Genomic DNA, 48,529 nt, shown 5'->3' on the forward strand with positions numbered 1-48,529 from the left:
CGACGTCGGACCGAGTCTGCGCTGGGCGACCGCCGAGGTGAAGCGCAACGAGCGCCGGGGCAGCTTTGACAGCGGCGGGGCGCGTGCCGCGGCCCCGGCCGCCAAGCCGAGCGGCGAAGCGGACGAGATGGAGGAGCCGTTCTAGCGATGGCGAGACCACGACGGACCAAGCGCGACGCCACCGATCGCAAGCCGAAGAAGAAGGTGTCGATCCTCGACAGCGAGGCGATCACGTGGGTCGACTACAAGGACGTGGCCCTGCTCCGCCGGTTCATGTCGGAGCGAGCCAAGATCCGCGCCCGGCGGGTGACCGGCAACGATGCCCAGCAACAGCGGGCGGTCGCGCGTGCGATCCGGGTGGCCCGCGAGATGGCGCTCCTGCCGTACTCCGTCCGGCAGGTCACTCACCGCAGCAAGGGACGACGTGACCGTGGCTCGGACGGCGGCGGGCCGCCGCGTCGGGAGGACACGCCGGCTCCGTCCGAGGCCAACGCCGGCCTCGAGATCGAGGCGCCCGTGGACGCCGCGCTCCCCGAAGCCGCCGAGCCGGTCGGAGGGGCGGACGTCGCGGCCGAGGAGTCCGGGTGAGGGTCGTGCTCCGCGAGGACGTCGAGCAGCTCGGGCGCAAGGGCGACCTCCTCGACGTCGCCGACGGCTACGCGCGCAACTTCCTCGTCCCGCGTGGGCTGGCGATGCGGGCGACGAAGGGGGCGACGGCGCAGGCGGAGGCCATGCGTCGCAACCGCCAGGCGCGAGACGCTCGGGACCGAGCGGCCGCCGAGGACCTGTCCAGTCGCCTCGCCGCGAGCCCGATCCGTGTCGGGGCGCGTGCCGGCGAGGGCGGCAAGCTCTTCGGCTCGGTGACGAGCGTCGACCTCGCCGACGCGCTGCGGGCCCAGACGGGCATTGAGGTGGACCGGCGAGCGATCCAGCTCGACGAGCCGATCAAGGAGCTCGGGCCGCGCGAGGTACCCGTCCGACTCCACCCCGACGTCACGGCCTCGCTTCGGATCGAGGTCGCAGCGGACTGAGCTGTCACAGCCGCCGTTCACAATCGGCACGTGGGCTCGCCCGTTCTCCTCACGCCTGGGGATGACCGGGCCCGTCATCCACCGAAATTCGCAAGGTTTTCGCACTACCGATCCACAGGTCCGACCGTTCATGCTGGCGCTCTTGACGCGGGGCTGAACGCCCGGTAGCCGGGCGGCGAACAGAAGTGGGAGACGTCGACGTGGTCCAAGCTCTCGAGCCGGTACGGCGTCGCGCTGGCGGCGGGCGTATCCCGCCCCACAATCTGGAGGCCGAGGAGTCGCTCCTCGGCGCCATGCTGCTGTCGCGGGACGCGATCACAGCCGCCGTCGAGGCGAACGTCGACTCGTCGGACTTCTACAAGCCTGCGCACACCCACGTGTTCGAGGCCGTGCTCTCGCTGTACGGGCAAGGTGAACCCGTCGACCCTGTGACGGTGGCCGAGGAGCTTCGGCGCGCTGACCTGCTCGAGGCACTCGGTGGGCGCCAGGCCTTGCTGCGCCTCCAAGCCGCCACGCCGGCCTCTGCGAACGCGACGCACTACGCCAAGATTGTCAACGAGCTCGCGCTTCTGAGACGGCTGATCGGCGTGGCCGGCGATATCGCCGAGATGGGCTACGACGACTCGCAGGACGTCGTCGACACGCTCGACCGGGCTGAGTCGCTCGTCTTCGACGTCGCAGAGCGACGCGTCTCCGAATCGATGGTCAAGGTCTCGGACGCCCTCCAGGACACCCTGGACCAGCTCGAGGCGCTCTACGACAGCACTGGGGACATCACCGGCGTTCCGACTGGGTACGACGGGCTCGACCACCTGCTGCTCGGGCTGCAGCCGTCGAACCTCGTCGTCGTCGCGGCTCGGCCGGGCGCCGGCAAGACCAGCCTCGCGCTCGGCGCGGCCGGGAACGTCGCGATGGCTTCCCGAAAGCCCGTCCTGTTCTTCTCGATGGAGATGGGCACCCTCGAGCTCACGAAGCGACTCCTCGCCGGGGAAGCTGGCGTGGACGCTCGCCGTCTCCAGACCGGCAACATCCCGGAAGGCGACTGGACTCGTCTCAGCCACGCCGTCGGCCGCCTCGCGGAGGCGCCGTTGTTCATCGACGACAACCCCCACTGCACCGTGATGGAGATGCGAGCCAAGGCCCGGCGCACGAAGGCTCGCCACGGCGAGTTGGGCCTCGTCGTCGTCGACTACCTGCAGCTCATGACCCCGCTCACGAAGCGAGCCGAGAACCGCCAGGTCGAAGTGGCCGAGATCTCGCGGGGGCTGAAGATCCTGGCCCGCGAGCTGGACTGCCCGGTGATGGCGCTGTCGCAGCTGAACCGTCAGCTCGAGTATCGGGCCGACAAACGGCCGATGCTCGCCGACCTCCGAGAGTCGGGATCGCTGGAGCAGGACGCGGACGTCGTCGTCTTCATCTATCGCGACGACATCTACAACCCCGAGTCAGACCAGCGGGGCACGGCCGAAATCATCGTCGCCAAGCACCGCAACGGACCGACCGGCATGACCCGTCTTGCGTTCGTCGACCGGCTGACGAAGTTCGCGAACATGGCACCGGAGTGAGTCGAGGACCTGGTCGACGCTCGAACCACGGTACGCGGTCCGGATCGCTGCGTGAGATTCGACCGGCGCCGAGTTGCCGCCCGGACCAGCACTCGCTCCGAGCAGGCAAACCGCTCGGCTCAGGCGTTCGACATCGCCCTGGGGCTGGATTCGGTCGGAGGGATGTGGGCGGCACGCGATCGAGCCAATGACACCAGCCCGATCAGCATGGCGAGGGCCGCGGCAGCTATCACGGCGCGGTCGACGTTGTCGCGTGCGTGCAGATGCTCCCCCAGGATCACGAGTCCGACGATGGTCGCGACGACCGGCTCGGCGACCTCGAGCGCCGGTAGCGCCGCGGCGAGCGACCCGGCTTGGAAGGCGCTCTGGACCATGACCAGGCCGCTCAGCGACAGCACGGCGAGCCCGTAGAGCTCCCAGTGCCAGAAAACCGAGACCGGGTCTTGTCCGAGCACGTGGACTACGACCTTCGTGAGGGCCGCGTTGACGCCGAAGGTCATGCCGCCGGCGAGCCCAAAGAGCGTGGCGCGCGCGGGGCCGTGGACGTGTCGGCGGGTGAGGACGGCGACGGCGACGACCGCCGCGAGGACGAGGGCGGACGGCGCCCAGTCAATGGCGGGCACGTTGAAGTTGCCCTCGCTCGGGCTCCCGACCGCGAGGAACAGGGCTAGCCCCGCGCAGAGGAGAGCCGCCGCGCCCAGGTCCGAGGAGTGCAAGCGGCGGCCGCTGACGGCCGCGTCGAGCAGAAGTGAGAACAGCAGACCGCAAGCCAGCAGCGGAGCCACGACCAGGAGGGCCCCGAACGCGAGCGCCCCCGCCTGCGCCCCGTACCCGCCGACGTCGGCGACGAAGCCGGCGACCCAGATCGGTCGACGGGCCAGCGTCATGATCAGGCCTGGCCTCATCGACTGGTGCGCCGGCGCCTCGGCCGCGATGCGCTGCTCGACGACGTTCGAGATCGCAAACAGGAGCGCTGACGTGAGCGCCAGCGCGACGGCGAGCGCCAGGCTCATTCGTCCCTCGTATCCCGCATGATCCCCCGTCTGTGGTCGCTCGGCGCGCCCTACCCCGTCATGGCTCGGCACGGTATCGAACCCGGGTACGGGCGCGATCCGCCTTCCCCCGCGGAGGCGGAGCGATCCCGGGGCACCGACGCCATCACCGTGCCCCTTCCCCGCCCTTCCCCTTCCGGGCACGGGGATGAGGGGGCGGCATCACGGCGCGGGGAGCACTGGTGGGCGTGGACTGCTCGGGCGGGAGCGCCCCAGGGGACGGCGGCCCCCTCAGGTGCCGAGACGACGGCGTCAGCGCTCAGGGTCTCCCCCCGGCTCGTCATCCTCGAGCAGGAGCTGAAACTCCTCGTCAAGGCGGGCCCGCAAGGCTCGGAGCTCGCGGAGGAGGCGTGCCCCGGCTCGCGCCACCTTCGGCAACTCCGTCGGCCCGAGGACGATGAGCGCTACCAGCAGGACGATGAAGATATGGACCGGCGAGAAGGCGCCGGGCATCGGTGTTCCCTGTCCCGGGGGTCAGCCGTCTTTGTCCTTCGGCTGGGTCTCCTCGGGGTCTTCATGCAAGCCGCGGCGGAGCTCACGGCTGGCCTGACCCACGGACCGCGCCAGCTTCGGGAGCTGCGAACTGCCAAAGAGCAGCGCGATGAGGCCGATCACCAGGAGCGCCTCCCAGCCGATGATCTCACCAAGAATCGGAACCATGGGGTCCTCCTTACAGACCCGTCCTCGGGCGGGGCCTCGAGCCCGTTGAGCGTGCACCCACGGTACGCCACCCGGGGCCCGCGGCCGCCACCGCGGATGAAGGAGGGCGATGACCGGCGGGCGAACCTGGGCTCCGCCGGAGGCGGGCCGGCCGTCGTTGGCCGGCTCCGACGGCAAGTCCTCCGGCCGCCCGAACCCCGCGCCGGCCGCCTCGCGGTCCGACGCCGACAGTCGGCGACGACCAGGCCCGGGTCCGCGATCGGGCGCTGACGCGAACTTACGCTGACAACAACCTGTCGAAAGGGGGCCTCATGGTTCTGGCCATCGAACCCATGGGCAACACCGCGCAGTTCATCTTCTACACGATCGGCATCCTGGTGCTGCTCTCGGCGGCGGTTGGGGTCAAGTTCGTGGGCGAGCGCGCCGCTCACATCGGGCTCGGCCTCGCGATCATCTTCTTCGTCCCCTGGTGGGGGCTGCTCGCCAACCTGTGATCCGCCCGAGCGGTCCACCGAGCACACCGTCGGCCTAGAACAGACGGAGCTCCGGCGGGGTGTCGCCCCGAAGCTCGGCGAGGTCCACCTCGAGACATTCGACGCCGCGGCTCTCAGCGAAGACGCGCGCCTGGGGCTTGATGCGAGTCGCCACGAGGATCGCTCTGATCGGGGCCAACGAGCCGTCGCGGTCGAGGCGCTCTCGGTAGCGGACGAGCTGCTCGACGCTCGCGATCTCGCCAATCCGCTTGATCTCGACCGCTACGGCACGGCCGGCGCCGTCTCGGCACAGCAAGTCGACGGGACCGAGGTCCGTCGGATACTCCCGGCGAACCAGCCGAAGGTCGTCGCGAAGCGCGTGGACGCGTGCTGCGATCAGCGTCTGGAGCTCGGCCTCGACACCGTCCTTGGCGAGGCCCGGATCCTCGCCGAGGTCGAACGAATCATCGAACAGGATGCGGTGGAGCTCCACGACGAGGCGTTCGCCGTGCTCGTTCGACGCGGTGATCACACCGTCTGCCTCGACGATCGAGCACGGCGGGTTCATCCAGTTGAGGGGCTTGTACGCCCTCGCGTCGGCGTGGACCGCGATGGACCCGTCCGCCTTCATAACGACGAGACGGAGTGCCGGGGGGAGACGGGCGCCGAGTCGACCCGCGTAGTCGACCGAGCAGCGGGCCACCAGGACGCGCACGACTCCGTTGGTACCACGCTCGGCCAGACCCGGCACCTACGATGCAGCCGCCGCACGGTGCGCCGGAAGAGAACAGCATGCTGGCCTCGTACAACAGCGACGCCTACAACATCGTCAAGGTGCTGCACATCCTGTGCGCGATCATCGGGTTCGGTGGCGTGACGCTCAACGGCGTCTACGGGGCCCAGATCCGAGCTCGGGGGGGTCGCGAGGCCGCGGCGATCGGGCAGGCCGTGTACCGCGTCAGCGTCGTCGCCGAGTACTTCATCTACGCGGTGTTCCTGCTCGGGCTTGCGCTCGTCGGTCTCGGGAGCAACCTCTTCGACTTCGGCCAGACGTGGATCTGGCTGTCCATCGTCCTGTTCGTGGCCGCGCTCGGCGTGTCGCACGGTGCCCTCCGGCCGCGGGTCCGCAGGATGAACGTCCTCATGGAGGAACTGGCAGCGGTGCCGGCCACAACGGGCGGCCCGCCTCCGCAAGCGGCCGAGCTCGAACGGCTGGGCAAGCAGGTCGCGGCACTCGAGGCAATTCTTGACGTCACGCTCGTGGTCATCTTGGTGTTCATGGTCTTCAAGCCGGGTGGCAATCGGATCTAGCCCGGTCGATGCTTCGAAGGCGAACACGGGCGCTACCGTGCGCCCGTGGACTTCTACGGCGAGGTCCTGCTGGAGCTCACGACTGCGCTCGGCGCGGCGCTGTTTGTCGCCAACGCACTGGCCTTGATTCGCCGCCGGGCCGACGCTCGACGCGCCGCGCGTGAGTCCGTGTCACGAGGCCGGCCCGGGTCCCCTGTGCGCAAGCAGGTGCGGGTGGCCACCACCGGCAATCTCGCCCAGGCTCCTGTGCTCCGGTCCGTGAGCTTCATGCTGCTTGGCCTGGTCGTGGCTGTGTGGGGCCTTGCGACCCTCACTTCGTGAGCCCACGAGGGCGGAACCGCTTCACGGATGGCAGCGCAGGGCGCGAGCTCCGAGCGGTGGGTGCGCCGGACGGCCTGGATGACGATGCCCTCGCGATGCTCGCGACTCGCGTCAGCCTCGGCGAGGCCCGTTCGAAGCCTCCGACGACGGGGCCACCTCACCGGCAGCGGAGCGCGCGGGCGGTCCCACCGTCGGTGCTGGCCTGTTGGTGATATACCCGAGCGGCCACACCGTTGATTCCAGCGGTAGGCAACGGGAGGACAGCCGGGGCTGGGCATGGACGACCCGAAGCGCAACCAGGGTCGGATCTATCCGTCAGGCGATTCGACCACCAAGAGCGCCAATGCCGCCTCGCGTCGGCGTTCCCGACTCGACGGACTCGATCCGTTGGGGCTGACCGCGGCGATCGTGATTGGCGCATTGGTCGTCGCAGGAGCGTTCCTGATCGTCGTCGGACCTGGGGACGTCGGCCTGCAGCCCTACGCCGATAGCAGCCCCGCCACTCAGCAACCGAAGCTCGAGCGGACGAACCGGGGGACGGGATCGACGGCGCGGTCGTCTTCCATTGCCCTAACAGCGATCACAACGTCCGGTCGCGGTGCGGCCGCCGGTTCGCCGTCCAGTAGTGCCGCCCCCGGCTTGCCCGGCACCGCTGCCAGTGTGAACTCATCCCCATCCGGTGCGGCCCTGAGTCCGCCGTTGAGCGGCCCGGGTTCCCCGACCGGTGGTGGTGGGTCGGGTTCCCCGGTTGGTGGTGGTGGGTCGGGTTCCCCGGTTGGTGGTGGTGGGTCGGGTTCCCCGGTTGGTGGTGGTGGGTCGGGTTCGCCGGTTGGTGGTGGTGGGTCGGGTTCGCCGGTTGGTGGTGGTGGCCCAGGGTTGCCGATCGCCCCCCCGCCGCTCACCCTCCCACCGCTCACCCTCCCGCCTCTGGGCCTGCCGATTTTCTAAGTGCCCGGGCCAATGAGCCGGTTGTTGAGATGGCCGTCCCCGCGAGTGCTGCGATTTGCGCGACCCGCGCAACGCGCGAGAGTTGGGCCGCGGTCAACTTTCGAGGAGCCTCCCGTCGCGCGCGTTGCAACTCCGCCCGGCGATGTAACGGAGTCTTGCAGCGGCTATGAGCGGGTGACGGGGATCGAACCCGCGTTCTCAGCTTGGGAAGCTGATGTTCTGCCGCTGAACTACACCCGCGCGGGCGGCTGACGTTATCGGATCGATTGGCTGCCTACGGGCCGGATGAGAACTCCGGGTCCGTCGGATGCGGCCTCGCGTCGGCAGCCTCGAGTCCGTCAAGGAGCACCTCTGCGATGTCCTGGACCTTGACGTCGTCGTCACGCTGCGCGTCCTTCACCCCGTCGTCAAGCATGACGTAGCAGAAGGGACAGGCCACCGCGATTCGCGTCGCGCCGGTCGCGAGGGCCTCTTGGGTCCGCTCAGTGTTGACCTTCTTGCCGACGCGTTCCTCCATCCACATGCGAGCGCCACCAGCGCCGCAGCACAATCCTCGGGTGCCGTTGCGCGGCATCTCGACCACGTCGATGCCCCGCAACGATCCCACAACCTTGCGCGGGGCGAGGTAGACGTCGTTGTGCCGTCCGAGATAACACGAGTCGTGGTAGGTAACACGCTCGTCGAGCGATGCCCCATCGAGGGACAGCCGCCCGTCCTCGATGAGGTCCATAAGCAGTTGCGAATGGTGGACGACCTCATAGTCTCCGCCGAGCTGCGGGTACTCGTTCTTCAGCGTGTTGAAGCAATGCGGACACTGTGCGATGACTTTGCGCACCCCGAGACCGTTGAGCGTCTCGACGTTCTGCATGGCGAGCATCTGGAAGATGTACTCGTTTCCGGACCGCCGGGCCGGGTCGCCGGTGCAGAGCTCGCTGGGACCGAGAATCGCGAAGTCGATGCCCGCTCGCTGGAGGAGCTTGGCGATCGCGCGGCTCGCGCGACGGTTCCGGTCGTCGAAGCTGCCCGAGCATCCCACCCAGTAGAGGTACTCATGGTCGAATGGCCCCGACGCGTCGATGATCGGCACGCTGTCGAGCTCGGCGGCCCACTCGGCCCGCTCCGCCTGGTTCAACCCGTACACGTTCGACGAGTTCTCCATCGACCGATACGTGTTCCCGAGCTCGGGCGGGAAGTTGCTCTCCATCAGGGAGAGGTAGCGGCGCATGTCGAGGATCTTGTCGAGGATCTCGATGTCGACAGGGCAGATCTCGTCGCAAGCCCTGCAACTCGTGCAGGCCCACAGTTCCTCGGCCGTGATCCGGTCGAACAGGGAATCGGCGGCGACCGTGATGTCCCGATCCACGCCGACGGGCGGAGAGACCACCGGGTCGCCGCTGGCGGCCATCACCTCGCCAACCTTCAGCACGATCTCGCGGGGGTCCAACGGCTTGCCGGTGGCGTGGGCAGGGCACACCGAGGTGCACCGGCCGCAGATCGTGCATGCATCGGTGTCGAAGAGCTGCTTCCACGTGAAGTCCTCGACCGTGGAGGCGCCGAAGCTCTCGAGTTCGGTCTCCATGAGGTTCGGGAGCGGCCTCATCGCGCCCTTCGGACGCTCGTGATCTCCCAGGTACATGTTCATCGGGGAGGTGATCATGTGGCGGAGCTTCGTCGTCGGAAGGATCACGAGGAACGCGACGAACGCGCTGAAGTGGACGACCCAGAGGGTGCGGTGTACGTCCGTGAGCGTCCCGTGCGACCATCCCGACCACAGCGCCGACAGACCCCAGCCGACATACGACCACTCTTCGAAATGGGGCCGGTTCTCCAGCGCGATCCTGAGGCCCTCGACGAGGAAGCCGGTGATGCCGATCACCAGGAGGACCGCCAGGATGACGGCGTCCTCAGGCTTCGTCTTGATGCGGATGCGGTACGGGCGCTGCACGTAGCGACGCGCGATCGCCCAGAGCAGGCCGACCACGAAGACGATGCCGAACGTGTTCGCCGTTGCCTTGTAGGCCTGGTACACGGAGCCGTGCAGGAACTTGAGGGACGGCGGCAGCTGGTGGTCGATCTCGAGGATGACGGTGGCGGCGAACAGCACCAAGAAGCCGAAGTAGATGCATGAGTGCATGAGCCCCGCTGCAGGGTCGCGGAGGAGCGTCCTCATCCATACGCCGGCGCGGAAGTCGCGGAGTCGGCGATGGGCATTGGCTCTGGTGGTGCGCCGATCGTCGGGGCCGCCGCGCAGGTAGTTGCGGACTCGCATCGAGACCAGCCAGGCGCACACGAAGAGCATTGCGGCGACCGTCGCGTAGAAGAGCCAGTAGATCGGGTCCGGCACGTCGATGAAGACGGTGCGCGAGACCCTGGACGTGTCGCTCCACTCGGTGACCCGCGGGACGACCCCCGACGCGAGCGCGCCGCCGGCGGCCAGCAGGCCGAGAAGGAGGACAACCTGGGTCGCGGTGAGCGGGATGCGGCGCCGCACGGCCAGAACCTAGCGCCGGCCTCGCGAAACGGGCTGTCTGTGGCAGCTCGCGGCGCGGGCCGCCACCCTCACTGAACGGTCTTGGCGTCGAACTCGCGCAGCCGGTGGGCCAGTCCGCTCAACAGCTTGTGAGCGAACCCGGGCACCTCGTCGATGATGGCCGCGAACTCGCGCTGCCCGAGGACGGCGAGGTCCATCTCGGTCTTGGCGGTCACGGTCGCGTTGCGTGGCGCCCGGTCGAGGAGGGCCAGGTCGCCGAAGAAGGAGCCCGGACCGAGGGTGGCTACCCGCCGGCCGTGGCGCGTGACCTCCGCGGTGCCATCGAGGATGACGAAGAACTCGGCCCCGGCGGCGCCCTCTCGGACCAGGACCTTGCCGGCCGGCACCCGGACCTGCTCGGCCCGCCGGGCGACGAGCTGGAGCTCCTTCTTGGAGCAGGCCGAGAAGAGCGGGACCTCGGCGAGGTCCGGGAAGGCGCCACGCCGGGTCATGCCGGCAATGTACCGATCCTGTCAACACGGAGGAACGGGCCGGGGGGGCCGGGAATAGGCTGTCGGGGGCCAAAGTTGATTGGATCACACTCAAGCTTTTCGACACGGAGGCACATACGCCATGCCAAAGGCCGTCGGCATCGACCTCGGCACCACGAACTCGGTCGTCTCGGTCCTCGAGGCGGGCGAGCCTGCCGTCATTCCCAACGCCGAGGGGTCCCGGACGACCCCGTCGGTGGTCGCCTTCTCGAAGACCGGCGAGGTGCTCGTCGGCGAGGTGGCCAAGCGCCAGGCGATCACCAACCCGGATCGGACGATTCGCTCGGTGAAGCGCCAGATGGGCACCTCGTGGACCGTCGACATCGACGGGAAGCAGTACACGCCCCAGGAGATCTCGGCCCGCATCCTCCAGAAGCTCAAGCGGGACGCGGAGGCCTATCTCGGCGACACCGTGACCCAGGCGGTGATCACCACCCCCGCGTACTTCGACGACGCCCAGCGGCAGGCCACGAAGGAGGCCGGCGAGGTGGCGGGCCTCGACGTGCTGCGGATCATCAACGAGCCCACCGCCGCCGCGCTCGCCTACGGGCTCGACAAGGAGCATGACCTCACCATCCTGGTCTTCGACCTCGGTGGGGGGACCTTCGACGTGTCGCTGCTCGACCTCGGCGAGGGCGTCTTCGAGGTCAAGGCAACGGCGGGCAACACCCATCTCGGAGGCGACGACTGGGACCAGCGGGTCATCGACTGGATGGTCGCGGAGTTCAAGGGGGCGCACGGCGTCGACCTGTCCGCCGACAAGATGGCCACTCAGCGTCTCAAGGAGGCGGCCGAGAAGGCGAAGATCGAGCTCTCCTCCTTGCAGGAGACGTCGATCAACCTTCCCTTCATCACCGCCACGCAGGCCGGCCCGCTGCACCTCGAGCTCAGCCTGTCTCGAGCCAAGTTCCAGGAGCTCACGGCGGATCTGCTGGATGCCTGCAAGGGACCCTTCGAGCAGGCGATCCGGGACGCCGGACTCGACCGCAACGCCATCGACCGCGTGATCCTGGTCGGCGGTTCGACGCGCATGCCCGCGGTGCAGGACCTCGTCCGAGACCTGACCGGCAAGGAGGGCGACAAGGGCGTCAACCCTGACGAGGCCGTCGCCGTCGGCGCCGCCATCCAGGCCGGCGTGCTCAAGGGCGACGTCAAGGACGTCCTGCTGCTCGACGTGACACCGTTGTCGCTCGGCATCGAGACGAAGGGTCAGATCATGACCCGGCTCATAGAGCGGAACACCACGATCCCCACGAAGCGGTCCGAGGTGTTCACCACTGCCGACGACAACCAGCCGAGCGTCGAGATCAAGGTCCTTCAGGGCGAGAGCGACATGGCGTACCGCAACAAGATGCTCGGCACCTTCCAGCTCGTGGGCATCCCGCCCGCGCCTCGGGGTTTGCCCCAGATCGAGGTGACGTTCGACATCGACGCCAACGGCATCGTGCACGTCAGCGCCAAGGACCTTGGGACGGGCAAGGAGCAGGCCATGACCATCACGGGTGGGACGGCGCTCGGCAAGGACGAGATCGACCGCATGGTGAAGGAGGCGGAGGCGCACGCCGAGGAGGACCGGCGGCGACGCGAGGAGGCCGAGACCCGCAACAACGCGGACTCGCTCGTCTTCCAGACCGAGAAGCTGCTCAAGGAGCAGGCCGACAAGGTCACCGCCGAGGACCGGGCCAAGATCGAGGCCGCCCTCGGGGAGCTGAAGACGGCGCTCGCTGGAGAGGACGTCGACGTCGTCCGTCAGAAGCACGAGGCGCTCATCGCCGCGAGCCAGGAGTTCGCCCAGCGGCTGTACCAGGCTGCGCAAGCGAGTCAGCAGGCGACGGGAGGCCCCGGCGGCGCCGCCCCCGGCGGTGCGTCGCAGCCCGCGGACGACGAGGTGGCCGACGCGGAGATCGTCGACGAGGGTGAAACGCGCAGCGCGTGATGCCCGAGTCCGAATGGGTGAAGGAGGAATCGGTGCGGGAGGTCCGGCCCATCGAGGAGGCCTCGGCCGACGAGGCCGAGGCGGACCTGGGTGAGGACATCGCGGCGCTCGCAAGGGAGCGGGACGAGATGCGGGGCCTCGCGCAGCGGCTGCAGGCAGACTTCGAGAACTACCGCAAGCGAATGCTGCGCGACCAGACCGACGCCATCAGTCGAGCCAATGAGGCGATCATCGAGCAGCTGCTGCCCGTGCTCGACACGTTCGAGCTAGCGCTCGGCCAGCTCGGGGATGTTGACGACAACGTGCGCAAGGGCGTGGAACTCGTGTTCGCGGAGTTCCTCGCGGTGCTCGAGAGGAACGGTCTCGAGCGCATCGACGCCACCGGCGTCCCCTTCGACCCCAACGTGCATGACGCGGTGCTGCAGGAAGGTGGATCCGACGGAGAGCCGATTGTGACCGAGACAGTGCGAACGGGTTACCGCCTCAAGGGACGTGTACTGCGCCCGGCCATGGTGAAGGTCGCCCGCAAGGACTGAGCAGATGGCACCGCAGCGCGAGTGGTTCGAGAAGGACTACTACGCGGTCCTCGGCGTCGAGCCTGGCGCGAGCGACCGCGAGATCCAGCGCGCCTACCGACGCCTGGCCAAGGCGAACCACCCCGACGCGAACGCGGGGGACACCGCGGCCGAGGAGCGGTTCAAGGAGGTCTCGGCCGCCCACGACGTGCTGGGCGACTCGGAGAAGCGCCGTGAGTACGACCAGGTCCGTGAGATGGTCGCCTCGGGGGTCGGTCCGGGGGGCTTCGGGCCCGGCGGCTCGGGCGGGTTCAACGGCTTCGCCCCCGGCTTCGACGGCGCGACCTTCCACTTCGACGACGGCGGTGGCCTCGGCGATCTGCTCGGGAACCTGTTCGGCACCCGCAGCGGCGGTCGTCGCCGCGGGGGGCGCGGCGCCACCGGGCCTGTCCGGGGGGCCGATCTCGAGGCCGAGCTGCACCTGGAGTTCGTCGATGCCGTGCACGGTGTCACCACGACGGTCGGTGTGACGTCGGACGCCCCGTGCCCGGTCTGCGGCGGGAGCGGGGCCGAGCCCGGCACCTTCCCGCAGCCCTGCCCGACCTGTGGCGGGACCGGCGCGGTGGCCGTCGATCAGGGGCCGTTCTCGTTCTCGCAGGTCTGCCCGACCTGTGGGGGACGGGGCGAGGTGATCGAGCATCGATGCAAGAAGTGCCGCGGGACCGGCGTCGAGCGGCGCCGGCGAGACGTGAAGGTGCGCATTCCCGCCGGGGTCGCCGACGGCCAACGGATCCGCGTCAAGGGGCGCGGCGGTGCCGGCCGCAACGGCGGCCCGCCCGGCGATCTCTATGTCGTGGTGCGCGTGGGGCCCCACGCGATCTTCGGCCGTCGGGGCAAGACGAATCTCACGGTCAAGGTGCCGGTGACCTTCGCCGAGGCGGCGCTCGGCAGCCAGGTCAAAGTGCCGACGCTCGATGGCCCGGTGACCGTCAAGGTGCCAGCCGGCACCCAGAGCGGCAAGACCGTCCGCGTCCGTGGACGCGGGATCCAGCCCGCGAAGGGCGAGCCTGGGGACCTGCTGGTGACGTTCGACGTCGTGGTGCCGACCGAACTCGACGACGACCAACGCGCCGCGGTGGCCGCCCTCGCCGAGCGGCTGCCCGGGAACCCGCGCGAGAAGCTCGGGGTGTAGGAGGAGCAATGGAAGAGCGAGATCGAGCGCTCTACATCATCTCGGTGGCAGCTGAGCTCGCCGGGGTGCATGCCCAGACACTGCGCATCTACGAGCGCAAGGGCCTGATCGAGCCGCGCCGGACCGAAGGTGGCAGCCGTCGCTACTCGGATCGCGACATCACCCTGCTTCGGCGCATCCAGGACCTCACGAACGAGGGGGTCAGCCTGGCCGGCGTACGCAAGATCTTGGACCTCGAAAACGAGCTCGAGGACGCACGAGACCGGATCGGCGAGTTGGAGGCCGATGTGGAGGACCTGCGTGGTGAGCTGCGCGAGCGGATCGAGGCCGTGCACCGGCAGTACCGCCGCGCCCTCGTGCCGGTCAAGCGGGCCGTCGTCCCGGTGCGGCGGTGACCCCTACGCGGTGATCGAGGCCAGGAAATCGTGCAGGTCGCTCTGGGCCGGGGCGTGGCGCGGGTCGTGAACCGTGATGGTCACGGTGAGCGTGCGGCCGTCGGTCGTTCGTCCGATGAGCTGCTCGATCGTCGTGATGGGCAGGGCACCGGCGTCGAACGTGAGCAGCGTCGCCGGGCTGCCGGCCAGCGTGATGTCGGTGCTGCTGGTGAGGCGGATCCCGGGATACTGCGGGCGGAGATCGTTCGTCGCGGTTTGCTGAAGCTCCGCGGAGCTGGGCCGCGGGCCTCGGGCGGCGCCGATGATCAGGGACACCGTCGCGAGCTGGTCGGCGGGCGCCCGCGTCGGAGCGACCAGGAAGCTCACTCCCTGGCCGGCGATCACGCTGTTGGTGCGCCACGAGCGGGGATAGAAGAGGGAGAATCGGGCGCTGGCGTCTCGGTATGGCGTCACCTCGGCCAGGACTGGGCGCGGCGGGCTCGGCGTGAGCAGCGCCGCGCCGGCGGCGCCCGCGATCAGCAGCGGGAGCACGGCGGCCACGAGCACCAGATGCCGGCGGCGACGCGGGCGAGGAGCGGCTGCGGTCGGCACCGCCGGCGGTGCCGGTGCCGCTTCGGGCGGAGCCGCGCGCGCCTCGAGCTCGGGGAGCGCCCGGATGCTCAACGGCGGCGCTTCGGCGATCCGGAGGGCCGAGCGGCCCCACTGGATCGGTGCGGGCAGCTCGCTCAACTCGGGCCGCCAGGCGATCCCCGGCTCCGCCAGGGGAGAGTCGGTCACCCACGCGGTCCAGTGGTCGCCGGCCCACCACCGCAGCCGCGACTCCACGAGGAGCGGGTCACGATGCCAGGAGGGTCCCGGCAGGGTGGGGTCGGGCACGTCCATCCAGGCCAGGCTGTGGGCGACGACCGCTCGATGGTCGCACAGGAGGCGCCGAGATTGGCGGAATACAGACTTGATGCAGGCGTTATCAACTTCCGGCGCACGCTTGGGAGGTGGACGGCCTGATGCCATTGGACCCGAACAAGTTCACGCGCAAGACCGGCGAGGCGCTCCAGAGCGCCCAGTCACTGGCTCGTGAGCGGAACCACGCCCAGGTCGCGCCCGAGCACCTGCTCGCGGCGCTGCTCGGCCAGCCCGAGAGCGTGGTGCTGCCGGTCCTCGAGCGGATGGGCGTCTCCCCCAAGGCCGTGCGGGACCGCGTGGACGAGGCGCTGACCCGGCGCCCCCAGGTGTACGGCGCGGCCCAGCAGGCTCAGCTCGCGCCCGAGGCCTACCGCGTCCTCGAGGCCGCGGACTCGGCCCGCCAGGACCTGGGTGACGACTACCTGTCGACCGAGCACGTGCTGCTCGCGATGACGGAGGTGGCGGGCGGCGTCGGTGACCTTCTGCGTTCCCTGAATGTGACGAAAGAAGCCGTGCTCGACGCGCTGAAGGCCGTCCGCGGCTCGCACCGAGTGACGAGCGAGAACCCCGAAGACCAGTATCAGGCCCTCGAGCGCTACGGCCGCGACCTCACCGAGGAGGCCCGCCGAGGCCGCCTCGACCCCGTCATCGGCCGTGACGAGGAGATCCGCCGCGTGATCCAGGTGCTCTCCCGTCGCACCAAGAACAACCCGGTGCTCATCGGGGAGCCCGGCGTCGGCAAGACGGCGATCGTCGAGGGGCTCGCTCGGCGGATCGTCGAGGGCGACGTTCCCGAGGGCCTGCGCGACAAGCGACTCATCGCCCTCGATATCGGCGCCATGGTCGCCGGCTCGAAGTACCGCGGCGAGTTCGAGGACCGGCTCAAGGCGGTCCTGAAGGAGATCTCCGACAGCGGCGGCGAGGTCATCACGTTCGTCGACGAGTTGCACACGATCGTCGGTGCCGGCGCCGCTGAGGGCGCCGTGGACGCCGGCAACATGATCAAGCCGATGCTGGCCCGCGGCGAGCTGCGCATGATCGGTGCCACGACCCTCGACGAGTATCGCAAGTACATCGAGAAGGACGCAGCGCTCGAGCGGCGGTTCCAGCAGGTCTTTGTCGGCGAGCCTTCGGTCGAGGACACCATCGCCATCCTCCGAGGCCTCAAGGAGCGCTACGAGGTGCACCACGGTGTGCGGATCCAGGACGCCGCGCTCGTTGCGGCCGCCGTCCTCTCGGACCGCTACATCACCGGACGCCAGCTCCCGGACAAGGCGATCGACCTCGTGGACGAGGCAGCGTCACGTCTGCGGATCGAGATCGACTCGATGCCGTTCGAGGTCGACGTGGTCGAGCGACGAATCCGCCAGCTCGAGATCGAGAAGGCGGCGCTCGCCAAGGAGACGGACGAATCGTCGAAGGGCCGACTCGAGGCGATCGAGGCCGAGCTCGCTGAGCTCGCCGAGGAGCGCGACGCGATGGTCGCGCATTGGCAGAACGAGAAGGACGCCATCACCGAGATCCGCGAGCTGAAGGAGCGGCTCGAGACGGCCCGCACCGATGCCGAGAAGGCCGAGCGCGAGGGCAACCTCGAGCAGGCGGCCGCGCTCCGGTACGGGACGATGCGCGACCTCGAGCGCGAGATCGCCGCGAAGACCGAGCGTCTCAACGAGCTCCAACGCGATCAGCAGATGCTCAAGGAGGAGGTCGACGAGGAGGACATCGCGGAGATCGTCTCGAAGTGGACGGGCATCCCGGTGAGCAGGCTCATGGAGGGCGAGATGGCGAAGCTCGTCCGCATGGAGGACGTCCTGCACGCCCGGGTGATCGGCCAGGACGAGGCTGTGACCGCGGTGGCGAACGCGATTCGTCGCTCCCGCGCCGGACTCTCGGACCCGCACCGTCCGATCGGATCGTTTCTCTTCCTCGGCCCGACGGGGGTGGGCAAGACGGAGCTTGCGCGGACGCTCGCCGACTTCCTGTTCGACGATGAGCGGGCGATCGTGCGGATCGACATGTCGGAGTATCAGGAGAAGCACACCGTCTCGCGCCTGGTCGGTGCGCCGCCCGGGTACGTCGGCTACGACGAGGGTGGACAGCTCACCGAGGCGATCCGTCGTCGGCCGTACGCGGTCGTGCTGCTCGATGAGATCGAGAAGGCCCACCCGGACGTTTTCAACGTCCTGCTTCAGCTGCTAGACGACGGTCGTCTCACCGACGGGCAAGGGAGGACCGTGGATTTCACGAACACGGTCCTGATCATGACCAGCAACCTGGGGAGCGGCGCCGACGAGCAGGTCGTGATGGCAGCCGTTCGTACCCACTTCAAGCCCGAGTTCCTGAACCGCATCGACGAGATCGTGGTCTTCCACCGGCTCGACGAGCGGCACATCGAGCAGATCGTGGAGCTGCAGGTTGCGCAGCTGCGGGACCGGCTGGCCGAGCGCGGGCTCGGGCTCGAGCTCAGCGCAGCCGCCCTGACGCGGATCGCGAAGCTCGGGTACGACCCGGACTTCGGCGCCCGCCCCCTGAAGCGGGTGCTCCAGCGCGAGGTCGCAGACCCCATCGCGCTCGCCCTCCTCCGCGGTGAGTACCACGAGGGGGATGTGGTGGTCGTGGACGCGACCAGCGACGGTCAGCTGGTGTTCAGCCGGCGAACGCCCGTCTCTGCGTAGACGCGGCGAGACGTCGCCGATGGTTCTAGACATTCCCGAAGCCGTGGCGTCCGGCGGCGACTACGATGCCGTCAACGTGACTGCTGACGCGCAGGCGCGTGCCGTCCCCACTCGGAGGTCCGCGTGCCGGGCACGGTGATCGTCGGGACCCAGTGGGGCGACGAGGGCAAGGGCCGCTGGACTGACTATCTCGCCAAGGAGAGCTCGCTCGTCGTCCGCTACCAGGGTGGGCACAACGCGGGCCACACCCTGGTCGTCGACGGTGAGGTCTTCGCGCTCCAGCTCGTCCCGAGCGGCGTGCTCTACGAGCACGTCACCCCGGTGATCGGCAACGGCGTCGTGATCGATCCCGCCGTCCTCCTCGAGGAGCTCGACATGCTCGAGCACAAGGGGATCGACACCAGCCGCGTTCGCATCTCCGGGAACGCCCACCTGATCATGCCCTACCACCAAGAGCTGGACCGGGTGACCGAGCGTTTCCTCGGCAAGAACCGCCTCGGGACGACGAAACGCGGCATCGGCCCTGCTTACGCAGACAAGGCGCTCCGCGTCGGGCTGCGGGTGCAGGACCTCTTGGACCCGAAGATCTTCCGGGAGAAGCTCGATCTTGCCCTGCGAGAGAAGAACGGCGTCCTGGCCAAGGTCTACAACCGGCTGCCGCTCGACGCCGAGGACATCTGTAGCCGGTACCTGGATATGGTCCCCAGGCTCGAGCCGCACATCGCTGACACCGTCCACCTGCTCCACGAGGCGCTCGAGCTCGGGCAGCGAGTCCTCTTCGAGGGCGCCCAAGCGACGTTCCTGGATCTCGACCACGGCACCTACCCGTTCGTCACCTCCTCGAACCCGGTGGCGGGTGGAGTGTGCACTGGTGCCGGCGTCGGGCCGCGGGCGATCGACCGTGTGATCGGCGTCGTCAAGGCGTACGTCACTCGGGTGGGCAGCGGCCCGTTCCCGACCGAGCTTCCCGATGGGGACCGAATCGGCGATCTGCTCGTCGACGGCGGGGCCGAGTACGGCACGAACACCGGCCGGCGCCGACGGCCGGGCTGGCTCGACACCGTCATGCTCCGCCATGCGGTGGCGCTCAACAGCTGCAGCGAGCTCGCCGTGACGAAGCTCGACGTGCTGTCCACGCTCGACGAGCTGAAGGTCTGCGTCGCGTACGAGGGCGAGGACGGCGCCCGCTACGAGCACGTGCCGTACCACCAGTCGGTGTTGCACAAGGTGCGGCCGATCTATGAGACGCTGCCGGGCTGGGGCGAGCCGATCGAGCGTGCGGCTCGCATCAGCGATCTCCCCGCCGCCGCACGCGACTACGTGGCGTTCGTCGAGCAGGTGGCCGGCGTCCCGGTGACGTTCGTGTCGGTCGGCCCGAGCCGCGACCAGACCGTCGTCCTGCCGCGGGCCGCGTGAGCCGACGGGTCCTCGTCGTCGGCGGCGGCGGCCGCGAGCACGCCCTGGCGTGGGCCCTGGCTCGCAGCCCGTCCGTCGGCGAGGTCGTGGCCGCGCCCGGCAACCCCGGCATCGAGGCGATCGGCCGCTGCGTCGCCGTCGACCCCAAAGACCCGGCCGCGGTCGCGCGACTCGCCCACGACCTGGCGGCGGACCTCGTGGTCGTCGGTCCCGAGGAACCGCTCGTGGCCGGTGTCGCCGATGCCGTAGCGGCCAGCGGCCGGCCGGTGTTCGGCCCGGGCGCGGCGGCGGCCCGCCTTGAGGGCTCGAAGGCGTGGATGAAGGAGGTACTGACCGGCGCCGGAGTCCCGACCGCTGAGCACGCATCGTTTCGCGCCGACCAGCAGGAGGAAGCGTTGACCTTCCTCGAGACCCTCGACGGTCTGTACGTCATCAAGACCGACGGTCTCGCCGCCGGAAAGGGGGTCCTCGTCACCGATTCGCAGGACGAAGCGCGGGCGGCGGTGCGCCGCTACCTGAGCGGGGAGGCGTTCGGCGACGCCGGTCGGACCGTCGTGATCGAGGAGGGGCTCCGCGGACCCGAGCTGTCCTTGCTCGTGGTGTGCAACGGCGATCCCAACGCCGCGGCGCCGCTCGAGCCCGCTCAGGACTTCAAGCGGATCGGCGACGGCGACACCGGGTCGAATACCGGCGGGATGGGGGCGTTCTCGCCGGTCCCGGCGGCCGGGCCCGAGCTCGTGGAGCAGGTCATGGCTCTGGCCGTGCGGCCGACGCTCCACGCCCTCGCGGCGGGGGGCGCGACCTACCGCGGTGTGCTGTACGCGGGGCTCATGCTCACGATCGACGGTCCGAAGGTCGTCGAGTACAACGTGCGGTTCGGCGACCCCGAGTGTCAAGTCGTCTTGCCGCGCCTCGAGACGGACCTCGGTGACCTCTGCGACGCTGCGGCTCGCGGCGCGGCGGTCCCACCGGTCCGTTTCCGGGACCACGCGTGCGTGACGGTCGTGATGGCGAGCGAGGGGTATCCCAACGCACCCCGAACCGGACGCGTCATCACCGGCGTCGAAGCGGCTGAGGCTCGACCTGATGTGATGGTGTTCCACGCGGGAACGGCACGGGACCCGGACGGGACGCTCGTCACCGCCGGCGGGCGAGTCCTCGACGTCACCGCGGTAGGGCCAACGATCTCCGAGGCTCGCCGGCGCGCCTACGACGCCGCGGCCGCGATCACGTGGTCGGGCGTGCAGTACCGCCACGACATTGCCGCAGCCGCGTGACGCATTCCCTAGAAGAAGGTTGTCGGTCGACGCACCCCACGGTTCATGTTCATCGCCGACGAGCGCCGTCCTCGGGTTCGGATTCCTGCCGCGACGAGCGCGCACTCGACGCATCGCACCGGTTGGCGTTTCGTCGTCGGAGGCACCAGGCAGTCGGCGCACCAGGTCTCCCCGCAGTCCTCGCAACGGCCGACGGCGCGTTCCGCCCAGTGCTTGGCGCATGTGCCGACATTCGACAGCCCGTTGCCGCTCACGGGCGCCCCTCCCGGTGGCTCAGCCCTCACGCCAGCGCCGCCGGTCGCGAAGACCCGTGGGCGCAGCCCTGGCTCCTACAGTGTCGACCAGGAGGAAGCCGGCCTTGATTGCCCGTTACGCGCTCGAGCCGATGGCCCGTCTGTTCACGGACGAGGAGCGCTACGCCACGTGGCTGGAGGTCGAGGTCTTGGCGGTCGAGGCCTGGGCGAAGTTGGGTGTCGTCCCCGCCGAGGACGCAGTGGCGATTCGCGAGCGCGCAGGATTCGAGGTCGCCGCGATCGAGGCTCGGGAGCTCATCACCGACCACGACACCGCGGCGTTCGTCGACGTGGTTCAGGCAAGCGTCGGGGGCCCTGCCGCTCGGTGGATCCATCACGGGCTGACCTCGAGCGACGTCGTCGACACGGCCCTGTCGGTCACGCTCGTCCGAGCCTGTGACCTCTTGCTCGAGGCCGTGGACGCGCTGCAGGCGGTCGTCGCCGATCGGGCCCGCGAGTTCCGCACCGTCCCGATGGTGGGTCGAACGCACGGCATCCACGCCGAGCCCACGACCTTTGGCGCCAAGCTGGCGCTGTGGGCCCTGGCGCTGCGACGCGACGGCCATCGTGTCGAGCGTGCCCGAGCCGGGATCGCAGTCGGGAAGCTCTCGGGTCCGGTCGGCACCTACTCGCACGTCGATCCGGAGGTCGAGGCCTTCGTCTGCGAGCGACTCGGCCTCCGCGCCGTGCCCGCAACCCAAGTGATCGCGAGGGACCGCCACGCCGAGCTGCTCTATGCCTGTGCCTCCCTGGGCGCGACCGTCGAGGCCTGCGCGCTCCAGATCAGGCTGCTCCAGCGCACTGAGGTCGGCGAGGTGGCCGAGCCGTTCCGGACCGGCGCCCAAAAGGGCTCGAGCGCGATGCCGCACAAGCGCAACCCAGTGAAGAGCGAGCAGCTCTGCGGCCTGGCTCGCGTGCTGCGGGTGAACGTCGTGGCCGGGCTCGAGGACGTCGCCCTCTGGGACGAGCGGGATATCTCCCAATCGTCCGTGGAGCGGATCGTGCTTCCCGACTCGTTGCAGCTCGCCTATTACGTCGCCGTTCGACTCCGGGAGATCGTGCAGGGCCTCGACGTGTACCCGCTTCGGATGCGGGCCAACCTGGAGTCGTCGCACGGGCTGGTCTTCAGCCAAGGCGTCCTGCTCGCGCTCGTCGATGCGGGTTGGACCCGAGACGACGCCTATCGGGTCGTCCAACGAGCCGCCGTTCAGTCGTGGGAGCAGGGCCGCCCGTTGCTCGAAGTCCTGCGCGACGACGACGAGGTCGTCGCGACGCTCGGCGACCGGCTCGCAGCGTGCTTCGACCTCACGTCGGTGCTTGAGCACGCGACGCGTGCCGTCGACGCCCTCGACGAGCCGGGCGGCCTGTGACTGGGGTCGCCCTCCCGCACCGATACACGGGCAAGGTCCGTGATCTCTACGCTGTAGCTTCCGACCAGATCTTGATCGTCGCCTCCAATCGCATCTCGGTGTTCGACGTGGTGCTCGGTGACGAAATCCCGGACAAAGGGCGCGCCCTCACCGCCCTCTCGACGTTCTGGTTCACGCGGACGGCGGGGCTGGCCGCGAACCACTTTCTCTCCGCGGACCCGAATCAGTTTCCGGCCGGCGCCGGGGTCGAGGCAGCGGGTCGGGCGATGCTCGTCCGCGCGGCGCAGCCGGTACGCCTCGAATGCATCGCCCGCGGGTACCTGTTCGGCTCGGCGTTCGAGGAGTACGACGAGAGGGGCACGGTCGGTGGGCACCGGCTCCCGTCGGGTCTTCGTCGAGCCGAGTGCCTCGCCGAACCGCTGTTCACGTCGACGACGAAGGCTGAGCCCGGAGCGGGTCACGACGAGGCGCTCACCGACGCAGAGGCGGCGACGCGAGTCGGCGAGACGACCTTCGAGCGGTGCCGCGACACGACCTTGGCGCTCTACCGATTCGCTGCCCGGCATGCCGAGGCCCGTGGCCTGCTCCTCGCCGACACCAAGCTCGAATTCGGATGCGTCGGCGACGAGCTCGTGGTGATCGACGAGCTCCTGACGCCAGACTCCTCGCGCTACTGGGACGCAGAGCAGTACGCGGTTGGCACGTCACCACCGTCCTTCGACAAGCAGTACGTCCGTGACTACTACGCCAGCATCGGGTGGGACCACACGCCGCCTGCACCCGAGCTGCCCCACTCGGTGATCGTCGGGACCCGCGATCGATACATCGAGGCGTACGAGCGGCTCACCGGCCTCCGCTTCGCGGCGTGGCACGCGCCGCGCCCGTGAGGGACGGGGCGACATCCATCGGGACCGGCCGAGCCGGCCGGTAGAGTCGATTCGTGCGCTACGAGGCCCGCATCGAGGTGACGCACCTCCCTGGCGTTCTGGATCCCCAAGGAGCCACGGTCGAGCGGGCGCTCCCCGCCCTGGGCTACCACAACGTCAGCGACGTCCGGATCGGCAAGTGCATCCGCCTTGTCGTCGAGGCTGCCGACCGGGACGGGGCCCGCCGCCAGGTCGAGGCGATGTGCGAGCGTCTGCTCGTGAACCCCGTGATCGAGGCCTACGACGTCGAGCTCGCTGACCTCCTGCCGGCAGGCTGATCGTGGGGGCGCGGGTCGCGATCGTCGTGTTTCCCGGGACGAACTGTGAGCTCGACGTGGCCACCGCCGTCGAGGGCCGGGGCGGCGTCCCCGAGCTGGTGTTCCACACCGAGACCACCCTGCGGGGGGCTGACGCAGTGGTGATCCCCGGTGGCTTCGCGCACGGCGACTACCTGCGAACCGGCGCGCTGGCCCGCTTCTCGCCCGTCATGACCGCGGTGAGCGAGCACGCTGCGAGCGGCGGCCCGGTCGTCGGCATCTGCAACGGGTTCCAAGTGCTCACGGAGGCGGCACTGCTGCCGGGCGCGCTCCGGAAGAACGCTGGGCTCAGGTTCTTGTGTCAGACCGTCGCGTGCCGCGTCACGGGCACGCGATCGGCGCTGACCCGACGGGCACCACTGGGAGCCGTGCTGCAGCTGCCGATCAACCATTTCGAGGGTGCCTACACGTGCGACCAGGGCACGCTCGATGAGCTCCGCGCTGAGGAACGGGTCGTGCTGCGCTACGTCGACAACCCCAACGGCAGCGTCGACGACATTGCCGGCGTCGCCAACGAGACCGGCAACGTCGTCGGACTCATGCCCCACCCCGAGCGGGCTTCGGACGCCCTGCTCGGCTCCGCCGACGGCGTGGTCCTCCTCGAGTCGTTCCTCGCGGCGGCAGCAGACCGCTCGGTGGCGGCGTGAGGGTCAGCCGCCGCGGGTGATCCCCGCCCGACCGAGGACCTCAGCGGACACCCCCATCTCGCGCCAAGTCGCGTACGCGATCCCCTTGCGCTGTCCGTAGGCCTTCGCCACCCTGGCGAACTCGGCTTCGAGCGTCGGCAGGTCCGCGTCGGGTCCAGTCTTGGCCTCGAGTTCGGCCCCGAGATCGCGGCGCTCTTGGAGCAGCTGCAGGCGCTGCAGGGACGTCGCGGCCCGCAGCTCCGGCTCGAGGGCCGTGAGGCGCTTGCGGATCGAGTCGGTGGTGCGCGGACGCCCCCGCTTGGGCTGGCGGTCCTGCAGCGCGTCGAGATAGGCCTTCACCACCCGGCCCTCGGCGCGCCCCTCGGCCATCGCCTCCTTGTGCGCCGCTGTCATCTGCTTCGGTGCCATTTGGTGACCTCGATCCCATCGTATTTCCTAATTCTGGCATCTGGCATTTGGGCAAATCGAACCGCCGGTAGGCTCGGCTGGTGGTGAGCACCGAGCCGTTGCACCGGGCGCTCGGCCTCACCGACGACGAGCTGGCGGCGATCTCTGGGCTCCTCGGACGCGAGCCGACGGACCTCGAGCTCGCCATGTACGGCGTGCTCTGGTCGGAGCACTGCTCCTATAAGTCGTCGAAGGTGCACCTGCGACGGTTCCCGACCGACGCCCCCTGGGTCCTCGTCGGGCCCGGCGAGGGCGCCGGCGTCCTCGACGTGGGCGACGGGCTGGCCGTCGCGGTTCGCATCGAGAGCCACAACCACCCGTCGGCGGTCGAGCCGTACCAGGGAGCCGCCACCGGGGTCGGCGGCATCATCCGCGACATCTTCTCAATGGGGGCGCGCCCGATCGCCCTGATGGACCCGCTGCGGTTCGGCCCCCTCGACGACCCGCGATGTCGCTACGTGCTGGAGCAGGTGGTGGCCGGGATCAGTGGCTACGGCAACTCGGTCGGGGTCCCGACGGTCGGCGGCGAGATCGTCGTCGATGACTGCTACCGCGACAACCCGCTCGTCAACGTGCTCTGTGTGGGGGTCACGTCCCGGGAGCACCTGGTGCGGTCGCGCGCCGGGGCAGCCGGCAATCTCGCGGTGTTGCTCGGCGCATCGACCGGGCGGGACGGCATCGGTGGCGCCAGCGTCCTGGCGTCGGCGGCTTTCGAGGAGGAGACCACGACGAAGCGCCCCGCCGTACAGGTCGGTGACCCGTTCGAGGAGAAGCGGCTCATCGAGGCCTGCCTGACGTTGCTCGAGGCGGGGCTCGCGGTCGGGGTTCAGGACCTGGGCGCCGGTGGACTGTCCTGCGCCGCGTCGGAGATCGTGGCCAACAGCGGGCTCGGGATGGACGTGGACGTCGCACGGGTGCCACGGCGGGAGCTGCACATGACGCCCGTCGAGGTCATGACGTCTGAGAGCCAGGAGCGGATGCTCGCCGTCGTCGAGCCTGATCAGCTTGATGCCGTGCTCGCCATCTGCGAGCGCTGGGACCTTCGGGCTGCAGTGGTGGGCGTCGTGACCGCCGGGGAACGGTTCCGCGTCTTCGACGGCGCGTTCGACGCGCCGCCGGCCGTCGACGGGGCGGCACCGGACGTCCTCGCCGACGTTCCGGCCGTCAGCCTGGGTGACGGGCCCGTGTACACGCGCCCGGCTGCTGGGCCTCCCGACGGCCAGGCGCTCACCGCGGCCGCCGACCCCGCGCCGACGCTGGAGCGCAAGTATCCGGCCGGCGTCGACTTGGGTCCTGAGCTCCTCGCGTTGTTGTCGACCCCGACGATCGCCGACAAGGCCTGGGTCTGGCGGCAGTACGACCACCAGCTGTTTCTGAACACCGTGGTGGGGCCGGGCGCCGACGCGACGGTCCTGCGCCTGCCTCGGACCGGTCGTGCCCTTGCGTTGGCGACGGACGGCAAGGCCCGGTTCTGCCTCCTCGATCCTCGGACCGGCGGACGGCTCGTCGTCTTGGAGGGGGCGCGCAACGTGGCGTGCGTCGGAGCCCGTCCCCGCGCCGTCGTGAACTGCCTGAACTTCGGGAGCCCGGAGCACCCGACGGTGATGTGGCAGTTCGCCGAGACGGTGGAGGGCATGGCTGAGGCGTGCGAGGCGCTGGGGCTCCCCGTCATCGGCGGCAACGTGAGCTTCTACAACGCGTCGCGAGGAGCGGACATCGACCCCACGCCCGTGGTCGGCGTCATCGGCGTGCTCGACGAGCTGGAGACGGTCCCGCCCACGCTCGCCCTCGGTCCGGACCAGGAGGTGGTGCTCCTCGGCGTGACCGCGGCCGAGCTCGGAGGGTCGGAGTGGGCGACACGGCACGAGCTGGACGGCGGGCGCCCGCCGGGCGCCGACCTCGGCGCCGCCCGCCAGCTGCACGAGCTCGTCCGGGGGCTCGTCGCGGAGCGTCTGGTGCGCGCCGCCCACGACTGTGCCGACGGCGGTGTCGCGGTCGCGCTCGCCGAGATGGCGATCGCCGGTGGGTGCGGGGTCGTGGTCGCTCCGCCCGGCGGGCTCACTCCCGCCATCTGGTGCTTCTCCGAGTCCGCGTCGCGTGTCGTCGTGACCGTCGACTCGGAGCAGCTGAGCGCGGTGCTCGGCCGCGCCGACGCGGGCGGGGTGCCGGCCGCGGTGCTCGGCCGGACCGGCGGCGACCGGGTGATCGTCGACGGAGCCTTCGACCTGCCCCTCGACACCGCGGCTGACGCCTGGCGCGGCGCGCTACCGCGGCTCCTGGACGCGAGCTGACGGTGAGGTTCGCCGGCTCCCGCCGCCAGGACCCGCCGCCGACGACGCGGAGGCCGTCAGCGACCCCGTGGGATACTTGGCCGAGAATGGACACCCGGCCTCCGGCTCCCGGTCTCAACCACGCCTGCGGCGTCTTCGGCGTCTATGCGCCCGGGCAGACGGTGTCGCACCTCACCTACCTCGGCCTGTACGCGCTCCAACACCGCGGCCAGGAGTCAGCCGGCATCGCAGTGAGCGACGGCGAGACCATCACGGTCGTGAAGGACATGGGTCTCGTCACACAGGTGTTCGACGAGCGCCGGCTGGCGCCGTTGGACGGGCACCTCGCCATCGGGCACAACCGATACTCGACCACCGGGTCGAGCACCTGGCGCAACGCCCAGCCCGTGTACCGGTCGGTCGGTGACGCCGGCTTCGCGCTCGGACACAACGGCAACCTCACGAACACCGCCACCCTCGCCACGGGACTCGGCATGCTCCCCGGTATGACCGCCCCGGCCGCCGACGTCGACTCGACGACCGACTCGGCCCTCATCGCCGAACTCATCGCAGGGGAGTACCCGGCCCACCTCCGCTCCGACGGTCGCGACCTCGAGCTCGCGCTCGAGCGCGTGCTGCCCCGCCTCGACGGCGGGTTCTCGCTCGTCCTCATGGACGAGGCCCACCTCATCGCCGTGCGTGACCGCCACGGCTTCTGGCCCCTCGTCCTCGGGCGGGTCGAGGGCGGCTGGGTCGTCGCCAGCGAGACCGCGGCGCTGGACATCGTCGGCGCCCACGTCGTGCGCGAGATCGAGCCCGGGGAGATGGTGGTCATCGACGCGTCGGGCGTACGCGAGCACCGGTTCGCCGACCCGACCCCCCACCTGTGCCTGTTCGAGTTCGTCTACTTCGCGCGCCCCGACACCTATCTCTACGGCCACGGCGTGCACGCGGCACGTCGGCGGATGGGCGAGGAGCTGGCCCGCCAGGCGCCGGTCGAGGCCGACATGGTCATGCCGATCCCGGAGTCCGGCATCCCGGCCGCGCAGGGCTACGCCCACGCATCGGGGATCCCGTACGGGGACGGCCTGGTCAAGAACCGCTACGTGGGCCGCACGTTCATCGAGCCGAGCCCGCTGCAGCGCAGCGGCGGCGTGCGCCTGAAGCTCAACCCGCTTCCCGAGGCGATCGACGGGAAGCGCCTCGTCGTGGTGGACGACTCGATCGTGCGGGGCACCACCACCCGCCAGGTCGTCGCGATGCTCCGCGAGGCCGGCGCCGCCGAGGTGCATTTCCGAGTTTCGTCACCGCCCTACAAGTGGCCGTGCCACTACGGGATGGACACCGGCCGCCGCTCCGAGCTGCTCGCCGCCGATCTCTCCGTGGGGGAGGTCGCCGACTACCTCAAGGTCGACTCGCTGGCCTATCTCGAGCTCGATCGCCTGACCCGAGCCACGGGCGCTCCGGCGGACGCGTTCTGCACCGCTTGTCTCTCTGGCCACTATCCGGTGCCGGTGCGGCCGACCGTCGCCGACACCAAGCACGTCCTCGAGACCGGGTGGGGGCCCGACGAGGAGCCGTCGCTGCCGGTCGACAGCCCGCCGCCGGCGTGAGGGGCCGTCGCACCCGCGCCGACCACCTCACCTACGCCGCCGCCGGCGTTGACATCGCGGCCGGCGAGACGGCGGTCGAGCTCATCAAGGACCACGTGCGGTCGACCTTCCGTCCCGGCGTCCTCGGCGACGTCGGGGGCTTCGGTGGCCTCTTCGACGTCGGAAGGCTGCCCTACAAGGACCCGCTGCTCGTCTCCTCGACGGACGGGGTGGGGACGAAGTCGGCCCTGGCCCGACGGCTGGAGCGGTACGACACCATCGGCATCGACTGCGTCGCCATGTCGGTCGACGACGTCGCCGCCCACGGCGCCGAGCCCCTCTTCTTCCTCGATTACGTGTCCGTCGGCCAGCTCGTGCCCGAGCAGATCGAGGACCTCGTCGCCGGCGTCGCCCGCGGCTGCCGACAGGCGGGTTGCGCGCTCCTCGGCGGTGAGATCTCGGAGCACCCAGGCATCCTCGAGCCCGGCGAGTTCGACCTCGTCGGCTTCGCGGTCGGGATCGTGGAGCGGGCCGGTCTGCTCCCCGCTCGCGTCGCGCCGGGTGACCGCGTCGTCGGCCTCGCCAGCCCCGGCCTGCGGTGCAACGGCTACTCGCTGGCCCGGGAGGCGGTCCTCCGAGCCGGGCTCTCCCTCGATCGCCCGGCCTGGCCCGGGGCTCGCCACTCCCTCGGCGCCGAGCTGCTGCGCCCGAGCGTCATCTACGCGCCCGCGGCGCTCGAGCTTCGCCGCCGCGTCGACGTGCACGCGCTCTGCCACGTCACGGGCGGCGGCATCCCCGCCAACCTTGCCCGCGTGCTCCCGTCCGGGTGCGACGCGGTGATCGTGCGGGGGACCTGGGACCAGCCGCGCATCTTCTCGGTGATCCAGGAGGCCGGCGGGGTCGACAGCGACGAGATGGAGCACGTATTCAACCTGGGGCTCGGCATGCTCGCCGTCGTGGGCCCTGACGCTGGTCGTCGCGCCGTGGACACGCTCCGTGGCACCGGTCACCAAGCCTGGCTCGTCGGCGAGATTCGAGACGGGCGCGGTCGTGTCATGTTTTCGGACCGTTCGGGGTAGTCTCCGCGGGCGGGTCCGGGGCAATTCGGCACAGATCGGGGCGGCGTCCGCCGGTCGGTCGATGACGAGCAGAGCGGCGTGCAGATGGAACCCAGGCCCGACACCCACGGCAAACAGGCCGATGAGGAAGAGCTGCTCACCCCCTCCGAGGTGGCGGCCATGTTCCGGGTCAACCCCAAAACGGTCACCCGATGGGCCCGCTCGGGCAAGATCTCGGCGATTCGCACCCTCGGCGGCCATCGCCGGTTCCGGAAGAGCGAGATCACGCGCATCCTCGCCGAGGGCGGCGAGCCCACCGGCAACTGAGGCTTGATCGGGGTTCTCGCCCCTCGTAGTGGCCGGGGCCGGCGTCGATCCGGCGACCCCGCGCTTTTCAGGCGCGTGCTCTGCCAACTGAGCTACCCGGCCGCGGCGACGCCGCAACCGGCGGCGTCGCCAGCGGTCCTGACGGGATTTGAACCCGCGGCCTCCGCCTTGACAGGGCGGCGTGCACTCCAAACTGCACCACAGGACCAGGGTGGTGGCGGGCCCCTGCCGCCCGGTGCCCCCAGGGGAATTCGAATCCCCGTTACCGCCTTGAAAGGGCGGCGTCCTGGGCCACTAGACGATGGGGGCTCGACTCCTCGGGAAGCGTGCGAACTCTAGCAGCGGCCTCTGCGACACCGGCTGGGATCGCGGCGCGGCGGCGCATGCACCGACGGTCCCTACGTTCGGCTCCCGCGTGGCGGCTCGACGGGGAGTCCCGCCTCCTTCCACGCGCGGAAGCCGCCGACCAAGTCAGTGGCTCGGGCCAATCCGATGTCTTGCAGCGCGGCCGCGGCGAGACTCGACGAGTAGCCCTCGTTGCACACGAGGATGACGTGGTGGCCGTAGCCCGTGATCGCAGCCAACCGGTCGGGGCTCGCCGGGTCGAGGCGCCACTCGAGCACGGTGCGCTCGACGGCGACGGCGCCGGGAATCTCGCCCTCGGCCCTCCGGCTGGCCTCGGGCCGGATGTCGACGACCAGCGCGCCAGCCCCGACCGCGTGCCACGCTTCGGCAGGTCCGAGGCGGCGAAGCCGGGCCCGCGCCTCGCCCAAGACGGTCTCGGTCGAGCGGTCGTGAGACCGTGAGCGCGGGGCTCGGCCGCCCGTCGGCTCGCCGTCGGGGCCCTCGACCCAGCGCACGGACGCGAGCGGGGGCGAGTACACGTGGACGCTGGTGGCGGAGCGGTGCCCGAGGTTGGCGAGGGCGTGCCGCCGGTCGGCCGCCACGGCGTGGGGGCGGTCTCCGGCCGTGATCGCTCGCGAGACCGGACGCCCCGACGCGGAGGGCCAACGAGTCTCGACCAGCTCCCCGTCGGTCACGGCAAGGGCACCGGCCGAGACGCCGTGGTCGTGGGCGGGGATCGCCTGACCTGGAGTCCAGCCGATGACCCAGGCGTCGTAGCGCGCCGTGGCGACGACCTGTTCGTACCAGCGGCGGTGCGGATCGTGTCGAACCCGAGCCTCCGAGCGCTCGAAGGCCGCAGCCACCTCGGTGGCGAGGGCACGCAGGTCCTTCGGCGCGTCGCGCCGCCGGCCGCTCATGCCGGGACGGGAGCCTCGGGCGGCGAGGGACGGACGGCGCGGTGCCGGCGCCCGCGCCAGCCAGCCGACCCAAGACCGTCCTGGACCACCACGTTCGGGAGCGAAGGGGACGAGCCGCCGTCGGAGCGCGGAGGCGCGGCACGGCGATCCGGGGGGCTGGGCACGGCGCGTTTTGGCAGTCCCCGGCGTCGCCGTCGCTTGCGTGGTGTCGGTGCCCCCACGGACCGTCGGCACGGGACGGTCGGCACGGTCCCGGACGGTAGCCGAAACCCGATCGGCTCGATCACGTTTCGGCCGCCCGGGGCGCCGCGGCGGGCGAGGGAGGCCCGACCGGAGCGTCGTCCGGGCCACGCCTGGAGCGGGTCAGTACGCTGACCGCCAACGAGCGGAGCGGGCTTCGGACCCCGCCTCGAGCGTCGTCAGGTCCAGCGGGTCGCTAGCTCAACTGGCAGAGCAACGGGCTTTTAACCCGGTGGTTCAGGGTTCGAGACCCTGGCGGCCCACCCGGCCTGGCGCGAGCGCGCCACGAGCCGCCCCGGTCCGCCTGCGGGTCAGCCGGCTGAGCCGAGGCCGGTCGGACAGCTGACCCCGGTTCCGCCGATTCCGCAGTATCCGAGCGGGTTCTTGGCCAGGTACTGCTGGTGGTAGTCCTCGGCGTAGAAGAACTCGCTCGCCGCCGCGATCTCCGTGGTGATCGTGCCGTGCCCAGCCTCGCGCAGCGCGGCCTGGTAGCGGTCCCGCGACGCCTCCGCGGCGCCGCGCTGCGCGTCGTCCTCGTAGTAGATCGCGGAGCGGTACTGGGTGCCGACGTCGTTGCCCTGGCGCATCCCCTGGGTCGGATCGTGGTGCTCCCAGAACGTGCGCAGCACCTCGTCGTACGGGCGCTCGGCCGGGTCGAACACGACGAGGACCGCCTCGGCGTGGCCCGTGCGGCCGGAGCACACCTCCTCGTACGTCGGGTTCGGTGTGAACCCACCGGTGTATCCGACCGCGGTCGTGTATACGCCGGGAAGGGTCCAGAAGTCGCGCTCCGCGCCCCAGAAGCAGCCCATCGCGAACACGGCCCGGACCGTGCCCGCGGGGAACGGCGGCCGGAGCGGGGTTCCCAGCACGAAGTGACGCTCGGGGACCACCATCGGCTCGTTGCGCCCCGGCAGAGCCTGGTCCGGGGTCACCAGTCGGCTCTGAGCTCGGAAGATCATCGCTACCTCCGTCCTCGCTGATCACCCGACGTTACGGCCGACCGCACGCGTTTTCCCGTCCGCGTCGCCCGGCGTTCACGTTCCCGTAGCAGCGAGGCAACCCGAGGGGGGCACACTCGGAGGACCAGCGCGGCGCCCGCGGCGCGGTCGGCTGACTCCCCCGAACCGACCGCCCGGGCGTCGCCTCGGTCAACGGGGCAGGAGCGGGTCGGTCGCCGACCCGAGCCGCTCGGCGAGGCCGGCGGGGCCCACGACGACGTCGAGGCCGCCGCCGGCCAGCCACTGCCGGTTGGCCGTGTGCAGCGACACGTCGGGTTCGAACCGGTTCAGGACCACGACGACCCGGGTGAGGCCGAGGAACGGCGCCGCCGCGAGCCGGACCGCGTTGATGGCGCCGAGCCCGGACTCCGCGACGAGCGCGACGACGTCGGGACGCAGGAGCCGCACCAGGTCGACGGTGTCACCGTCGGCGGCGAGGGGGCTGCGGGGCCCGCCGACCCCCTCGACGAGGCCGACGTCGACCGCGGCCGGCCAGGAGACCTCGGCGACGAGGTCGGCGAGGGCGATCGGCGGTCGTCCCAGCGCGGCGGCGGCCATCGGCGGCGCCAGCGCCAGCTCGTACCAGCGCTGCGACGCGCAGACCTGGTCCGGGTACTCCCCGGTGGCGTCGGCGAGGAGGTCGGCGTCGGTCGGGCCGGCGTCCGGTTCGAAGGACTGCACGGGCTTCCGGGCTGCGACTCGCTGCCCGAGGGTGCGGAGGCGAGCGAGCACCCGGGCGCCGACCCAGGTCTTGCCGACCGAGGTGCCGGTGCCGGTGACGACGACGAGCTGGGTCGGCCGCGTCACAGCACGGCGAGCGCGTCGACGAGCGCGTCGACGTGCGCCGGGGCGTGCGCGGCGGACAGGGTGACCCGCAGGCGCGAGCTGCCCGGCGGCACCGTCGGGGGACGGATGGCGGGGACGAGCAGGCCGCGCTCGAGCAACGTCGCCGCCGCGGCCAGGGTCCGTTCCTCGCTGCCGAGGATCACGGGGACGATCGGTGAGGGGTGGCCCGGCCGGACCCGATCGACGTGGGCGCGCAACGCCTGACGGAGGGCGGCGCCCTCGGCGGACCGCACCACGCCGAGGGCCGCGAGCGACGCGGCGGCGTCGGCGGGCGTGGACGCCGTCGTGAACACGTACGACCGGGCCCGGTTCACGATGAGCTCGGTGAGCGCCACCGGCCCGGCGACGAACCCGCCGAGGCTGCCCAGCGTCTTCGACAGCGTGCCGACCCGGAGAGCGTCGACGCCGACGAGGTCGGGCTCCGGACCGAGGACCGCGTGGGCCTCGTCGAGGACCAGCAGCGCCCCGGACCGTCGGCAGGCGTCCTCCAGCTCGGTGACGGGCGCCACGTCGCCGTCCATCGAGAAGACCGTGTCGCTCACGACCACCGCCCGCCGACCCTCGGCGCGTGCAAGCAGCCACCGGAGCTGGTCGACGTCGCCGTGGCGGTAGACCGCCACCTTGGCGCGGCTGAGCCGACAGCCGTCCACGATCGACGCGTGGTTGAGCTCGTCGCTGCAGAGCAGCGTGCCCGAGCCCGCCACGGTCGTCAGCACGCCCAGGTTGGCAGCGAAGCCGGTCGGGAACAGGACCGCCCGGGCCGCGTGCTTCCAGTCGGCGATCGCCGCTTCGAGCTCGGTGTGGATCGGGCGCGACCCAACGATGAGGCGTGCCGAGCCGGCTCCGGTGCCCCACCGATCGATCGCCGTGTGCGCCGCCGCGACCACCGCCGGGTGCTGCGTCAGCCCGAGATAGTCGTTGGAGGCGAACGACACGACGGGTCGTCCGTCGCCGGCGAGCTTGCCTTCCGGACCGGTCGCGTCGAGGTCACGCGGCGCGCGCCACCGTCCCGCGGCGCGGACCGTCGCCCCCTCACGTGCGGCCCAGCTCTCCCAGCTCAACGGCACACCCGCGCGATGGATTGCTCCAAGGTCGCGACGAGACGGTCGAGCTCGGGCGTCGTGACGGTGAGCGGGGGCATGAGCACGACGACGTCGCCGAGCGGCCGCAGCAGGACGCCGTGCTCCACCGCGTCGGCGCACACCCGACGGCCCCAGCGCAGCCCGTCGGTGGGCGGCGCCAGCTCGACGCCGCCCATCAGGCCGCACAGCCGCACCTCGCCGACGGCCGGCAGAGGCTCGATGCGCGCCACGAGGCGCCCGCGCAGCTCGGCGGAGCGCGCCCGCACGCGGGCCAGGAGCTCGTCGTCGAGGAGCTCGAGGTGCCGCAGCGCCACCGCGCACGCCAGCGCGTTCCCGCCGTACGAGTGGCCGTGGTAGAGGGTCCGCCCCGACAGGTCCGGACCGAGGAAGGCGTCGAAGACGCGCCCGCTCGCAACCGTGGCCGACTGGGGGAGATACCCGCCGGTGAGGCCCTTGCCGAGCGCGAGGAGGTCAGGCCGCAGCTCGCACTGCTCGCTCGCGAACAGCGTGCCGGTACGGCCGAAGCCGGTGGCCACCTCGTCGCAGATCAGCAGCACGTCGTAGTCCGCGCAGGCGCGAGCCAGCGGCGCGAACGCCGCGGGTGCCGCGACCCGCATCCCGGCCGCCCCCTGCACGAGGGGCTCCACGATGACGGCGGCCAGCTCCTCGGCGTGGAGCGCGATGAGGCGCGCCGCGACCTCGAAGCAGCCGGGATCATCGAAGCCGGGCGCTCGCAGGACAGGGAACCGCAGCGGATCGAACCGCGCCGACCCGAACGCCTGGTCCCCGACCGAGAGTGCCCCGATGGTGTCGCCGTGATAGGCGCCGCCGAAGGCGAGAAAACCGGTGCGGCCGTCGACGCCGCAGTTCGACCAGTACTGGAACGCGATCTTCAGTGCCTGCTCGACTGCGCTGGCACCGTCCGACGCAAACAGGAAGTGTGGGTCGTCCACCGGGACGCGAGGCGCGAGTGCCTCGGCCAGCTCGACGACCACCGTGTTGCCGTTGCCGAGCATGGTGGAGTGCGCGCCGCGATCGAGCTGGTCACGGACGGCGTCATCGAGGGCCGGGACGCGATGCCCCATCGTGTTGACCCACAGCGACGAGATGGCGTCGAGGTAGCGACGTCCGTCGACGTCGATGACCTCGTGTCCCTCGGCGCCGGCGACGATCACCGGCGAGTCCTCGCTGTAGCAGGACATCTGCGTGAAGCCATGCCACACGACGGCAGCGTCGCGTTTCGTCCAGCTTCCCACTCGGCTCTCGTCGCGCACCGTGCCATGATGCCCCCAGCATGAGCCTGCGGGACAAGGCGGCGATCGTGGGCATCGGCGCGACGCCGTACTACAAGCGCGGGCAGTCGCTACCCCAGACGTTGCTCGAGCTGGCCGGGAAGGCGACCCTCGCGGCCCTCGACGACGCTGGTCTCACCGTCGCCGATGTCGACGGGCTCGCGCTGTACAGCGTCGGCCTGGGCGGCGACACGTCCTTGTTCGCGCAGACGCTCGGCATCCCCGAGGTCCGTTTCACCGCCATGCTCACCGGGGGAGGAGGGGGCGCCGCCGGCTCCATCGGGCTCGCCGCGGCCGCGATCGACGCCGGCATGGCCACCTGCACGGTGAGCCTCATGACGCTCCAGCAGGCGGCGAGCCGGTTCGGCGCCTCGTACGCCCCGCGGGGCCGCCCGGGCGCCCAGTACTCGGCGCCGCCGTCGCCGGAGGGCAACTTCATCCAGCCGGCGGGCCTCATGGCCCCCGGCCAGATGTTCGCCGTCTTGGCCCGGCGCCACATGCACGCCTACGGCACCCAGCGCCGGCACTTCGCCGAGGTGGCGATCTCGACCCGCGAGAACGCTCGCCGACGGGACACCGCGCTGATGCGCGAGCCGCTGACGCTCGAGGATTACTTCGCGGCTCGCCTCGTCGCCGAGCCGCTCTGCCTCTACGACTTCTGCCTCGAGTGTGACGGCGCGGTCGCGGTCGTCACGGTCGGCGCCGAGCGGGCGAAGGACCTCCGGCAGCCGCCGGTAATGGTCACGGCGTCCGCGCACGGGGGCCACGGCCGCTGGGGCCAGGCCATCACCTGGATGAACATGCCGGACGAGATGTTCGCCTCGTCCGGGCACCGGCCGGTCGCGCGGCGCCTCTACGAGATGGCCGGGCTCGGTCCCGAGGACGTGGACGTGGCCCTGCTCTACGACCACTTCTCACCCATGGTGCTGCTGCAGCTCGAGGACTATGGCTTCTGCGGCATCGGGGAGAGCGGCCCGTTCGTTGCCGACGGCAACATCCGGTGGCCGACGGGATCGCTGCCCGTCAACACCCACGGCGGCAACCTGTCCGAGGCGTACATCATCGGCATGACGCACGTGAAGGAGGCGGTCGAGCAGCTGCGTGGACAGGCGGTCAACCAGGTCGACGACGCGCAGGTCGCGCTCGTGACCGGAGGCCCGGCGTCGCTGCCGACCTCCTCGCTGCTGCTGCGGGCACCGTGAGCACGCGTGCGGAGGACCGGGTGCCGCTGCGGCTCCCGGCCGCCGACCTCATCCACCTCAGCCCCGACACCTGGACGGCGCCGTTCTGGGAGGCGGCGGCTCAACACCGCCTCGTGGTGCCGCGCTGCACGACCTGTGGCACCTTCCGGTTCCCGCCCAGCCCGTTCTGCTGGCGCTGCCAGAGCCAGGCGGTGGAGTTCGTCGAGCGCCCCGGCGTCGGGAGCGTGTACAGCTACACGGTGGTCTGGCACCCGGTCCTGCCCGACCTCGCCGACTCCGTGCCGTACGCCCCGGCGGTGGTCGAGCTGCCGGACACCGACCACGTCCGGGTTGTGGGCGCCGTCACCGACGCCACGGTCGACGCCGTGCGCGTCGGCCTGCCGGTCGAGCTCGTCTGGCGTGATGTCCGGGAGGGCGAGAGCGTGCCGACCTGGCGGCCGGCCTGACCGGTCGTGGGCGGCCCGCCGGCGCCGGCCCTGGGCTACCGTCCGCGCCCGTGCCCGTCTCGACGCCCAGCTCCGCCTCGAGGCGGTGATGCGCGCCGCGGAACCGCTTGAGGGCCAACACATTCTGGTGACCGGCCCGACGAGCCAGGTCGGCCTGCCGGTGACGCTCGGGCTCGCGGCCGCGAACGAGGTGTGGGGGATCGCCCGGTTCTCCGACGCCCCGGCCCGAGAGCAGCTGCACGCGGCCGGCGTGACGTGCGTCCCGACCGACCTCAGCACGAGCGACTTCTCACACCTGCCCGACTCGTTCGACTACGTGCTGAACTTCGCGGTGGCGAAGGGCGGGGACGCGGACTGGGACCACGACATCGCCGCGAACGCCGAGTCGGTCGGGCTGCTGATGGGCCACTGCCGGGGCGCGAAGGCGTTCCTTCACTGCTCGTCGACCGCGGTGTACCAGCACCAAGGACCCGACCACGAACTCCGGGAATCGGATCCGCTCGGTGACAACCACCGCGTGCTGTTCCCGACCTACAGCCTGGCCAAGATCGCCGCCGAGGCCGTGGCGCGCGCCGGCGCGCGGGAGCACGGGGTGCCGACGACAATCGCCCGGCTCAACGTCCCGTACGGAGACAACGGCGGTTGGCCGGCGTGGCACGTGCTCATCTTGCGCTCCGACAACCCGGTGCCGCTGCACCCACAGCGACCGAACCGCTTCAATCCCATCCACGAGGATGACATCCTCGCCACGATCCCGGCCCTGCTCGCCGCGGCCCGCGTGCCGGCCACGATCGTCAACTGGGGGGGCGCGCCCTCGTCCATCGAGGAGTGGTGCGGGTACCTCGCCGAGCTCACCGGCCTCGCCCTCCGCTTCGAGGAGACGCCGAGCACGCTCGGCGCAGTGACCATCGACCGCACCCGGCTGCTGGGCCTCGCCCCGCCACCGACGGTTGACCTCCGCGAGGGGCTGCGACAGATGGTGGCAGCGCGCTTTCCCGACCTGGCCGCGTAGCGGGTGGTCCCGACGACCGTCATCGACGTCGATGGGCACGTCTTCGAGCCCGACGACCTGTGGGAGCGGTATCTGCCGCCGGCGTTCCACGACCGCCGTCCCCGCCTCGTGCGCGACGAGCGAGGCACGACCCGGTACCAGATCGAGGGCAACCAGATCCCGCCCGGGACCGGGCCTGGCGCCTGGGTGCCGGAGGGGATCCGCGAGGCCTCGGTCCACCGGGAGGGCGCCGTCGACCCCGCGCTGCGGCTGTCCGACATGGACGCCGAGGGCATCGACATCGCCATCCTCTATGGGACCGCCAGCCTCGGCTTCTGGGGGATCAGCGACCCGGAGCTCGCGCACGCCTGCTGCCGCGCCTACGACGACTGGCTCGCCGAGTACTGCGCCGCCGACCCGGCGCGGCTCAAGGGCACACCCACGCTGCCGCTCGGGTCCCTCCCTCGGGCGCTCGACGAGGCCCGCCGGGCAGTGAGCGACCTCGGCTTCGTGTCGATCACCATCCCGTGCTGCGTCGGTTCCTTCAACCTCGACCATCCCGCGCTCGACCCGCTGTGGGGTCTCGCCGAGGAACTCGACGTCCCGGTCGGCGTGCACGCAGGCGGTCCTCGCTTCGCGTACAAGCGCTTCGTCGACTCCTACGCCACCCTGCACGCGCTCGAGTTCCCGTTCGACATCATGTTCGCCGCCGCCACCCTCGTGTGCGGCGGGGTGCTGGAGCGGTTCCCGCGCCTGCGCCTCCTGCTCCTCGAGGCCGGCGCCGCGTGGGGTCCCTACCTGTTCGAGCGTCTCGACGAGCATTACGAGAAGCGACCCGGCGAGATGCCGCGGATCACGAAACCGCCGAGCGAGTACCTCGTCGACGGCCGGCTCGTGATCTCCTGCGAGGCCGAGCGGCACCTCGGCCACGCGCTCGCCGGGCTCGGTACGCACGCAGTGGTCTTCGCCTCCGACTATCCGCACTGGGACGCCGAGTTCCCGAACTCCGTGCGGGCAATCGCCGGGCACGCCGACCTCGACGAGCAGGAGAAGGCGGCCGTGCTCGGCAGGAACGCCGCCCGCGTCTACGGCTGGAGCGTGCCGTGAGCAGTGTCGTGCTCGTCGACGTCGCGGAACGTGTCGCCACGATCACCTTGAACCGCCCCGACGTCCGCAACGCGATCAACGGGGAGTTGGGCGTGGCGTTGGCGCGTGCTGTCGGCGACGCCGAGGAGCGGGACGACGTCGACGCGCTCATCCTCACGGGTGCAGACCCCGCCTTCTGCGCCGGCGCCGACCTGCGAGAGGTCAGCGGCGGTGGCACCCCGAGACCCGCCGAGGGCGACGACCGATACCTCCGTGACGAGGTCGGGAGGTTCTCCTTCCGGGGCCCGTTCCCGCCTCGCACGAAGCTGCTCGTCGGGGCGATCAACGGGCCCGCCATCACCGGCGGCTTCGAGCTGGCGCTGAACTGTGACCTGCTCGTCGCCTCGGAGCGAGCCCGCTTCGCCGACACCCACGCGCGGGTCGGCGTCATGCCGGGATGGGGGCTCACCGTCTTGCTCGCGGAGGCGGTGGGTCTGCGCCGCGCCCGGGAGCTCAGCGCCACCGGCAACTTCCTGTCCGCTCAGGACGCGCTGACGTGGGGGCTGGTGAACCACGTCGTGGGGCACGAGGAGCTGCTCCCCTTCGCCCGCGAGCTCGCCCTCACTGCCGTCCACAACGATCAGGCCGCGGTCCGTCGGATGCTGCGCACCTACGAGGAGGTCGCGGCCACGATCTACGACCCCGCGTGGGCGGTGGAGGACCGCGTCAACCGCGACTGGTGGCTGCGGACGTTCGACGCCGCCGAGCTCGGACGTCGTCGCGCCGACGTCGTCGCCCGCGGCCAGGCGCAGGTCGCCGACCGGTGACGGGAACCCGGACCGCCGCTCCCTCGCTTGCCGGTCGTCGCCCGGCGCTCCTCGTCCCGGTCGTGTCGAGGCTCGTGCCGATGACGAACGCACTGCCCCCCCACAATCGCTCGGCGGGGCCGCAGCCGTGACCGCGCCCGCCGCCGGGCGCTTCGTCGGGCAGGCGGTGCGCCGTCGTGAGGACCCGCGCCTGCTGACCGGCCACGGGACCTTCGTCGACGACGTCGTCCTCCCCGGCATGCTCCACGCCGCGTTCGTCCGCAGCGACCTCCCCCGGGCCCGAATCACGGGCGTCGACGGCCGCGCGGCCCGCGCCTTCCCCGGCGTGCACGCGGTCCTCACGGGCGCGGATCTCAACCCTGGCGTCGGCTCGATGCAGCCGACGATGTTCCAGGGCGACCCCCCGCCTTCTCCCTGCGCGCCGCTGCGCCCACTCGCCGAGGACGACGTGCGGTTCGTCGGCGACCCCGTGGCGATCGTGGTCGCCGACAGCCGCTACCTCGCCGAGGACGCGTGCGAGCTCGTGGCCGTCGACTACGAGCCCCTCCCACCCGTCGTGGACGCCGAGGGCGCGGCCACCTCGCCCGAGCTCGTGCACGCGGAGCTCGGCTCGAACGTCGCGCTGCGGGTCGCGTCGCCGCCCGATCCCGAGCTCGACTCCACGTTCGAGACCGCGCCGCACGTCGTGACAGAGACGCTCGTCCAGCATCGCCACACCAACGTGCCCATGGAGACTCGCGGCGTCGTCGCCGGGTACACGCCGGCGACCGGCGAGCTCGACGTCTGGATCTCGACCCAGAACCCGCACGAGGTCCGCCAGACGTGCGCTCGAGCGCTCGGCATCCCCGAGCACCTGGTACGGGTCCGGATGGGCGACGTCGGCGGCGGGTTCGGGCAGAAGTACTTCACACCCCGCGACGAGCTGGCCGTCGTCGCCGCGGCCCGTCACCTGGGGCGAACCATCAAATGGATCGAGGACCGCCGCGAGAACCTCCTCGCGGCCAACCACGCGCGCGCCGACCGGGTCACCGTCCGCATGGCCTTCGACGACGAGGGCCGCATCCTCGCCGTGCACCTCGACCATCTCGAGGACTGCGGGGCCTATCCGGTCGGCGGCACCGGTGGCACGGGCCCGTTCATGGCCATGCTGTTCCCGGGTCCGTACCGGATCCCGCGGCTTGGCTACACGAGCACGGCGGTGTGGACGAACACCTGCGGCCGGGGCGCGTATCGAGGCCCCTGGATGCTCGAGACCGTCGCCCGCGAGGAGATGATCGACCTCGCGGCGCGTGCGATCGGCGTCGATCCGCTCGAGCTCCGCCGACGCAACTGCCTGCGGGCCGACGAGCTGCCGGTCACCACCGTCGGGGGCCTGGTCCTCGACCACGTGACCCCGAGCGAGACGTTGGAGCAGGCGGCCGACCTGATCGGCTACGACGAGTTCCGGGCCGAGCAGGCGCGGGCCGCGTTGGAGGGCCGCCTGCTCGGCGTGGGATTCGGGCTCTACGTCGAGCCGACGAGCGTGGCCTCGGGGAGCCTCGGGACCGAGACCGCCACGGTGCGCGTGCAGCCCAGCGGGACGGTGACCGTCCACCTCGGGACGGGATCCCACGGGCAGAGCGTGGAGACGACGATGGCGCAGGTCGTGGCCGAGTATCTCGGCGTGGAGCTCGAGGCGGTCACCGTCGTCCAGGGCGACACCGCCAGCAGCCCGTTCGGTGGTGGGACCGGCGGGAGCCGGACCGCGGTCGTGGCCGGCGGCGCGGCGCGCGACGCCGCGCTCGTGGTGCGGGAGAAGGCACTGCAGATCGCCGCCCATCTGCTCGAGGCCGCGCCGGAGGACCTCGAAGTCCAAGCGGGGAGCGTCACGGTGCGCGGCACGCCGACCCGCGGCGTTGCGCTCGCCGAGATCGCCCGGGTGGCGATGAACTCGCCGCTCGAGCTGCCGCCGGGGATGACGCCGGGGCTCGAGGCCACCGCGAGCTACCAGGCGCCGCCGATCACGTGGTCGAACGCGTGCCACGCCTGCACGGTCGAGGTTGACCCAGCGGCGGCCACGGTCGAGGTCCAGCGCTACGTGGTCAGCGAGGACTGCGGGGTGATGATCAACCCGATGGTCGTCGAGGGCCAGATCGCCGGCGGTGTCGTGCAGGGGCTCGGCGGGGTGCTGTACGAGCACTTCGTGTACGACGACGACGGGAATCCACTGACGACGACCTTCCTCGACTACCTCGTGCCGACGTCGACCGAGGTGCCGATGATCGAGTACGGGCACATCGAGACGCGGTCACCGACGCCTGGGGGCCACAAGGGCATGGGCGAGGGCGGGGCCATCGGCTCGCCGCCGTGCGTGTTCAACGCCGTCGCCGACGCGCTGGCCGTGCGCGGCAAGCGCATCACCGACCAGCCGCTCACCCCGAGCCGTATCCTCGACGCGTTGACGGGCTGATCGGCGCCCGACGGTCAGGGCCGGCCGTCGGCGTTCCGGACCCGGTAGACGCAGCGGGCGTCACCGGCCATCAGGTGCTGGGTCCGCTCGACCACGACGTCCGGCCCGAGCACGGCGCGGAACAGGTCGAGTTCGCCCCGGCACAGCCCGGAGCATGCGGCCGCGGCGCTGCAGACCGGACAGTGGTGTTCCACCAGCAGGAGGTCGGCCCCATCGCGTCGGGTCTCGGCCATGTAGCCCTCGGCCGTGCGCTGTCGCGTCAGGGCCGCCACCCGCTGGCGCAGCGGCGCCGCCGCCGGCGAGGGCACGACGCCTCGGTAGGCCGCGAGCTGACGCGCCGAGCGCGCCGCGACGACGGCGTCCAGGCCGTCGTCGCCGACCGCCTCTCTGATGGCGGCCAGCAGCTCGACGGTCAGGTCTCCATGCCGGTCGGGGAACAGCTCCGCGGCGAGGGGGGTGAGCGCCCACTCGATGGCGGGTCGACCCCGTCCGCCGCTCGCTCGCCCTCGCCGCTCCGCGAGGCCGTGGGCGGCCAGGCCCTCGAGGTGCTGGCGCACCGCGGCCTCGGTGAGCCCGAGGCCGCCCGCCAGCTCCGGGACGGTGGCGGTGTTCACGCGCTTCAGGCGCTCCAGCACCCGGCGCTTGGCGTCGGTGAGACCGGCGGGCACCCGACGACCCTAGCGACTTTCGCAAGTGAGGTCTTGACGAACACGGGGGGCTGGACGACTATGACAAGCGATGCCTTCCGAAAATGGATCCCGGGTGCTCGCCGGATCGGCGGCCGCCCTGCGGGCGGAGGGCCGCCTGCTCACGAAGCTGGGCCGCCTGCCGGTCGTCGTGGTCTGGCACGAGGGGCGGGCGTTCGCCCTCGAGGACCGCTGTCCACACATGGGCTTCCCGCTCCACCGCGGCACCTGCGAGGCCGGGCTCCTGACCTGTCACTGGCACCACGCCCGCTTCGACTTGGCGTCCGGGAGCACCCTCGACCGGTGGGCTGACGACGCCCGCGCCTTCGACGTCGAGGTCCGCGACGACGAGGTCTGGGTCTCGTCGAGGTCGAACCCCGAAGACGTGGAGCACCTCCAGCGCCGGCTCCGCGAGGGGCTCGAGGACGGTCTCACCCTCGTCATCGCGAAGGCCGTGCTCGGCCTCGTCGACGCTGGCGTCGAGCCGGCGGCCCTCGTGCGCACCGGTCTCGAGTTCGGGGCCCGGAACCGGGCTGCCGGGTGGGGCGCCGGCCTCACGGTCCTCGTCGCGATGGCCAACGTCCTCGACCACCTTGACCCCGACGACCGGGCGGCCGCGCTCATTCACGCGCTGGTCTTCGTGTCGACCGACACGCGCGGCCACCCACCCCGCTTCGACGTCCCTCCCCTCGCCACGGAGGCGCTGACCGCGCCGCGGCTCGCCGAGTGGTATCGGCGATTCGTGGACACGCGGTCCGCCGGCGCCGCCGAGCGAGTCCTCGTCACCGCGCTCGCCGACGCCATGCCCGCCGAGGACGCCGAGTCGATGCTCTTCGCGGCGGTGACCGACCACATCTTCGTCGACGGCGGCCACACCCTCGACTTCACGAACAAGGCGCTCGAGGCGGTCGCGGCGCTGGGACCGGAGACGCGCCCGCTCGTCCTGCCCACCCTCGTCGCGCAGACCGCGGCCGCGAGCCGAAGCGAGGAGGGCGGCGAGTGGAGGCACCCCGCGGACCTCGTCGCGCTCGTTCGAACCGCCACCGCCGCGCTGCCGGGCGCGATCGCCGCCGGTCGGGGCCGGCGGGGAAGCTTCGAGGACGTCGCTGGCCTCGGCCGGGCGCTCCTCGGCGAGGAGCCGGAGCGGATCGTCGACGCGATCCTCGACGCGGTCCGGGCCGGGGCCACCGAGGAGCAGCTCGGGCGGGCCGTGGCGCTGGCGGCCGCGCTTCGGGTTCTGCGCTTCCACACCCAGAACGACTTCGGGGACTGGGACACCGTCCACCACACCTTCACGGCCGCGAACGCCCTGCACCAGGCCCTGGTCCGGGCCCCGACCGTCGAGCTCCTCCGCGGCGTCCTCCACGGGGCCCTCCGCGTGTACCTCGACCGGTTCCTCAACGTTCCGCCCGCCCGCCTTCCGACCGCGAAAACCGGATCGCTCGACGCCGTGGTGGCCTGCTTCGACGTGCAGGGCAACGTCGACGTCGCCGGGAGCGAGGCCTACGGCTACCTGCGCGGCGGAGGGTCGCGAGCCGCCCTCGCCGCCTCGCTCGGACGCCGCCTGCTGGACGAGGACGTCGGGTTCCACACCTACCAGCACTTCGAGGCGTGCCTCCGGCAGGCGTGGGCCTGGCCCGAGGGGTCCGAGGAGGCGGCGCTCATCTTGACCGGGGGGACCCGCTATCTGGCCGCCCACGCGCCGACCCGCCGGGAGCTGCCGACCGTGATCACGATCGCGTCGCGCCTGCGCCGGGGCGAGCACCTCTTCGAGGAGGCGGCCGCTCCGTGAGCGAGGCGGCCAGCTCGCGGCGCATGACGGCGACGTAGCGGGGATCGATCTCGCCGAGCACGAACCGGCGCCCGAGGCCGGCCGCGGCCACCCCGACGGTGCCCACTCCGGCGAACGGGTCGAGCACGACATCGTCCTCGAAGGACCAGTAGCGAATCACGCGTTCGGCGAGGGCAACCGGGAAGACCGCCGGGTGCTCGGCGCGGCTGCTGGGCGGGATCCGCCACACGTTCGTGCGCTCGTAATCGTCGCCGATGCGGGACCGGTCGACCGCCGGCGGATCGTGGTGCGCGCGGATGTTCCAGTCGATGAGACGATCCGTCCTCGCCCGGTAGACGAGCACGTACTCAGTGACCGGCACCGCCTTGTACTGCAGCGGGCGCCGGTCGGCGGCGAAGCGCCGGCCCCGCCCCGTGGCCCATCCCGCTCCCTCGGGCTTCTCCCAGACGATGTCGTCCACGAAGTCGAACTCCTCGTCGACGAGGATGCGGTGGAGGTCGAACGGCACCGCAAGTCGGCGCGACGACTCGGACCGACGGGCTCGGCGGAGCAGCACGGGCGCCGTGTTCAGGACGAGGAAGCGCCCCTCGGCGAGCACGCGTCGGCACTGACGGAGCACCCGTCGCAGCTTGTCGAGGTACTCGTCGTAGTCGACGAAGTCTCCGGTGTCGGGTCGCGCGTTGAAGTAGGGCGGCGACGTGAACACGAGGTCGACCGCTCCCGTCGGCAGGGCCGCCAGCGTCGTCTCCGAGTCGCCCTCCAGCACGGCGTTGCCGAGCGGCGAGCGAGTGATCGCCCGAGCGCCGGCGCGTGGCCTTCCCGGCGCCTCGGCTCGCGCCAGGCGGGCGCGCACCGTGGCGGCGTCGCTCGAGCGCGCGGCGTCGATCGCCCCGGAGCGGGCGTCGAACACCAGCTCGCCGACGCGTGCCGACGACGCCGCCAGGAGGGGCACGCGCCACACGTGGTACCGGTCGTCGACCTCGGGGAGCCCGAACGTCAACGACCGCCGAAGCCCCCAGGTCCGCACCTGCGCGTCGGCGCGCCCCCGGGCCTCCTCGACGGTGCGGACGGCGTAAGCGCGTTCCTCGCTCACCAGCCGGGCCCGTCGCGCCACGGCTCGACGCTATCGGGGGGCGCTCGCGCGGCCGCGGTTCTCGTCCCTATGCGTCGGCCACGTCGGCGGCGCCCTGAGCCCGGAGGGCGGCCCGGATCGATTCGGCGTTGTTCTCGAGCTCGGCCGGGCTGACCGACCGGGCGGCGTTCGAGAGATGGAGGTCGGATTCGCCGCGGATGGGGATGAGGTGCAGGTGCGCGTGCGGCACCTCCATCCCGGCGATGAGCAGCCCGATTCGCGCCGGGCTGAACGCTGCCTGCTGAGCCCGGGCGATGACCTGCGCCACCGTCATGAGATGACGCGCCAGGTCCGGCTCGAGGTCGATCCAGTGGTCGACCTCGGCTCGGGGGATCACGAGGACGTGCCCCGGCCGCACCGGGTTGATCGAAAGGACGGCGACGCCGCGGTCGTCCCGCCACACGAAGACCCCCGGCAGCTCGCCGTCGATGATGCGGGTGAAGACGCTCGCCACGGGCGGATGGTAGGGGCTGAACTTCGCGGCCCCGGGAGCCGATACGGAGGGAGATGATCGGCCCTCTGTCCTCGGTCCGGCCCCGCGGCGCAGCTCGGGTCGAGCCTCCGGGCGTGTTCCGCCCGACCGCGGCCCGCCCGATCCCGTCGCTCCGGCCCGTCCCTGACTTCGTCGGGCTGCCCGACGGCGGGCGCTCCCTCCCGGTGGACACGAAGCTGGCGATCGCGGGCGGAAGTGCGATCGCCTGGTTCGTCGTGAGCGCCGTCATTGCCATCGCCACCAGCGCCGGGCTCGCCTCCATCCTCTCGTGGCCGTACGCCCTCGCGATGGCCGTCCTGACCGTGGGCATCCCCGCCGGCCTCGCCGCGTTCCGCGCCGTCTCGGCCCTCCTCGACAAGACCGTGCCGGTGCTGCGCGTCCGTCCGACGACGCCCGTCACCGTCGTGATGACGAGCGGCGACCCGGCCCTGGCCGCGTCGACCCTCGGGTTCCTCGCCGCCCAGGACTACGACGGGCCGAAGCGCGTCGTGGTCGTGGACTGCGGACGCGGCGACGTGGTCGCGCGAGAGTCCGCGCGGGCCGCGCTCGAGCTGGGCCTCGATCTCGAGGTGGAGGCCGAGCCCCCGGGGATGCTCGACGCTCGCAACGCGGCGTTGGAGCACGTCGGGACGCCCCTGGTGCTCGCGGTCGAGCCCGGGGCCTACCTGCACCCGTCGGCGCTGCGGCTGCTGGTGGCGAGACTCGAGTCGGAGCCCCCGATCACCGCTGCGGTTTCGGCGCACACGCTGGTGCGCAATCGGGACCCGGGGCGCGACGCCGAGGGTCTCGCGGCGGGTTGGTCGCTGGAGCTGGACGCCGCCCGCCGCTGCGAGGCGATGTTCGCCGGCCCGCTCGCTGTGGACGGAACGTGCACGCTCTTCCGAACCGACGCCCTCCGCGCCGTCAACGGCTGGCCCGGGGGTCGCGCGGGCGACGTCCTCCTGGCCTGGCGGTTCCTCGAGCGCGGCGGGCGCGTCGTCAACGAGCCCCTGGCCATCGCGTGTGCGACGACGATCGTCACGATGAGCACGCCGGCCCGCTTCCGGGCCGACGCGGCCCGCGCCGTTCGTCAGGCCGCGCGAGACGGCGGTGGTGTCCGTGGGTTGCCGGAGCGGTCCAGCCAGGTGATGGCCTGCCTCGACCGGGTCGCACCGGCCCTCGACCTCGCGTTCACGCTGGCGTGGGTGCAGGCCCTCGCCCTCGTGGCGCTCGGCCAGGTCACACTCGTCGTGGCCCACCTCGTGCTCGTGGTGCCGCTCGCCCTGGCCGGCTCGGCGCTCGAGCGCCGCCGTCACCGCGAGGTGCTCGACGAGGCCGGCCTCGCGCTCGTCGCCCCGCACGAGGTGCGGGGGGCGGCCCTCGTCGGCCTCCTGGCCGTGCAAGGCCCGGTGGCGACCTGGCAGCGGATCCGAGGCCTGGTCCGAGTCCCCTCGCTCGGCGGGAGGGGCGTCGGGGTCACGCCGCGGCGATGGCTCGGAGGTCCGGCCCGGCCGTACGCATGAACCGACGAGGCCGAGCGCCGGTCGGCCGTCCGTGTCGCCTCGGCGCTGCCGGCCCCGTCGGCGTGGGCCGGTGGGCACGGCCCGAAATGGACGTGGGGCGGGCTAGCGTGCGTGGGCGCGTGCCCCGATCGCTGCATCACGCCGCGCTCTGCGTGCGTGACCTCGACGCCAGCCTGCGCTTCTACCGCGACGGGCTCGGGCTCGAGGTCCTCAGGGACGAGCGTTTCGACGGCGACTGGCCCGCCCTCTTCAGTGCCCGCAC

At 71.3% G+C, this 48,529-nt stretch carries 45 protein-coding genes, 5 tRNA genes and 1 pseudogene (1 of these 51 cut by a window edge); 31 read left to right on the top strand and 20 right to left on the bottom strand.

The features are described from left to right. The 4 genes and pseudogenes from ssb to dnaB all read left to right on the top strand — a co-directional run. Nucleotides 1–145, top strand: partial view of a single-stranded DNA-binding protein gene (gene ssb, locus VG869_12850; GenBank protein HEV3452078.1) — the 3' end only. 305 nt of this gene lie to the left of the window's left edge; 145 of the gene's 450 nt are visible here — the last part of the coding sequence; its start codon lies beyond the left edge, outside the window; it ends in the stop codon at nt 143–145. A 2-nt stretch (nt 146–147) separates the two neighbouring features. After that, nucleotides 148–390 (top strand): annotated as a pseudogene (gene rpsR / locus VG869_12855) (30S ribosomal protein S18). A gap of 194 nt (nt 391–584) precedes the next feature. Beyond that, on the top strand, nt 585–1,031 hold the full coding sequence (gene rplI / locus VG869_12860; protein ID HEV3452079.1) for a 50S ribosomal protein L9: 447 nt from the start codon (nt 585–587) through the stop codon (nt 1,029–1,031). A 185-nt stretch (nt 1,032–1,216) separates the two neighbouring features. Beyond that, on the top strand, nt 1,217–2,596 hold the full coding sequence (dnaB, locus tag VG869_12865; protein HEV3452080.1) for a replicative DNA helicase: 1,380 nt from the start codon (nt 1,217–1,219) through the stop codon (nt 2,594–2,596). A gap of 119 nt (nt 2,597–2,715) precedes the next feature. Here dnaB and VG869_12870 read toward each other — a convergent pair whose 3' ends face one another. From VG869_12870 to VG869_12880, 3 genes are all read right to left on the bottom strand, one after another. After that, nucleotides 2,716–3,609, bottom strand: a complete 894-nt coding sequence (locus tag VG869_12870) for a DMT family transporter (GenBank protein ID HEV3452081.1) — start codon at nt 3,607–3,609, stop codon at nt 2,716–2,718. A 291-nt stretch (nt 3,610–3,900) separates the two neighbouring features. Continuing rightward, nucleotides 3,901–4,101: a twin-arginine translocase TatA/TatE family subunit gene (locus VG869_12875; GenBank protein HEV3452082.1), complete on the bottom strand. Its 201-nt coding sequence runs from the start codon at nt 4,099–4,101 to the stop codon at nt 3,901–3,903. A 21-nt stretch (nt 4,102–4,122) separates the two neighbouring features. Beyond that, a complete protein-coding gene (locus VG869_12880) occupies nt 4,123–4,308 on the bottom strand; it encodes a twin-arginine translocase TatA/TatE family subunit (protein ID HEV3452083.1) in 186 nt (61 codons plus the stop codon). Between the two features lie 311 nt (nt 4,309–4,619). On the opposite strand from VG869_12880, the gene VG869_12885 reads away from it, so the two are divergent. Next, nucleotides 4,620–4,802: a hypothetical protein gene (locus tag VG869_12885; protein HEV3452084.1), complete on the top strand. Its 183-nt coding sequence runs from the start codon at nt 4,620–4,622 to the stop codon at nt 4,800–4,802. A gap of 34 nt (nt 4,803–4,836) precedes the next feature. Here VG869_12885 and nucS read toward each other — a convergent pair whose 3' ends face one another. Further along, nucleotides 4,837–5,496 carry an endonuclease NucS gene (gene nucS / locus VG869_12890; GenBank protein HEV3452085.1) on the bottom strand — a complete coding sequence of 220 codons (660 nt, stop codon included), beginning with the start codon at nt 5,494–5,496 and terminating at the stop codon, nt 4,837–4,839. A 41-nt stretch (nt 5,497–5,537) separates the two neighbouring features. Between nucS and VG869_12895 the strand changes: the two genes are divergently transcribed. After that, complete coding sequence (locus VG869_12895; protein HEV3452086.1) at nt 5,538–6,092, top strand: DUF2269 family protein; 555 nt, start codon at nt 5,538–5,540, stop codon at nt 6,090–6,092. Nucleotides 6,093–6,137: 45 nt separating this feature from the next. Beyond that, the gene (locus tag VG869_12900; GenBank protein ID HEV3452087.1) at nt 6,138–6,413 is read left to right on the top strand and encodes a hypothetical protein; all 276 of its coding nucleotides are present in this window, start codon (nt 6,138–6,140) and stop codon (nt 6,411–6,413) included. Nucleotides 6,414–7,530: 1,117 nt separating this feature from the next. Here the strand turns inward: VG869_12900 and VG869_12905 are convergent. The 3 genes from VG869_12905 to VG869_12915 all read right to left on the bottom strand — a co-directional run bounded on the left by VG869_12905 (nt 7,531) and on the right by VG869_12915 (nt 10,343). Then, a tRNA-Gly gene (locus VG869_12905) sits at nt 7,531–7,601 on the bottom strand. A 34-nt stretch (nt 7,602–7,635) separates the two neighbouring features. Continuing rightward, on the bottom strand, nt 7,636–9,852 hold the full coding sequence (locus VG869_12910) for a heterodisulfide reductase-related iron-sulfur binding cluster (GenBank protein HEV3452088.1): 2,217 nt from the start codon (nt 9,850–9,852) through the stop codon (nt 7,636–7,638). Nucleotides 9,853–9,920: 68 nt separating this feature from the next. Beyond that, on the bottom strand, nt 9,921–10,343 hold the full coding sequence (locus VG869_12915) for a cyclic nucleotide-binding domain-containing protein (protein HEV3452089.1): 423 nt from the start codon (nt 10,341–10,343) through the stop codon (nt 9,921–9,923). 121 nt (nt 10,344–10,464) lie between these two features. Between VG869_12915 and dnaK the strand changes: the two genes are divergently transcribed. From dnaK to VG869_12935, 4 genes are read left to right on the top strand one after another with little or no spacing between them, the layout of a single operon-like run. Continuing rightward, a complete protein-coding gene (dnaK, locus tag VG869_12920; GenBank protein HEV3452090.1) occupies nt 10,465–12,318 on the top strand; it encodes a molecular chaperone DnaK in 1,854 nt (617 codons plus the stop codon). After that, nucleotides 12,318–12,854, top strand: coding sequence for a nucleotide exchange factor GrpE (grpE, locus tag VG869_12925; GenBank protein HEV3452091.1), 537 nt, complete (start codon nt 12,318–12,320; stop codon nt 12,852–12,854). The genes dnaK and grpE overlap by 1 nt, the downstream gene beginning before the upstream one ends. A 4-nt stretch (nt 12,855–12,858) precedes the next feature. Continuing rightward, nucleotides 12,859–14,025, top strand: coding sequence for a molecular chaperone DnaJ (gene dnaJ / locus VG869_12930; GenBank protein HEV3452092.1), 1,167 nt, complete (start codon nt 12,859–12,861; stop codon nt 14,023–14,025). 8 nt (nt 14,026–14,033) lie between these two features. Then, nucleotides 14,034–14,420, top strand: a complete 387-nt coding sequence (locus VG869_12935) for a MerR family transcriptional regulator (protein ID HEV3452093.1) — start codon at nt 14,034–14,036, stop codon at nt 14,418–14,420. 3 nt (nt 14,421–14,423) lie between these two features. On the opposite strand, the gene VG869_12940 is transcribed toward VG869_12935, so the two are convergent. Next, nucleotides 14,424–15,302: a hypothetical protein gene (locus VG869_12940; protein ID HEV3452094.1), complete on the bottom strand. Its 879-nt coding sequence runs from the start codon at nt 15,300–15,302 to the stop codon at nt 14,424–14,426. Between the two features lie 122 nt (nt 15,303–15,424). Here VG869_12940 and clpB point away from each other — a divergent pair, with 122 nt between their 5' ends. The 7 genes from clpB to purQ all read left to right on the top strand — a co-directional run bounded on the left by clpB (nt 15,425) and on the right by purQ (nt 24,244). Continuing rightward, the gene (gene clpB, locus VG869_12945) at nt 15,425–17,998 is read left to right on the top strand and encodes an ATP-dependent chaperone ClpB (GenBank protein HEV3452095.1); all 2,574 of its coding nucleotides are present in this window, start codon (nt 15,425–15,427) and stop codon (nt 17,996–17,998) included. 123 nt (nt 17,999–18,121) lie between these two features. Beyond that, nucleotides 18,122–19,414 carry an adenylosuccinate synthase gene (locus VG869_12950; GenBank protein ID HEV3452096.1) on the top strand — a complete coding sequence of 431 codons (1,293 nt, stop codon included), beginning with the start codon at nt 18,122–18,124 and terminating at the stop codon, nt 19,412–19,414. Next, complete coding sequence (gene purD, locus VG869_12955; protein HEV3452097.1) at nt 19,411–20,691, top strand: phosphoribosylamine--glycine ligase; 1,281 nt, start codon at nt 19,411–19,413, stop codon at nt 20,689–20,691. Before VG869_12950 ends, purD begins: the two co-directional genes overlap by 4 nt. A 358-nt stretch (nt 20,692–21,049) precedes the next feature. Next, entirely contained in the window at nt 21,050–22,354 is a 1,305-nt protein-coding gene (gene purB / locus VG869_12960; GenBank protein HEV3452098.1) for an adenylosuccinate lyase, read from the top strand. Beyond that, nucleotides 22,351–23,241 carry a phosphoribosylaminoimidazolesuccinocarboxamide synthase gene (locus VG869_12965; GenBank protein ID HEV3452099.1) on the top strand — a complete coding sequence of 297 codons (891 nt, stop codon included), beginning with the start codon at nt 22,351–22,353 and terminating at the stop codon, nt 23,239–23,241. Before purB ends, VG869_12965 begins: the two co-directional genes overlap by 4 nt. Before the next feature lie 53 nt (nt 23,242–23,294). After that, nucleotides 23,295–23,558 (top strand): phosphoribosylformylglycinamidine synthase subunit PurS, encoded by a 264-nt coding sequence (gene purS, locus VG869_12970; protein HEV3452100.1) that lies wholly within the window; start codon nt 23,295–23,297, stop codon nt 23,556–23,558. A gap of 2 nt (nt 23,559–23,560) precedes the next feature. Beyond that, a complete protein-coding gene (gene purQ, locus VG869_12975; GenBank protein ID HEV3452101.1) occupies nt 23,561–24,244 on the top strand; it encodes a phosphoribosylformylglycinamidine synthase subunit PurQ in 684 nt (227 codons plus the stop codon). 3 nt (nt 24,245–24,247) lie between these two features. On the opposite strand, the gene VG869_12980 is transcribed toward purQ, so the two are convergent. After that, nucleotides 24,248–24,652, bottom strand: coding sequence for a hypothetical protein (locus VG869_12980; protein ID HEV3452102.1), 405 nt, complete (start codon nt 24,650–24,652; stop codon nt 24,248–24,250). Between the two features lie 80 nt (nt 24,653–24,732). Here VG869_12980 and purL point away from each other — a divergent pair, with 80 nt between their 5' ends. The 4 genes from purL to VG869_13000 all read left to right on the top strand — a co-directional run bounded on the left by purL (nt 24,733) and on the right by VG869_13000 (nt 29,938). Continuing rightward, nucleotides 24,733–26,982, top strand: coding sequence for a phosphoribosylformylglycinamidine synthase subunit PurL (gene purL / locus VG869_12985; protein ID HEV3452103.1), 2,250 nt, complete (start codon nt 24,733–24,735; stop codon nt 26,980–26,982). An 86-nt stretch (nt 26,983–27,068) separates the two neighbouring features. Continuing rightward, a complete protein-coding gene (gene purF, locus VG869_12990; GenBank protein HEV3452104.1) occupies nt 27,069–28,574 on the top strand; it encodes an amidophosphoribosyltransferase in 1,506 nt (501 codons plus the stop codon). Beyond that, entirely contained in the window at nt 28,571–29,632 is a 1,062-nt protein-coding gene (gene purM, locus VG869_12995; protein ID HEV3452105.1) for a phosphoribosylformylglycinamidine cyclo-ligase, read from the top strand. The genes purF and purM overlap by 4 nt, the downstream gene beginning before the upstream one ends. Nucleotides 29,633–29,716: 84 nt before the next feature. Further along, nucleotides 29,717–29,938 (top strand): BldC family transcriptional regulator, encoded by a 222-nt coding sequence (locus VG869_13000; protein HEV3452106.1) that lies wholly within the window; start codon nt 29,717–29,719, stop codon nt 29,936–29,938. A gap of 29 nt (nt 29,939–29,967) precedes the next feature. Here the strand turns inward: VG869_13000 and VG869_13005 are convergent. The 4 genes from VG869_13005 to VG869_13020 form a co-directional block, all read right to left on the bottom strand. Next, nucleotides 29,968–30,040: transfer RNA gene (locus tag VG869_13005), tRNA-Phe, on the bottom strand. Between the two features lie 31 nt (nt 30,041–30,071). Beyond that, nucleotides 30,072–30,146 (bottom strand) — tRNA-Asp (locus VG869_13010). Nucleotides 30,147–30,174: 28 nt separating this feature from the next. Continuing rightward, nucleotides 30,175–30,247: transfer RNA gene (locus tag VG869_13015), tRNA-Glu, on the bottom strand. 89 nt (nt 30,248–30,336) lie between these two features. Continuing rightward, on the bottom strand, nt 30,337–31,200 hold the full coding sequence (locus tag VG869_13020) for a rhodanese-like domain-containing protein (GenBank protein HEV3452107.1): 864 nt from the start codon (nt 31,198–31,200) through the stop codon (nt 30,337–30,339). 430 nt (nt 31,201–31,630) lie between these two features. Between VG869_13020 and VG869_13025 the strand changes: the two genes are divergently transcribed. Next, a tRNA-Lys gene (locus VG869_13025) sits at nt 31,631–31,703 on the top strand. Between the two features lie 48 nt (nt 31,704–31,751). Here the strand turns inward: VG869_13025 and msrA are convergent. The 4 genes from msrA to bioA form a co-directional block, all read right to left on the bottom strand. Continuing rightward, the gene (gene msrA, locus VG869_13030; GenBank protein ID HEV3452108.1) at nt 31,752–32,402 is read right to left on the bottom strand and encodes a peptide-methionine (S)-S-oxide reductase MsrA; all 651 of its coding nucleotides are present in this window, start codon (nt 32,400–32,402) and stop codon (nt 31,752–31,754) included. Nucleotides 32,403–32,591: 189 nt separating this feature from the next. Further along, entirely contained in the window at nt 32,592–33,248 is a 657-nt protein-coding gene (locus tag VG869_13035; protein ID HEV3452109.1) for a dethiobiotin synthase, read from the bottom strand. Further along, the gene (locus tag VG869_13040) at nt 33,245–34,222 is read right to left on the bottom strand and encodes an 8-amino-7-oxononanoate synthase (protein ID HEV3452110.1); all 978 of its coding nucleotides are present in this window, start codon (nt 34,220–34,222) and stop codon (nt 33,245–33,247) included. The genes VG869_13035 and VG869_13040 overlap by 4 nt, the downstream gene beginning before the upstream one ends. 122 nt (nt 34,223–34,344) lie before the next feature. Further along, nucleotides 34,345–35,592, bottom strand: coding sequence for an adenosylmethionine--8-amino-7-oxononanoate transaminase (gene bioA / locus VG869_13045; protein HEV3452111.1), 1,248 nt, complete (start codon nt 35,590–35,592; stop codon nt 34,345–34,347). A gap of 71 nt (nt 35,593–35,663) precedes the next feature. Between bioA and VG869_13050 the strand changes: the two genes are divergently transcribed. From VG869_13050 to VG869_13075, 6 genes are all read left to right on the top strand, one after another. Beyond that, on the top strand, nt 35,664–36,863 hold the full coding sequence (locus tag VG869_13050; GenBank protein ID HEV3452112.1) for a thiolase: 1,200 nt from the start codon (nt 35,664–35,666) through the stop codon (nt 36,861–36,863). Beyond that, the gene (locus VG869_13055) at nt 36,860–37,309 is read left to right on the top strand and encodes an OB-fold domain-containing protein (protein ID HEV3452113.1); all 450 of its coding nucleotides are present in this window, start codon (nt 36,860–36,862) and stop codon (nt 37,307–37,309) included. The genes VG869_13050 and VG869_13055 overlap by 4 nt, the downstream gene beginning before the upstream one ends. A gap of 88 nt (nt 37,310–37,397) precedes the next feature. Beyond that, a complete protein-coding gene (locus VG869_13060; protein ID HEV3452114.1) occupies nt 37,398–38,321 on the top strand; it encodes an NAD(P)-dependent oxidoreductase in 924 nt (307 codons plus the stop codon). A gap of 3 nt (nt 38,322–38,324) precedes the next feature. After that, nucleotides 38,325–39,407 carry an amidohydrolase family protein gene (locus VG869_13065; protein ID HEV3452115.1) on the top strand — a complete coding sequence of 361 codons (1,083 nt, stop codon included), beginning with the start codon at nt 38,325–38,327 and terminating at the stop codon, nt 39,405–39,407. Further along, entirely contained in the window at nt 39,404–40,213 is an 810-nt protein-coding gene (locus VG869_13070) for an enoyl-CoA hydratase (GenBank protein ID HEV3452116.1), read from the top strand. Before VG869_13065 ends, VG869_13070 begins: the two co-directional genes overlap by 4 nt. 127 nt (nt 40,214–40,340) lie before the next feature. Next, complete coding sequence (locus tag VG869_13075; protein HEV3452117.1) at nt 40,341–42,662, top strand: xanthine dehydrogenase family protein molybdopterin-binding subunit; 2,322 nt, start codon at nt 40,341–40,343, stop codon at nt 42,660–42,662. Nucleotides 42,663–42,676: 14 nt separating this feature from the next. On the opposite strand, the gene VG869_13080 is transcribed toward VG869_13075, so the two are convergent. Continuing rightward, a complete protein-coding gene (locus VG869_13080; protein ID HEV3452118.1) occupies nt 42,677–43,330 on the bottom strand; it encodes a MarR family transcriptional regulator in 654 nt (217 codons plus the stop codon). Nucleotides 43,331–43,424: 94 nt separating this feature from the next. On the opposite strand from VG869_13080, the gene VG869_13085 reads away from it, so the two are divergent. After that, nucleotides 43,425–45,140, top strand: a complete 1,716-nt coding sequence (locus VG869_13085) for a Rieske (2Fe-2S) protein (protein ID HEV3452119.1) — start codon at nt 43,425–43,427, stop codon at nt 45,138–45,140. Here VG869_13085 and VG869_13090 read toward each other — a convergent pair. Next, nucleotides 45,079–46,254, bottom strand: coding sequence for a site-specific DNA-methyltransferase (locus tag VG869_13090; protein ID HEV3452120.1), 1,176 nt, complete (start codon nt 46,252–46,254; stop codon nt 45,079–45,081). The genes VG869_13085 and VG869_13090 overlap by 62 nt on opposite strands. Nucleotides 46,255–46,300: 46 nt before the next feature. Beyond that, nucleotides 46,301–46,726, bottom strand: a complete 426-nt coding sequence (locus VG869_13095; GenBank protein ID HEV3452121.1) for an HIT family protein — start codon at nt 46,724–46,726, stop codon at nt 46,301–46,303. A gap of 113 nt (nt 46,727–46,839) precedes the next feature. Between VG869_13095 and VG869_13100 the strand changes: the two genes are divergently transcribed. Next, the gene (locus VG869_13100) at nt 46,840–48,267 is read left to right on the top strand and encodes a glycosyltransferase (GenBank protein ID HEV3452122.1); all 1,428 of its coding nucleotides are present in this window, start codon (nt 46,840–46,842) and stop codon (nt 48,265–48,267) included. Nucleotides 48,268–48,529 lie beyond the last annotated feature (262 nt).

It is taken from the genome of Acidimicrobiia bacterium (assembly GCA_035948415.1).
GTDB lineage: Bacteria > Actinomycetota > Acidimicrobiia > IMCC26256 > PALSA-555 > PALSA-555.

What these genes read in the sequence shown, in the direction of transcription:
- VG869_12885 (HEV3452084.1), top strand. Translation starts at nt 4,620, where the DNA reads ATGGTTCTGGCCATCGAACCCATGGGCAACACCGCGCAGTTCATCTTC.
- VG869_12980 (HEV3452102.1), bottom strand. Translation starts at nt 24,652, where the DNA reads ATGGCACCGAAGCAGATGACAGCGGCGCACAAGGAGGCGATGGCCGAG.
- purF (HEV3452104.1), top strand. Translation starts at nt 27,069, where the DNA reads ATGGACACCCGGCCTCCGGCTCCCGGTCTCAACCACGCCTGCGGCGTC.
- VG869_13000 (HEV3452106.1), top strand. Translation starts at nt 29,717, where the DNA reads ATGGAACCCAGGCCCGACACCCACGGCAAACAGGCCGATGAGGAAGAG.
- clpB (HEV3452095.1), top strand. Translation starts at nt 15,425, where the DNA reads ATGCCATTGGACCCGAACAAGTTCACGCGCAAGACCGGCGAGGCGCTC.
- grpE (HEV3452091.1), top strand. Translation starts at nt 12,318, where the DNA reads ATGCCCGAGTCCGAATGGGTGAAGGAGGAATCGGTGCGGGAGGTCCGG.
- VG869_12895 (HEV3452086.1), top strand. Translation starts at nt 5,538, where the DNA reads ATGCAGCCGCCGCACGGTGCGCCGGAAGAGAACAGCATGCTGGCCTCG.
- dnaK (HEV3452090.1), top strand. Translation starts at nt 10,465, where the DNA reads ATGCCAAAGGCCGTCGGCATCGACCTCGGCACCACGAACTCGGTCGTC.
- VG869_12915 (HEV3452089.1), bottom strand. Translation starts at nt 10,343, where the DNA reads ATGACCCGGCGTGGCGCCTTCCCGGACCTCGCCGAGGTCCCGCTCTTC.
- VG869_12940 (HEV3452094.1), bottom strand. Translation starts at nt 15,302, where the DNA reads ATGGACGTGCCCGACCCCACCCTGCCGGGACCCTCCTGGCATCGTGAC.
- VG869_13060 (HEV3452114.1), top strand. Translation starts at nt 37,398, where the DNA reads ATGCGCGCCGCGGAACCGCTTGAGGGCCAACACATTCTGGTGACCGGC.
- VG869_13020 (HEV3452107.1), bottom strand. Translation starts at nt 31,200, where the DNA reads ATGAGCGGCCGGCGGCGCGACGCGCCGAAGGACCTGCGTGCCCTCGCC.
- msrA (HEV3452108.1), bottom strand. Translation starts at nt 32,402, where the DNA reads ATGATCTTCCGAGCTCAGAGCCGACTGGTGACCCCGGACCAGGCTCTG.
- dnaJ (HEV3452092.1), top strand. Translation starts at nt 12,859, where the DNA reads ATGGCACCGCAGCGCGAGTGGTTCGAGAAGGACTACTACGCGGTCCTC.
- VG869_12875 (HEV3452082.1), bottom strand. Translation starts at nt 4,101, where the DNA reads ATGCCCGGCGCCTTCTCGCCGGTCCATATCTTCATCGTCCTGCTGGTA.
- VG869_12935 (HEV3452093.1), top strand. Translation starts at nt 14,034, where the DNA reads ATGGAAGAGCGAGATCGAGCGCTCTACATCATCTCGGTGGCAGCTGAG.
- VG869_12870 (HEV3452081.1), bottom strand. Translation starts at nt 3,609, where the DNA reads ATGAGCCTGGCGCTCGCCGTCGCGCTGGCGCTCACGTCAGCGCTCCTG.
- VG869_12880 (HEV3452083.1), bottom strand. Translation starts at nt 4,308, where the DNA reads ATGGTTCCGATTCTTGGTGAGATCATCGGCTGGGAGGCGCTCCTGGTG.
- VG869_13050 (HEV3452112.1), top strand. Translation starts at nt 35,664, where the DNA reads ATGAGCCTGCGGGACAAGGCGGCGATCGTGGGCATCGGCGCGACGCCG.